This window comes from Kribbella orskensis, assembly GCF_004342085.1.
GTDB classification, from domain to species: domain Bacteria; phylum Actinomycetota; class Actinomycetes; order Propionibacteriales; family Kribbellaceae; genus Kribbella; species Kribbella orskensis.
This window is the reverse complement of record NZ_SLWM01000011.1, coordinates 114,140-170,397: the sequence shown is the minus strand read 5'-3', so window position 1 is coordinate 170,397 and position 56,258 is coordinate 114,140. Positions and strand designations below refer to the sequence as shown.

Sequence of the window (56,258 nt, the reverse complement as noted above, 5' to 3'; positions counted from 1 at the left end):
CCCGTCGTCGCGCGGCGCGTTCGCCGGGCTGAAGTAGCGCCAGCGCCGCGGCCGGTACGGGATCTCGAGGGCGACCGACTGGCCCGGCTGGTACGCGAGCGGCTGCTGTGGGCGGATCTGCACGATCGTGACGTCCATGGTGCGGCGGTCGACGCCCAGCACCTCGCCCGGCCACCAGGCCGGTGTCTCCTCCGCCGACTCCTCGGCCGCCTGGACCATCACGGTCGCGACCAGACCGTAAGCCTCGGCCCAGTCGGCCGCCAGCTCAGACGTCCACGCGGCGCCGAGGAAGTGCTGCAGCGTCGCGAGCAGCGAGGCCCCGACGGCTGAGTAGTGCTCGGCGATCACCGAGAACCGACGGTGGTCCCGGCCGAGCTGCTGCAGGAACGGCACCACCTCGTCGAGCTGCGCGGCGTTGCTCACCACGGCGCCGAGTGCTCCGACGAGCTTGTCCCGCTGGGCTGCCATCGAGACCGGGAACATCTCCCGGACCTCTGGGTGGGACAGGAACAAGTGTGAATAGAAGAACAGCGGGACCTCGTCGCCCGACTTGGCGACCAGGGCCCAACTGTTCTTCAGCGCGGCCGGATCCATCCGGGGTCAGCGCGCGGTGACGATGTCGCCCTGGGTGGCACCGAGCGCCTGGACGACCCGCCCGACGATGTCCTCCGGCACGCTGTGCGCCGCGAGCGCCGCGATCAGGTGCTCGACCACCCGGCCGAAGTCGGCGTCGGTGATGCCGCGGCCGCGGTGCGCCTCGGCCAGGTCGGCACCCTCGTACGAGACCGGGCCGCCCATCACCTGGGAGACGAGCTGTACCTGGTGCCGCTTGAGCCGGGCCAGGTCCGTGCCCTCGAAGTACCCGACGAGCTGCGGGTCCGCCAGAACGCTCTGGTAGAACAAATCCACCACCGACGAGATCGCGGCGCCCCCGCCGACGGCGGCGTAGTCGCTGGTGATCTCGTTGCTGGTCTGCGAGTGCTCAACCACGGAGCAACCATCTCCCAAAGAGTCTCGTAATTATCCCCGAGCAGGCCGATCCGAACACTTCAAGCAGGTGATGGTCAAGTCGAACGGCGGTTTTCGGAAGGATCCGACCGTACTTCGTTCTGACGTTGACAACTTTGCTGTAACTGGGAAGTCTTGTTTGTCGCCCATTTGCCGGAAGGTTGCCTATAGCAAGAATCCATCAGAAACGATTGACTTTTCGACCAGCACGCTCAGAACACGTAATTGCCTCAGGCAACTATCGGAAATGTGTCTGACGCCACGCCCGGATCGATGTTTACCAGCACCCCGACCCGGGAATCCTACGCCTCCTCGGCGAGGCTACCCCTGAGGTGGTCGGCTGAGGCAGTTGCGTCCCGAATCTGACCCGCGTTGCGTTCCCGTGGCTGGGTAGTCGCGAACAATGCGCTGGTCTGGTTCCACCGGCATGGGCCAGAGTGATTGTCTCCCCGAGTTGGTGTGGTTCCGCCGGCATCGGTTCGGGTGGTTGCGTCCCCGGGCTGCGTGATGGTCCTAGTCGGGCCGGTGTGCGTCAAGAGCGCTTCGCGTCCCTTCGGGATCGGAACAAGTTCCGACTCTTGACCCACCCCACCCCGACCAGGGAAGGAACGCAGCTATCCCGGAGCCGCTGGGGGGTGTGGCGACAAGGGCCGGGGACACGTCCGGTGCCCAAAGTGCGGGTCCTGGGGCGCCGGCAGGCTGTCGCTGGCGGGTTGTTCGGCCGCTGGCGCCCTACTGGCCGCCAGCCGGCGAGCATCCCGCCAGTGGACCCCGAAACGAGCCACAAGTCGCCGAACAACCGGCCAGCCGGCTGACAACCTGCCAGTGGTCGAACAACCCGTCGGCGCCAGCCCCCGAATCGGCACAACCACCACCACCCGGGCGAGAACCCACCCCCGGGAACCCGTTGGCGTACCGACGGACAGGAAGTAGTCGCCGCACACGCCACCCCGACGGGCCGCCCACGCCTGGAACCTCCGCGACCACCCCAGTACTACCTGCCGGTCGGTACACCCCACCCCCGAAAACACCACCCCGGACCGGCTCACACCTCCGTCGCCCGGTACACCCCACCGCGAAAGCACCACCTCGACCCGGCTCAGACCCCTCCGCGGGATCCGCGTAGCTGCGTCCTTCCCTGGTCGGGGTGGGGTGGGTCAAGAGTCGAAACTTGTTTCGATCCCGAAGGGACGCGAAGCGCTCTTGACGCACCCCAGCACGACTAGCACCATCACGCAGCGGAGACCGCAAACCACCCGCACCCATGCCCGGGGAACCCCACGCTCGGTCGGGGAACGACGCGCCGGCACACCGGCGTACCGGTCGAGCGGCGTATCGGCGGACCGCGTACTGGCCAACGCGGGGACGCAGAGGAGGCAGGGAGACGCGGACGCGGGGCGGCGGCGGCCCAGCGGGCCGCCGACCGGGCCGGCCTGCGGGCTGGAACCAGACGTCGGCAACCTGGCGTCGGCAACCTGGCGTCGGCAACCTGGCGTCGGCAACCTGGCGTCGGCAACCTGGCGTCGGCAACCGGGCGTCGGTGAATGGGTGGGGCGGCGAGCGGGTGGGCGGGTGGGCCCGGCGGGGTGGGGTGGAGTGGGTGATGATGGGGGCGTGGAGGGGATTGATGGGTTGTTGCGGGAGTTGACGCCGCAGGTGGTTGGGGTGGTGGTGCGGCGGTTTGGGGACTTTGCGGCGGCTGAGGATGCTGTGCAGGAGGCGTTGATTGCTGCGGCGCGGACCTGGCCGCGGGATGGGGTGCCTGACAATCCGCGCGGGTGGTTGATCCAGGCGGCTTCGCGGCGGTTGATCGACGAGATCCGGCAGGACCAGGCGCGGCGGCGCCGGGAGGAGTTGGCGGCGCGGCGTGAGGTGCCGGCCGAGGAGGTCGAGGAGCAGGACGACACGCTGCGGTTGTTGTTCCTGTGCTGCCACCCCGCCTTGTCACCCGCGTCCGCGATCGCGTTGACGCTCCGCGCGGTGGGCGGCCTGACGACGGCCGAGATCGCGAAGGCGTACCTGGTGCCCGAGGCGACCATGGCGCAGCGGATCACCCGGGCGAAGGCGCGGCTCAAGGGCCAGGAGTTCGAGCTGCAGGAGAGCGACGAGCGGTTGCGCCAGGTGCTGCACGTCCTCTACTTGGTGTTCAACGAGGGGTACGCGAGCAGCAGCGGCGCAGATCTCCAGCGCAGCGACCTCTCCGCAGAAGCGATCCGGCTGACCTGGATGGTGCACCGGTCACTGCCGGAGAACGGCCAGGTGATGGGACTGCTGGCGTTGATGCTGCTCAACGACGCGCGCAGGCTCGCCCGGACCGGCCCCGCGGGTGAGCTGATCCCGCTGGCGGACCAGGACCGCAGCCTGTGGGACCAGGAGCTGATCACCGAAGGACTCGCGCTGGCCGTCGACGCGTTCGGACGGCAGCCGCTGGGGGAGTATCAGTTGCAGGCGGCGATCGCCGCGCTGCATGACGAGGTGGACAAGCCGGAGGACACCGACTGGCCGCAGATCCTCGCGCTGTACGGCCTGCTGGAGGAGTTGTCCGGCAACCCCATGGTGACGGTGAATCGTGCGATCGCCCTGGCCATGGTGGAAGGACCCGAGGCCGGACTGGAACTCCTCGAACCTTTGGACGAGAAGCTCCCGGGGCACTACCGGCTGGACGCGGTACGGGGGCATTTCTGGGAGATGCTCGGTGACGACGAGGCCGCCGCGAACCACTTCCGCGCGGCGGCCCGGCGTACGACGAGCCTGCCGGAGCGGGACTATCTGATCACCAAGGCGGCCGAGGTCAGTGGTGCTGCGCGAAGGCCGCGATGATCTCGTCGTGACCCTCACCTGTTGCCAAGAGCAACCGTAGGAGGACGCGCGCCTTGTAGGGGTCGAGGAAGCCGCCGTCGATCAGCCCGCGGCCGAGCAGGTCCGACTCCGACCCGACCGACTTGTAGGTGTTGCGCAGTACCGAACCGCCGCCGGTCCGCGAGGTGAGCACGACCGGGATACGTTCGGCGAGCGCGCCGAGGACCGGCGCGAGCGCGGACGGCACGTGCCCGACGCCATACCCGGCGACCACCAGGCCTTGGTGCGTGTCGGCCAGACCGTCGAGCAGCAGGCCGTCGTCATCAAGGGTGACCGTGTAGAGCGCCACTCGCGTCGCGTCGAGATCCGCCGGCTCGGCCCGGCCCGGTACGCCGTCCTGCCGGGCGGGGCGGGTGAGGATGCGGACCTGGCCCTCGACCACCTGGCCGATCGGTCCGGCGTTGGGCGAGGTGAACGTCGCAGTACTCGTACTGTGGGTCTTCCGGACCCAGCGGGCGGCGTGGATCTCGTCGTTGAGGACGACCAGGGCGCCGAGGTCGCGGGCCGCGGGGGAGCAGGCGACCCGGGCGGCGGCGAGCAGGTTCGCCGGGCCGTCGTGGCCGGCCAGCGTCGGGTTGCGCATCGCGCCGGTGAGGACGAACGGGTGGGAGTGCGGCCAGACCTGGTCGACCACGAACGCCGTCTCCTCCAGGGTGTCCGTGCCCTGGGTGACGACGATGCCGGTGGCGCCGTTGCTGATCGCCTTCGACGCGGCATCGACGACATCGAGCATCTTGGCGAGCGTCAGGTTGGCGCTCGACACCGCCTCCACGTCCTGTACGTCGATCGGCCGGCCGAGGTCCGCCAGTCCGGGCACAGCCGCGGTCAGGTCGGCGCCGGTCAGCCGCCGGACGCCGTCGGACGTATGCCCGGCCATCGCGATGGTGCCGCCGAGGGTGAACAACGCGACGCTCACGTGCAGGGTCCTCTCTAATGGTTGACCGCCCGGAAAGCTATCACTACTTGGAGCGAGCACGGACGTGCAGCCGCTCGCCCTGCGGGCCGAACAGGCAGAGCATCTCGGCCGATCCAGGCCCGGGGTTGCCGAACCAGTGCGGGACCCTCGTGTCGAACTCCGCCACCTCGCCCTCCAACAGGACGATGTCGCGATCGCCCAGCACCAGCCGGATCCGGCCGGACAGCACGTAGATCCAGTCGTAGCCCTCGTGGGTCCGCTGGTCCGGTTCGCCGCCCGGCCAGCCCTCCGGCACGATCTGCTTGTACGCCTGGAGCCCGCCCGGCCTTCGACTCAGCGGGATCATCGTCGCGCCGTGGTGCCGGATCGGCTTCGCGTGGATGCGGGGGTCACCGGTCGGGGGCGCGTCCACCAGTTCGTCAAGCTGGACCTGGTGCGCCCGGGCCAGCGGCAGCAGCAGTTCCAGCGTCGGGCGGCGCTGACCCGCCTCCAACCGGGACAGCGTGCTCACCGAGATGCCGGTGGACGCCGACAACTGGGCGAGCGTCGTACCGCGCTCCTGCCGCAGCGACCGCAGTCTCGGGCCGACCGCTTCCAGGACGTCGTCGAAAGGATCCACGGTTGCCATCTTGGCAAACTTTCTTGTCGTTTTCGAGAAACCGGCGAACTGTGGGGCCACAGACTGCGGATCGATGAAGGAGCGACGGATGAAGAAGTACGACGTGATCGTGGTGGGCGGGTCGGCCGCTGGGTTGAACGGGGCGCTGGCGCTGGTCCGGTCGCGCCGGTCCGTGCTCGTGATCGACAACGGCACGCCGCGCAACGCGCCGGCCGAGCACGTGCACAACTACCTGAGCCGCGACGGGGTACCGCCGAGCGAGCTGTACGCGATCGGCCGCGCCGAGGTCACCGGGTACGGCGGTGAGGTGACCACCGGTACCGTCACCACTGTCACCCGGCCGACGTCGACCCCCGAGGACGGGTTCGTGGTGGAACTGGGCGACGGGCGGTCGTTCGGAGCACGCAGGCTGCTGGTGGCCACCGGCGGCACGGACGTGCTGCCCGACGTACCGGGGCTGGCCGAGCGGTTCGGGCGCGACGTACTGCACTGCCCGTACTGCCACGGATGGGAGGTGCGCGATCAGGCGATCGGCGTACTGGCCACCGGTGGGATGGCGATCCACCAGGCGATGCTGTTCCGGCAGTTGAGCGACGACGTGACGCTGTTCCTGCACACCGGGCCGACGCCGTCTGACGAGCAGTGGGAGGAACTCGCAGCCCGCGGGATCTCGGTTGTCGAAGGACGGGTCGATGCCGTGGAGGTGACGAACGACAAGCTCACCGGCGTACGGCTGGAAGGCGGCAAGGTCATCCCGCGCCAGGCCCTGGCGGTGCAGTCGGTGGTGCGGGCACGGGTCGACTTCCTGGCCGAGCTCGGGCTGAAAGCGGTCGACCAGGAGTTCGGCGACGCGTACCTCGGTACCGCGGTCCAGGCGGATCCGAGCGGTGCGACCGAAGTACCGGGCGTCTGGGTCGCGGGCAACGTGGCCGACCTACGCAGCCAGGTGATCACCTCGGCAGCGGCCGGCTTGACCGCGGGCGCCACGATCAACGCCGACCTGATCGCCGAAGACACCCGCCTCGTGGTGGCCGCACGCAGTAGTTGAGGAGTTGAATAGAGGCGGGAGGGTGGATGCGCGACACGGTCGACCCAGAATTCGCCTCGTACGTCGATGCGCGACAGGGCAGGTGGCTCCGGACGGCGTACCTCGTGTACGGCGAGCTCGAGCGTGCTGAGGAGCAACTCCTGCACGCCTTCACCAGGTTGTCACTGCGCTGGGGCAAGGTGGACGACCCGGACGCGTTCGTGCAGCGCCTGCTCTACCAGCCGGCCTTGTCGCGCTGGGCGAAGGTGCGGCCGTTCGAGGGTGAGGACGAGCCGGTCAAGCTCGCCTTGGCGTCTCTCACCCCGGCCCAGCGCGCAGTACTGGTCCTGCTGTACTTCGAGGAGCTCACCGAGTACGAGGTGTCCGACGTGCTGAGCATGTCGCAGCCGTCCGTGCACGGGCACGGCCAGACCGCCGTCGGCCGGTTGGGTGCGGCGCTGGGCTCGGGGGACTGGCGCGACGCCTACCGCAGGGACCAGCAGTGAGGCGCGAGGAGGTCCGGCCGCTGCTGGACCGAGCTTCCGACCTGCTGCCGGAGCCGGACCTGACCGACACCGCCTGGGCCGGTGGTCTCGCCATCCGGCGCAGACGCCGTCGCAGCACGATCGTCGGGCTCGCCGTGGTGCTGCTGGTCGCGGTGATCGCCGCCGTGGTCGCCGGACTCGGCGGCAACAACACCGGCATCGTCCCGCCGACCACTCCACCCAGCACTCCGTCCGGCTTCATCCCGCCGGCCGGGCAGATCTTCGGTGTCGACTACTGGATGGCGCCGCCGGCCGGCAGCGAGCGGTTCCTGGATCGCCTCGAGACCCCGCTGGGGGACGCGCTGCAGTTGCCCGTCAGCGCCGGCGACCTCAGGGAGGATCCGTTCGACCGAGTGGCCGCAGTGGTGCTCTCGCATCGGAACGGGAGCTTCACACCTCTGCTGCTGGACCCGACCTCCCGCTGGGCCCGGGTGGACCTCCGGTTAAGCGCCATCAGGTCCGGTGAACCGCTCAGCCCCGGGGCGATCTCGCCGGACGGGCGGCTGGTTGCGTTCCCGCAGCCCGGCGGTGTCGCGATCATCGACGCCACCGATACCACCGACGCGTCAACGCGTCGCATCGCGCTCCCGGCCGAGGACATCCGCAGCGTGGCTTGGCTGGAGAACAGCGACGGCCTGCTCGTCAGCGGTCCGGGCGTCGCCTATCGCGTCCTGATCGGCGCCTTCGCCGTCGGCGAGGAGCCAGTCGCCACTGTGGCTGCCAGCAACGACCCGTTCGACGTGGCAGCGCCGTACCGGCTGGATGGCACGGGCAACCAGGTGGCGCTGATGCGGTACGAGGCGAACCGCACCTGGACCGTCGACAGCAATCCCCGGCTGCCGGTGGGCACCTGGGCCGGACTGACGTTCACGCAAGGGGCCATCGCGGCCAGGATGTTCATCGCCGACCAGCTGCCGCAGGTGCCGACCGTCGTGTCGAAGCCGCAGGTAGTCGCGGCGATCTCCCGGCAACTGACCCTCCCCAGCCGCCTGCTGGTCCTCGGAGAGACCCCAGCGGCCACACCGACTCCCGGCCGGAACACTCCCGACCGGATCCGCGAGCCGGGCTGCTGCTTCCTGCTCGGCTGGTACGACGAGCAGACGGCGCTGCTGCAGGTGGCAGGCTGGGTGCTCGCCTGGGACCTGCAGACAGGCCGAGTACGCCGGGTCACCGAACTCGACGTGACCGGCGTCGCACTCGGCCCCGGCGTACGCGGCTGATTCCTACTCGGCGATGCACCTCATCGTCATCGCGACCAGGTGGTCGGCATCGTCCACCGACGGCATCTTCTCGCCCGTCAGCGCGCGGACGATCAGTACTCCGGCCAGCCACTGCACCATCAGTACCGGGTCCGCCGACGCGCGGATCGGTTCACCCCGCCGCCGGGCTCGCTCCAGCGCGGCCGCCGTCAGGGCGATCCTGCGCTGCAGGAAGGACCGGTAGAAGACCGTGAACTGCTCGTCGCGGTTCATCTCGCTGACTGCGAGGCGGATCAGCGCGATGCCTTCCTTGCTGTTCACGAAGATCAGGGCGTCCCGGTAGACCTGGCGCAGGTCACCGGCGATGGACCCGGTGTCGGCATCCGGGATCTCGATGTCGAACATCTGGGCCATCGCGTCGTTGGCGAGGAGCTCCTTGCTCGCCCACCGCCGGTAGATCGTGGCCTTCCCGACGCCAGCCGCCTCCGCGACGTCGTCGACCGTCATTCCGTCGAACCCGCGTTCCAGCAGCAGCTGGACGGCGTACCGGCGGATCCGTGGCTCTGCCTCCGGGTCTCTCGGCCTGCCTCTGCGCGGTCGCTCCCCGCTGTTCAGCTCCATTTCGCTTTCCCCAGCTCGGACGGTCGCAGTGGCGCGGCTGCGGGCCGTGTGGTCAGGCCAGACTGCCACAACCGGGCCGATGTCACGTCGATGTCACTTAACGGAGCGCTTTGTCACATGCCTGAAACATCAGGACCGATCGGCTGAAACGGCGCGCCGACACCGTTTGCGGTGTGGCCGTGCGCGGGCTTCCCGGCGTTGTGGAGCTCCCCGACTGAGGACGCGGGCCACCCCCAGATCGATGGAAGGGATGTCGTTGATGGAGATCAACGCCGGCGATACCGCCTGGGTCTTGGTCAGTGCCGCCCTGGTGTTCTTGATGACACCAGGCCTGGCTTTCTTCTATGGCGGCATGGTGCGCGTGAAGAGCGTGCTGAACATGATGATGATGAGTGCGATCACCATCGCCGTCGTCACCATAATTTGGGTGCTGGTCGGCTACTCGCTGACCTTCGCCGGTGACACCGGGCATGTGATCGGAAACTTCTCGGAGGTCGGCCTGAAGGGCCTGATCTCACCCGATGCGGTCAGTGGCACCATCCCGACGCTCGCCTTCGTCGCCTTCCAGCTGATGTTCGCGATCATCACCCCAGCGCTGATCTCGGGTGCCATCGCCGACCGGGCCACCTTCCGCGGCTGGATCGCGTTCGTCGTGGGCTGGACGTGCCTGGTGTACTTCCCGGTCGCCCACTCCGTGTGGTTCCTGGACGACGGCGCCGGCGGCTGGATCGGCGACAACCTGAAGGCGATCGACTTCGCCGGTGGTACCGCCGTGCACGTCAACGCCGGTGCCGCCGCGCTCGCGCTGGCCCTGGTGCTCGGCCGCCGGGTCGGCTGGCGCAAGGACCCGATGCGGCCGCACAGCCTGCCGCTGGTCATCCTCGGCGCCGGTCTGCTGTGGTTCGGCTGGTTCGGCTTCAACGCGGGCTCCGCGCTGAGCGCCGGCACCACCGCCGCGGTCACCTTCGTGAACACCCAGGTCGCCACGGCCGCCGCCGTGATCGGCTGGCTGATCGTGGAGCGGATCCGGCACGGCAAGGCCACCACGCTGGGTATGGCCTCGGGGGCCGTCGCCGGTCTGGTCGCGATCACGCCGTCCTGTGGCGCGGTCACCCCGGTCGGCGCGATCATCCTCGGCGTTCTCGCCGGTGCCATCTGCTGCTTCGCGGTCTCGCTGAAGTACAAGTTCGGCTACGACGACTCCCTCGACGTGGTCGGCGTGCACCTGGTCGGCGGTCTGTTCGGCTCGCTGGCGATCGGCTTCCTGGGCACCGCGGCCGCCCCGTCCGCGGTGAACGGCCTGTTCTACGGTGGCGGTGTCAGCCAGCTCGGCAAGCAGGCGCTGGCGAACGTGGTGGTCGCTGTCTACTCCTTCACGGTGGCCTTCATCCTCGGCAAGGTGATCGACAAGACGATCGGCTTCCGCGTCAGCGAGGACGAGGAGGTCACCGGTGTCGACCAGGTCGAGCACGCGGAGACGGCGTACGACTTCCTGGCCGCGGGCTCGGGGCTGCGAGGTCACAGCAGCGTCGCCCGTACCCCGGCCGCCGAGACCGAGACGTCTGAGAAGGAAGGTGCGCACGCATGAAGCTGATCACCGCGGTGATCAAGCCGCACAAGCTGGAAGATGTCCGGGCCGCGCTGGAGACGTTCGGGGTGACCGGCATGACGGTCACCGAGGCGAGCGGCTACGGCCGGCAGAAGGGCCACACCGAGGTGTACCGCGGTGCGGAGTACGAGGTGGATCTGGTCCCGAAGGTCCGGCTCGAGGTGGTCGTCGAGGACGGTGACGCCGCCGACGTGACCGACGTGATCGTGAAGGCCGCGCAGACCGGCAAGATCGGTGACGGCAAGGTCTGGGTGGTACCGGTCGAGTCGATCGTCCGGGTCCGTACCGGCGAGACCGACGGAGACGCCCTCTAGATGGTGGACCGAGCAGCACAGCGGCGCGCTCGTGCCGAGGAGGCCGACGCCCTGCTGTTCCTGCTCCTCTCCAAGGCCTGCGACGCCCTCGGTGTTCCCACCGAGGGCGTCGCCCTGGTCGCCGTCGGCGGCTACGGCCGGGAGGAGCTGTCGCCCTACAGCGATCTCGATGTGATGCTTCTGCATGCCGAGGGGTATCCCCAGGTCGACGAGCTGGCCGCCCAGATCTGGTACCCGTTGTGGGACTCGCGGACTCGGCTGGACCACAGCGTCCGAACCGTCGCGCAGGCCCAGCAGGCGGCGGCCGACGACGTACGGGTCGCCCTCGGGCTGCTGGACGCCCGGCACGTGGCCGGGGATTCTCACCTCACCCTGCAGTTGCGGTCGGTCCTGATGGCCGACTGGCGCCGTACTGCGAAGACGCGGCTGCCGGCACTCGCGGAGGCGTGCCGGGATCGGGCCACCACGGTCGGCGAGCTGGCGCACTTGGCCGAACCGGACCTCAAGGAGGCGTACGGCGGGCTGCGAGACGCCGTGGTACTGCGAGCCCTGGTGGCGTCGTGGTTGATCGACGTACCGCATCCCGTGGTCGAGCGGGCGCGGCTGGACCTGCTGAACGTGCGGGACGAGCTGCACGAGGTCGCCGGGCGTGCGACCGACCGGCTGGTCGCTGACGTGGCCGGCGAGGTCGCGGCCGGGCTCGGCCTGGCGGATCGCGATGCCTTGCTGCGGCACATCTACGCCACCGGCCGGACCTTGGCTCACGTATGCGACGTGTCGTGGCGGCGGATCGAGAGCCTGATGGCCCGTCCGCCTCGCTCCCGACGTCGTCACCGCGGCGGTGGGCCGCTACTGCTCGCGCTCGACGAGGGCGTCGGCCAGCATGAGGGCGAGGTTGTCCTGATGCCGGAAGCCCGCCCCGAGCGGGACTCTGCCCTTGGCCTGCGAGCCGCGGCTGTTGCTGCCGACCGGGATCTGGTGCTGTCGCCTGCTGTGTGCGATCGACTGGCCAGGACGGCCGCCCTGCTCCCAGAGCCCTGGGGTGCGGAGGCTCGGCGCCTCTTTTGCGCACTGCTGGGCGCGGGGGAGGGGCTGCTGGAGGTCTGGGAGGCCCTGGACCAGGCCGGCTACATCTCCCGGATCATGCCGGAGTGGGCCACCGTGCGCTTCCGGCCGCCGCAGTCGGCGATTCACCGCTATACCGTCGACCGGCATCTGCTGGAGACCTGTGTCGAGGCCTCGAAGCTAGTCCGGGATGTACGCCGACCGGACCTGCTGCTGGTAGCCGCGCTGCTCCATGACCTGGGCAAGGCGGTCGACGGCGACCACAGCGTCACCGGTGCTGTCATCGCGACCACTGTCGCCCGTCGGCTGGGTTTCGCCGAGGCCGACGTCGACACGGTCACCCTGCTCGTCCGGCAGCACCTGATGCTGGCGCAGGTCGCCACCAGGCGGGACTTGGACGACCCGATGACGGTGGACCTGGTCGCGGGCATTGTCGGCAACACGGACACACTTGACCTGCTGGAAGCTCTCACCTACGCCGATGCTCGTGCTGCTGGGCCTGCTGCCGCGTCGCCGTGGCGTCTGCGCCTGGTCGGTGAACTTGCTCGCCGTGTGCGTGGTGAGTTGTCCGGGGGAGGTGCTGGGCTCTGGACCGACGCTCCGCCCATCCCGCTGCCGCAGTTGCATCAGGTGGTCGGGGTGGGACGGCTGGGGGTGACCGTGTCGGATCACCGAGGCGACCTGCGGGTCAACGTCGCCGTACCGGATCAGGTGGGCACGCTGTCCACCGTGGCCGGAGTACTGGCGGTGGAGCGGCTCGCAGTACGGTCTGCGGTCATCACGTCGGTCGACGGGCTGGGGATCTCGCAGTGGTCCGTCGCCGGGTCGGCGCCGGATCCGGTGCGGCTGCGGGATCGGCTGGCTGTGGCGCTGCGCGACGACAGCGACCTCGTACGCCGGTTGGCCGCGCGCGACTCGTCCGCTCGGGGCAAGGCGGCCGCCAGTCGGGTCGACCTGCTGCCTGACGCGTCCGAGACGGCCACGGTGTTGCAGGTGCGGGCTCACGACCGGCCCGGCCTGCTCTACGACGTCACTGCGGCGATCGCGTCGACAGGAGCCGACATCAGGTCTGCGCACGTGAGCACTCTCGGTGCGGAGTGCGTGGACGTGTTCTACCTGACCGACAGCGACGGCTCGCCCCTGGAGGAAGAGGACGCGCGTACGACGGCAAAGTCGGTTCTGGATCGCCTGACCTTCTAGGGTCGGGCGTGTGGATCTAGTACAGGCGTTCCAGCTCCAGGCCGCGGCCTGCGAGGAACTCGGCTCACCTATGTACGCCGACCTGCTGCGGTTTGTGGTGGATGACTATGAGATCGGTGGTTCGCCAGTAGCGGTGCTTGCCGGCTATGAGGATCAGCCGGCTGGTGCGGCGATCGCGTTGCGATTGCTGGGGTCCGTGCACCGGCTAGTGCTGGCGGGGGAGGCTCCGGAGCTGGCGGCGTTCTACCCGAGCGTCGGTGGCGAGTGGGACCCCCGGCTGGGCTGGGAGGCGTTCGATCAGGTGCTGCAGGCGCGTGGCCCAGAGTTGCGTGAACTGCTGACCCAGCCGCCCCAGACGAACGAGGTGGGCCGGTCTATCGCTCTCTATGGTGGCCTGTCCCGGTTGGCCGAAGCTGTCCCGTTGCCTGTGCGGCTGTTCGAGATCGGGGCGAGTGGTGGGCTCAACCTGCGCGCCGACCAGTTCTGCTACAACCTGGCCGACGGGTCGACCTTCGGGTCTTCGGACAGCCCGGTGGTGTTCGACGATGCCTGGTCCGGGCGGCCGCTCGACCCTGCTGTGAAGTTGCGGATCGTGGAGCGGGTGGGGAGCGACATCGCGCCGGTGAACCCGTTCACCGATGACGGCGCGCTCACGCTGACGTCGTACGTGTGGCCCGACATGCCCGACCGGCTGGAGCGCCTGCGCGGCGCGTTGGAGGTCGCGCGGAAGGTGCCGGCCGACGTACGGCGTGAGGACGCCGTGTCGTTCCTGCGCAACCTCGAACTCTCCGAAGGCCACGTCACGGTCGTCTGGCATTCGGTGATGTGGCAGTACCTCACACCTGAGGACAGGGCTGCCGCGGACGGGTTGATCGCCGCGCTCGGAGCCCAGGCGACTTCCTCGGCGCCGCTGGCTCACCTCAGCCTGGAGCCGATGCGCCGCACCCCGGACGCGGAGCCGGAGTTCCTGGTGGTGTTGCAGGTCTGGCCGACCGGAGTACCGCGGGTGCTCGGTACGGCCGAGCCGCACGGGCTTCCGGCTCGGTGGGAGTGAGCTAGTTGGTCAGCGCGGCGACCAGGGTGTCCGTGAGTTCTTTGGCGTAGTGGCCGTCCGGGTCGAGGTCGGGGTCGAAGATGCCGATGTCGATCCCGACGCACTTCGGCGATGCGAGCAATGGCTTCAGCAGATCGCGGAGGTGCTCGTGCTCGAGGCCGCCGGGGTCCGGGCTGTCGACTGCCGGCATCACCTTCGCGTCGAGGATGTCCACGTCCAGGTGCACCCAGAAGCCGTCGAGGTCGTCCCGCTCCAGGTGAGCCAGTACTCCGCTTGCCGCCGCTGCCGGATCGTTGATGACGGCGAGCGCCGACCAGTCCGGGATACCCGCCTCACGCAGGCTGTCGAGGTACGCCTCGTCCTCGCGGTAGCCGAGCATCACCGCGTCCTGGTCGCGCACATACGGCCCCAGGTCCTCGAGGTCGGTCAGATCCTCCTGGCCGCGCCCCGTCACCAGTGCGAGCGCCTCGCCGCCGGCGGCTCCGACGTACGCGTCGTTGTCGACAGTGCGGAAGTCGGAGTGGCCGTCGAGGTACGCCACGCCGTACCGCCCCCTGCGCTTCAACGCCAACGCCGGCCCGAGCAGGTTGCTGCACTCACCACCCAGCAGCACCACGAACTTGTCGTCATCGAAGAGCTTCCCCAACCGATCCGCGAGCTTGACGGTGTAATCCGCCATGGCCCCGGCGTTGAACACCCCATCCCCAGGCTTCCAGTCCCCCCGGTCGTACCTAGGCGGCGTCACACACCCGGCATCCCCGGCCCCGATGCGCCCGACAAACCCCTGATCCCGCAGCGCCCCCGCCAACTTGTAACACCCCGGCACCGCCCCCACCACCGGCGGCCTGAGCCCAAGATTCGAAGGCCCATCCAAAACCACAACCTGCCGACCGGGCATGCTGGCCAAGATCCCGCCTCCCATGAACTAACCGCTAATCAGAAGTGCAGTGGTTAGATGCTCCCGGCGCCGATACCGAGTTGTCAACAGAAACTCGCCCGCCCGTACCGTCGACCGCTGACTAACCCGACTCTCCGGTCGGGAAGGTCGGATCTCGCAACTCCCTCTCGAGGTGCTTCAGCACCCTCGTCATCGCCTTGATATGGATCTCCTCGTCGGAAGGAGCCTCCCCGGAGACCTCCCAGATCCTGCGCCGGGCTTCTTCGAGCGCAGCGATCTTCTCCTCGACCGTCCCGTCCACCTGGTACGCCGCGGCGTGAACGGCACCCGCCTGGTGGTAGTACTCACTCCACTGACGAGGTGGCGCCGGTGACTCGCCGAGCGAAGCGATCAACTGGCCGGTCCATCCGCGCTCAGACTCAGAGGCGTCCTCCGGAACAAGCGCCCGCAACCCCGCCTGCTCCGCCGCCACATCGGCACCCTCGGAACTCCACACGCGCTCCCGAGCCTCATAGAAGGCCTCATTGAACACAGCGACCTCAACCTTGCCGTCGTCCACCACACCTCCTCGGTCACCGTCCGTGCAGTCCGGCAACGCTATCGACCCACGGACACATCGTTCGCGACATCCAAAGCTCGCCAACTGCCCGCAGTCAGCTTCTCTGCCCGGGGTGCTCTTCCATCAGGAACGTGGGATCTCGCAGCTCCCTCTCGACGTGCTCCAGCACTCTGGTCATCGCTTTGATGTGGATCTCCTCGTCAGCGGGGGCCTGTTCGGAGATTTCCCAGATCTTGCGTCGGGCCTGTTCGAGGGCGGCGATCTTCTCTTCGACGGTTCCCTCGGCCCGGGACGCCGCGGCGTGGACCGCGCCTGCCTGGTGGTAGTACTCGCTCCACTGACGGGGAGGTGCAGGTGGCTCGGCGAGTGACGCGATCAGTCGACCGGTCCAGCCGCGATCGTGCTCCGATGCGTTCGCCGGGACGAGCGCTTGCAGAGCTGCCTGCTCGGCCTCGATATCGGCAACATCGTCACCTCGCACCCGATCGCAGGCGCGCGCGAAGGCACGGTTGAACACAGCTAGGTCGACCTTGCCGTCGTTCATCACACCTCCCTGGTCAGCGTGTGCAGATCCGCAACGATATCGATGAACGGACCCAGCCGTTCGCAACTATCCACAGGCCCGCCGGCCGCCATTCGCTGGCGAGTGTCCACCAACGCCGCTTCGCCCCGGTGCGCTAGTCGCGGGCAGGACGGGTCGGCCCGGTGGCTCGGCTGGGTGTGGCTACCTGGCCGCCGGTTCGTCCGCGAGCGCCGTCGCCGAGTGAGGGCGCGTGACGGGTCGCTTGCGCGGCTGGGGCCTGGCCGTTGAGGAACCGCATCTGACTGTTCGCGGACAGGTCTGCCATCGGCCCGGCTACACGAGTTTCAGCAGCCGGGGGAGGAAGGTCGCCGAGCTCAGCCCGTGCGGCCTCGGCGTTGGGTGACTCCGCGGGGAAGGGCTGCGCCGGATTGGCTCGGTAGTGGTGGCGGATCTCATCGACCTTGGCGTTCAAGCTTCGCCGGATGTCTTCGGCCGCGAGGTTGCCCGCCACGGCCGATCTCTTGTGCATCGTCGGCCATTGATCGTGCTTCATCGTCTGGATCAGCGCGGCCCGCACCGCAGTCCGGTCCTTCATGCGGTCCGGAACGACCTCTGCCAGCCGATTCCGCACAACTGCGTCAGCCAACTGGTCGAAATGCATCGTCGCGGGGCCCCGAGTGCCTTGGTCGATCAACATGTCGCGGGTTACGCGTGGACCCGCCGCCTGATCGAGCAGGTTGTCGACTGCCGCGTACGCCCCCGGGTACTGCGGATCTCCCAGCGACAAACCCGGATAACCGGCCCGGCTGGCAAATGCGTCGAAGTCCTCGAAGGTTCGTACCTCGGCGAAGCCCTCCATGAGCCCCAGCGAGTGCGAGCTGCGGACAGCGTTCGGCTCGGCCGGCGCGTCGGTCTCCATCCCCGCATGAGTCGACTCATGAAGCACGGAGGCCAATGCTTGCGCCTGACGGCGCGGAGATTTGTCCGCGGTCTCGCCGGTCAGCCATTGAAGGGCACGTTCCTCGGACAGCCTGATGCTTCCGGTCTTTGGATCGAAGCCGCCCCATCGGCCGGTGTCCGTCGAGTAGAGATCTCGGTTCCAGCGATCGACAGCGCTCGGTCGTAGTCCCTGCGCCAAGTGGTACAGACGCGTGAACTCTCGGTAGGTCGCCGAATCTCGCGGTACGTGTCGGTCCCCGTCCACCGGTCAGCTCGTCTGGGCCGGAGGCTCCTGGTGTGGCCAGGTTGGATCGCGCAACTCGTCCTCGAGGTGCTCCAGAACCCGGGTCATTGCCCGGATGTCCGCCTCCTCGTCTTCGGATGCGCGGTCGGCGATCTCCCAGATCTTGCGGCGGGCTTCCTCGAGAGCGGCGATCTGTTCCTCGACGGTGCCGCCGGCCCGGTATGCCGAGGCATGCACCCGGCCGGCCTCGTGGTACAGCTCGCTCCACTGTCGCGGTGGAGGCGGCGGTTTCGCGAGTGACTCGATCAGGCCGACGGCCCAGTCGCGATCCTCGGCCGACGCGTCATCCGGGACGAGCTCTCGCAGCCGCGCTTGCTCTTCCGCGACGTCGCCCTGTTCCTTGCGCACCCGGCGCCGAGCTCCGGCGAACGCCGAGTTGAACTTGGCAACGTCCAATGGCATGGGCTCTCCTCGGTCGATGTCTCTCACTGCCCGAACGCTATCGGGATCGGCCGCGACGGGCGGTCGGTTATCCACAGGGTGCTATTCGCGGCCGGTGGTCTGAGGCGTCTGGCGGGTGTGTGTCTGCGAGGCACCGCGCGAGCTCGAAGCACCGCGGGATCCGTCCCCGAGCGACGGCCGCTGATGTGTGGCCTGGGCAGCAGGCGCCTGCCCACTGAGGAACCGCATCTCGCCGGCTGGCTGAGGTGTCGTTGCCGTGGCTCCCTGTCCGGCCTGCTGCGTGCTTTGCGTAGCCCTGGCGGCCTCGACACGGGAAGGAGATGAGGCTTGGGCGGCAGGGTGGGCGGCTTGAGCAGCGGGTCGGACGCCCTCGATGCCGGTGGCGGCCGGTTGTTCAGGAGCGGGCTGTTGTTGGCCAGCCGGCTGCGGGTCGCGGGAGACCCGAGTGCTTGCGTCTGGTGCTGGCAGGTTCGACAGATCGGCGTCAGTACCACGGTCGGGCTGCGTGATGGCGCGCTGCTGTTCACCCTGCTGGTCGGTCTCCGCTGCCACAGCCGCCGCCGGGTTCGGGACCTTGGCGGGGAACGGCTCCTCCCGGGGTGTTCTGGTAGTGCTCGCGGACCTCGGCCACCGCTCGGTCCAGCGACTCGGTAGTGAGGCGCGTGACCATCTCGCCTGCCTTGGGACGATCTTGGACGCCATGCCACTCGGGCACTGCCATGTTGTTGATGAGGTGAGCGCGGGCGGCTTGCTGGTGCGAAGGATCCTGCGGTACGACATCGCCCAGCTCGTTCTGCACGATGCGGTCGGCCAGCACATCCCACCGCATCATCACCGGTGAGTTGAGCGCGGTGGTGATCAGCTCACGCCTGTCGGCCTCGCCGGTCGACGCGCGATCCAGCAGCTCGTTGGTGGCGTGCACGGCACCGGCGTACTCAGGGACAGGGGGCTTCGGTACGTCCGGGTAGCCGGCGAGCTGGGCGAAGGTCTCGAAGTCGTCCGTCGTCGCGGTCTCGGTCAGACCCTCGTCGAGGCCGACTGATTGCTGCAGGCGGAGCGCGTTCGGTTCGTACTTCGCGTCGAACTCGGACCGCGCGTGCGTCGACTCGTGCAGCACGGTCGATAAAGCCTGACCCTGGATCGCCGGATCGTCACTCAGCTCGCCACCGGTGAGATGCCGCAGTACGAGATCTTGGTTGAGGCGCATGGTGCCGTCGCGCCCCAGGCCACCCCATTTGTCGTCGGAGCGCGCGTAGAGGTCACCGTTCCACCGATCGATGCCCCCTGGACGAAGGCTGAGGGCGATCTGATGGAGCCGCGCCACCTCCAGGTACACAGGCGACGAGCGGTCGATCAGGACCATGCCCTCGTTGCCGGCCAAGGTCAGCTGCCCGCCGTGTCGGCCGGCGGCGGATCGGACCAGGGGAGGTCCTCGGCAAGGTCGTTCTCGCGGTGCTCGAGCATCCGGGTGAGGCCGCGGATCTGCGCGCTGTCCTCCCCTGCTCCGTCGGCGATCTCCCAAATCTTCTTGCGTGCTGCCGCCAGAGCCGCGAGCTTCTCCTCCTTCGTGCCACCCGCGTAGAACGCCGTGTCCTGGATCTGGAGAGCCTCAGCCATCTCCGGGCTGGGAGGCGCGGCAGGTGCGGCGGAGCCGGGGAGCGCTGCGATGAGGTTGCGGGCTACTTGTTGGTGGTTGGGGTCGACGAGTTGCGGGACGAGCGCTAGGAGGCGCTGCTGTTCGGCGGCTACGTCGATGAGCTTGCCTGCACGCAGTCGTTCGCGGGTAACGGTGTAGTCATCGTTGAACTCGTGGAACTCCATCGTTGCCTTTCGCTCCAGGCCTGCCTTGCTGGTCGGCGGGGTGCCCGGTCAACGATATCGACCAAACGGCCCAACACCCCGGCTTCAAGCACAGGACCCATGTCACAGCCGTTCGGCACCGAGGGGCTAGGTCGGGGTGGCTGACTAGGTGGGGTCCGCCGTTGCTTCGGGCCACGGCCAGGGCTCGGTCAAGGAGTCTTCGCGGCGTTCGAGCATGCGGGTGAGGCCGCTGATGTTCGCGCTGTCTTGGCCGCCGGCGCGGTCGGCGATCGCCCAGATCTGCTTGCGGGTGCGGTCGATCGCGACCAGCTGTTGCTCGACCGTGCCGCTCTCGAGGTCGGCTGTGTTGAGGACGTGGAGGGCTTCGGTCATCTCGGGCGAGCGCGGTGGTGGATCGACGAGGAGGGCTGGAAGATCCGCGATCAGGTCTTCGGCGACCTTGCGGTCGTGGTCGGTCGACAGGCCTGGGACGAGGAAGCGCAGCTGCTGTTGCCCGGCTTCGCTGTTCGAGGTGTCGCCCGAACGTAGGCTGGCGCGTACGAGCTTGTACTCCCGGTTGAACTCGGCGAGCCCGAACTTGCCGTCCATTACGCCTCCGTGGTTGTTGTCTGTGGCCAGAGCGGATCGCGGAGGTTGTCTTCGAGGTGTTCGAGGACTCGGGTCAGGCCTCGGATGGCTGGGGCTTCGCCCTGCGGGGGCGCGTTTGGCGATCTCGAAGATCTTTCGGCGTGCTTCGGCCATGATCGCGCTGCGTTCCTCGGCCGTTCCGGGGGTCTCGTATGCCGCGCGCTCGATCGCCACGGCTTCGCGCATGAGGTCGCTGGGCGGCCCCGGCGGTACGGCGTACCTGGGTAGGCGCAGGAAGAGATTGGTGGCGATGCGGCGGTCCTTGTCCGATTCGAGCTGCGGAAGCAGATCTCGCAAGGTCCCTTCAGCCGGCGCAACCGCCGCGACGCCCTCCCGGCGAATTCGCCGCTTGGCCGCGTTGTACGCATTGTTGAACTCGATCAGCCGCACCGAACATTCCTTTCGCCTCGAACCTATCGACGTCGCCCCGGATCGCGGACGTCAGCCTTGGTCGTAGTCATCGTTTCCGGACTTACAGCCGCTTGTTCGATCTCGCGGCGGGTTGTCCACAGCACGCCGGGGCGGGTGGGGTGGTACTGCGGCCGGTAGACTCGCTGAGTTGCGTGCCTGTGGGTGCGTACCGGCCTGCTCCACCGAATGAAACGGACTGTTTCGTGTTCGACACCCTTTCCGATCGCCTTGCCGCCACGTTCAAGAATCTGCGCGGCAAGGGCAAGCTGACCGATGCCGACATCGACGCGACCGCCCGGGAGATCCGGATCGCGCTGCTGGAGGCCGATGTCGCGCTGCCGGTGGTGAGGGAGTTCATCGCCGCGGTCAAGGAGCGGGCCAGCGGGGCCGAGGTGCGCGGCGGGCTGAACCCGGCGCAGCAGGTGATCAAGATCGTCAACGAGGAACTGGTTAAGATCCTCGGTGGCGAGACCCGCGAGCTGCGGATGGCCAAGCGGCCGCCGACGGTGATCATGCTGGCCGGTCTGCAGGGTGCTGGTAAGACGACCCTGGCCGGGAAGCTGGCCAAGTGGCTCAAGGAGACCAGGCACCAGACGCCGATGCTGGTGGCCGCCGACCTGCAGCGGCCCAACGCGGTCACCCAGTTGCAGGTGGTGGGCGAGCGGGCCGGCGTACCGGTGTTCGCGCCCGAGCCGGGCAACGGTGTCGGCGACCCGGTCGAGGTCGCGCGGCAGGCGATGGACGAGGCGCGGACCAAGCAGCACAGCGTGGTGATCGTCGACACGGCCGGCCGGCTGGGTGTCGACGAGGTGCTGATGAAGCAGGCCGCGGACATCCGGGACGCGGTCACCCCGGACGAGATCCTGTTCGTCGTCGACGCGATGATCGGCCAGGACGCGGTGAACACCGCGCAGGCCTTCCTCGACGGCGTCGGCTTCGACGGTGTGGTGCTGTCCAAGCTCGACGGTGACGCCCGCGGTGGTGCCGCGCTGTCGATCGCGCAGGTCACCGGCCGCCAGGTGATGTTCGCCTCGAACGGCGAGAAGCTCGAGGACTTCGACGTCTTCCACCCCGACCGGATGGCGTCGCGCATCCTCGGCATGGGCGACGTGATGAGCCTGATCGAGAAGGCCGAGCAGTCTTTCGACGCGGAGGAGGCGGCCAAGACCGCCGCCAAGCTGCAGAAGAAGGGCGGCAAGGACTTCACCCTGGACGACTTCCTCGCCCAGATGCAGTCGGTCCGCAAGATGGGCCCGCTGACCAAGATCTTCGGCATGCTGCCCGGCGCGGCCCAGTTCAAGGACCAGCTGGAGAACTTCGACGAGCGCGAGATCGACCGGATCGAGGCGGTCATCCACTCGATGACGCCGGCCGAGCGGGCCGATCCGAACATCATCAACGGCTCCCGCCGGCTCCGGATCGCGAACGGCTCGGGCACCGAGGTGGCCACCGTGAGCGGCCTGGTCGAGCGGTTCTTCGAGGCCCGCAAGATGATGTCCGCGATGGCGTCCGGCAAGGGCATGCCTGGAATGCCGGGGATGCCCGGTATGCCGGGCATGGGTGGCGGCAAGAAGGCCAAGCAGCAGGCCAAGAAGGGCAAGGCCAAGCGTGGCTCCGGCAACCCGGCCAAGCGGGCTGGTGGCTCCGGCCAGCCCGCGCAACCCCAGCCGGGTCAGCTGCCGGCCGCGTTCGGCGGCGGCGCCGCGGGCGGCGACTTCGAACTGCCCGACGCGCTCAAGAACATGCTCGACGGTAAGGACGGTAAGTGACCGACTGACTGGTTTCCCCGCTCAGCGGTGGCTGAACTCACCGCGACCGGTTGTCCCGAGCCACGTGACGACTAGGATCGTGCCTACGCCCGAAGTTCGAAGTTCGAAGTACTGCGGAATACGTCGAGGGACGGTTCGATGAGGCAGCAGTTCAGCAACCTGGACACCTGGCGGGGCAAGCTCAACGCTGCCGGGGTCTGTCTTGCGCCCCCGGCCGCGCTGATCGCCGTGTTCGTGACGGGCGGGGTCACGTCGAGCACGTTCATCGTGGACGCGCACGCTCTGAGCCAGCCGCGGCAGGACTCGGTCTTTGACGATCTGGTCGATGATATGCCGAGCCGGCCCGGTGTCGACGGAAGTGTCGCCACCGAGAAGAAGTCCCAGATCGAGGTCCCGGTCACGGGCGCGATCGACAGCAAGAAGCCGCCGGCTGTCGGAGTCGTCGGGGATGCCTCCGGGATTCCGGGCACCGTGCTCGCGGCGTACCAGAAGGCTGCCAAAGATCTGGCCCTCGCCCAGCCCGGCTGCGGCATCACCTGGCCGCTGCTCGCCGGTATCGGCAAGGTCGAGTCCGCCCACGCCAGCGGCGGCCGGGTGGACGCCGCCGGCCTGACCCGCGGCAAGATCCTCGGCCCGGTGCTCGACGGCGGCCCGGGGATGGCCGCGATCAGCGACACGGACCAAGGCCAGTACGACGGAGACAGCCGCTGGGACCGGGCGGTCGGCCCGATGCAGTTCATCCCGGGCACCTGGAAGGTCTACGGGGCCGACGGGAACGGCGATGGGGTCAAGGACCCGCACAACGTGTTCGACGCGGCCCGGGCGGCGGGGGACTACCTCTGCTCCAACGGCGCGAACCTCCGCGACCCGCAGGGTCTGGTGCAGGCGGTCCTCCGGTACAACCACTCGATGGACTACGTGTCCACCGTGCTGCGCTGGATGCAGTCGTACAGCAAGTCCACGGTGACGCTGCCGGACGACACCACCCCGATCCCACCGCCGGTCGACAACCAGGGCAACGTCGAGCACGACGACGACCCCACCCAGATCCCGAACACCCCCACGATGCCCGCCACCCCGGTCCAGCCGGGCGCGACGACCCCGACGTCGCCGCAGCCGACCACCCCGAGGCCGACGACTCCGAGGCCGACGACGCCCAGCCCGACCACGCCGGCGCAGAACACGCCGACGACGCCGCCCACGACGCCGCCGACCACCCCGCCCACGACACCTCCGACGACGCCGCCCACCACTCCTCCGACGACGCCGCCCACCACGCCTCCGACGACGCCTCCGACGACACCGCCCACGACGCCGCCGACCACCCCGCCGACCACGCCTCCGACGACGCCGCCGACCACGCCTCCGACCACGCCCCCGACCACTCCGCCCACGAACACGCCGGAGTGCGACCCGACGGCGACCCCCGCGCCGACGGAGCCTCCGACGCCGGACCCGACGTGCGCCCCGGCGCCGGAGACGACGGCCGCCCCGGAGACGACGACGGCGCCTGGCTCCTGACTGACGCCGGTCGCTCCCTGATCCGGTGCGAAAACCAGCCCGGAAGGGCCTCCGAGTGTTAAGAAATCCGCGGTGTGCGGATGTTGGACAGGGTGCCCGCGGCGGGCGGTTGAGCGCGGTACCGCGGCTTCTGTGACGGTTCGCCACCCAGCGGGCTATCGGCTCGGGTAACTTTGCGTCGCCCCTCGGTAACTTTGTGGCGCGTAGGTCGTTGGGGGAACTATGCGCCTAACCCGTAGTGGAAACCGTCGGGTCAAAATCATCATCGCTTCACTGTGCACGGCCCCCCTCCTGGTGGGGGCCATCGTGACAGTCGCCTCGGGCGGAGCCGGTGCCTCCGGCCGGCTCGCGGCGGACAGCCCGGTCGCCCCATCGCCTGGAGCCGGTCTGAACAGCGGTGAATTCGACGAACTGACCATGATCGTCCCGCAGCGTCCCGGAGTGGACGGCCGGATCGGATCTGACAAGCCTGCCCGAGCGGACGTGCCCGTCCAGGGAGCGACCGACGGCAGGTCCGTCGTCCGGCCGGGCCGGCCCGGAGCCGTCAACGGCATCCCCCGCGGGGTCTTCCCCGCCTACCGTCGTGCCACCGCGAATCTCGCCGTGGTTCGCCCCGACTGCGGGCTCACCTGGCCGCTGCTGGCCGGGATCGGCAAGGTCGAGTCCGCGCACGCCAGCGGCGGCAAGGTCGACGTGGCGGGCACCACCCGCGGGAAGATCCTCGGCCCGGTGCTCAACGGCCGCGGCGAGACCGGCCGGGTCAAGGACACCGACAAGGGCCGCTTCGACGGCGAGCTGACCTGGGACCGTGCGGTCGGCCCGATGCAGATCATCCCGGGCGTCTGGGAAGAGTTCGGGGCCGACGGCAACGGTGACGGATTCCGCAACCCGAACAACGTGTACGACGCCGTCACCACCGTCGCAGTCTACCTGTGCTCCGAGGGCGACGACCTGAAGCGCCCGCGCGACCTGATCGCCTCCCTGCTGCGGTACCAGCACTCCAAGGACTTCGTCGCCACCGTGCTGCGCTGGATGCGCGTCTACAGCAAGAGCGCCGTGCTGCTGCCGAACGCGAAGGGCAACCTGGCCGCGCCGAAGATGATCGGGAACGCCGACCGCAAGACCGACCCGCGGGCGGTGCCGGAGGTGCCGGACGACAAGGCGTCGCCGACGGCGAAGCCGAGCGTGCCCGCGACGAAGCCGACGCTGCCGGACCCGATCGACACACCGGCGCGCCCGACGACCCGGCCGACGCGTCCGCCGACGGACAAGCCGACGCCGACGCCGTCGGACACCCCGACGCCGAAACCCACACCTACCCCGACTCCGACCCCCACGCCGTCGGACACCCCGTCCGGCTCGCCGTGCGCGGCCGAGACGAACCCCACTCCCTGCACCCAGGGCAGCGGCTCGCACGGCTGAGGCCCTTGCGGATACGGTCGGCGGTATGACCGAAACCGGTGTACTACGGCTCGCCGGCACGGTTCTGCCGGCCGGGGAGCAGCAGGAGATCCACCTCAGCGGCGGGCTGGTCGTCGACCGGCCCGCCGCTGCTGACGTCACCACCGTCAGTACCGGCGGCTGGATCGTGCCCGGCCTGGTGGACGCCCACTGCCACATCGGCCTCGACCAGCGCGGCGCCGTTGACCGCGACGTCCAGGAGGAGCAGGCGATCGCCGACCGGAGCGCGGGTGCGCTGCTGGTCCGCGACGCCGGGTCCGCCGCCGACACGCGCTGGATCGACGACCGCGAGGACCTCCCGAAGATCATCCGCGCCGGCCGGCACATCGCTCGCTCGAAGCGCTACATCCGCAACTACGGCTGGGAGATCGAGCCGGAGGAACTGGTCGCGTACGTCGAGCAGGAGGCTCGCCGCGGTGACGGGTGGGTCAAGCTGGTCGGCGACTGGATCGACCGGGACGCGGGCGACCTGACCCCGTGCTGGCCGGCCGACGCGTTGGACGCCGCGATCGCCCGGGCCCACGAGCTCGGCGCCAGGGTCACCGCGCACGTCTTCGGCGAGCACGCCCTGCCGGACCTCCTTGCCGCCGGCATCGACTGCATCGAGCACGGCACCGGGTTGCTGCCGGACATGCTCGACCAGATGGCGGCGAACGGCGTCGCCGTGGTCCCGACGATCATCCAGCTCGAGAACTTCCCGGCGTACGCAGACCAGGCCGCGGCCAAGTTCCCCGTGTACGCCGACCACATGCGCGACCTGTACAACCGCCGCCAGGACACTCTGCGCTCGGCGGTGGAGGCCGGCGTACCGGTCTTCGCGGGAACGGACGCGGGCGGCGTCCTCGGGCACGGCCTGATCGCCGAGGAGATCCAGGCCCTCACCACCATCGGGCTGAACGGCGAGCAGGCTCTCGCAGCCGGCTCCTGGTCAGCCCGCGAATGGCTCGGCGTCCCCGGCGAACTCCTCCCCGGCACCTCCGCCGACCTCGTCGTCTACCCCGAAGACCCCCGCAAGAACCCGGCTGTCCTCTCTCACCCGACGCACATCGTGCTCCGCGGCCGCGTCCACACGCCCTGACCCCAGCCGGGTCGCATCATCACATCAGAGTGACCGAACAATAAGCGGAGCGCTCCCCAGCAACGCCGCCCCACCACCCGAACCGACCGGCTCGACCGGTTCGGCTGTGCCTGGCGAGCTTGCCAAGGCGTTTCAGTCCACCGCCGACTCCTACGACGTACCCCGTGAGGTGCTGATCGGCATCGGGTACGCCGAGTCGCACCTCGACGGCCACGACGGCCAGCCCGAGGGCTTCGTCGATCAGCCGTCGTGGTTCACCGACGCGATGTACCGCGCGTCCGCCGCGCTGACCAAGAACATCGCCGAGCGCCGCGGCATCCCGAAGGACCGCGCACCACAAGGGTCACTCCGAGATGCCCGGCAACGACCACACCGATCCAGGCCCGAACTGGAACTGGACCTACTACCTGCAGTTGGTCAACGGCGGCAACCCGAACCCGCCGACGCACAACTTCACCACCTACGGCAGCGGCGTACGGGTCCGGTCGGACGCGAAGCTGACCGCCTCGATCGTCACCACGCTGCCCGGCCCGACCCAGGTCTTCGTCAGCTGCCAGAAGCAGGGCGACCCGGTGACCGCTGAAGGAACCACCAACAACTGGTGGTCGAAGCTGCGCGACCAGGGCGGATACATAACCAACATCTACATCGACCACCCGGCCGCCCAGCTCCCAGGCGTGCCCATCTGTTAGCGGTCGGGCCAGGCAGGTCCGGGCCGTCATGGAGCCCGCACCTGCTGTCTGAAGTCGTACGATCCAGTAGGCGCCCGGTGAAGAGTAGAGCCTGCTGTACCGACGGTGGAGGGTCCGTTGTCGGAGGATCATGGTGACGACGACGGAGAGGCTCCAGCGATGCTCACGAAGATCCTCGACCGGGGATGGCCGGCCTGTCTGTACCTGCTGGTCAGGTACCTGATCGGCATCACCCTGCTCGCGGCGATCCCGATCAGCCTGCTTCTGAGCTGGGCGATCCCCGCCATCACCGCGGGGCTGGTGCGGCTGGCGAACAGCGAGCGGGCCAAGGCCACGAAGTACCTCGGCCTGCCGGCGGAGCCGCCGCTGCCGAAGGCCGCCAAGCGCAGGCCGGGCGACGTGGTGACGCTGGTCCGCGACAGGTCCTTCCGCCGCAGCCTGCGGCTGTTGCTGATGCCATTGGTGGCCATCCCGGAGCTGATCATCGCGATCACCGCCATCTTCGCGGTGCCCGCGGCACTCGTCGGGATGGTGCTGTGGAACCTGGCGCCGGGGCAGTTCTCGCTGATGGGCGTCGACGTCGACAGCTGGCGCGACGCCCTCATCCTCGGCCCGCTCCAGGTGCTTGTCGGCGTGGCCGTAATGGGCTGGGTTGCTCCAGCCCTGGCTTCAGCGCACGCTCGCGGCTTCCGTAGCCTGCTGGCACCCAGTGCAGGTGAGTTGGAGACAGCGAGGCTGTCCCAGCGAGTCGAGGAGCTCACCCGTAGCCGGGCCGGTGCGGTGGACTCCCACGGCGCCGAACTGCGCCGGATCGAGCGCGACCTCCACGACGGAACCCAGGCCCAACTGGTCTCGCTGGCCATGCGGATCGGCATTGCCAAGCAGACGATGGCCGAGGACCCGGAGAAGGCGGCCAAGCTGCTCGACGATGCCCGGGACGGCGCCGAGCAGGCCATGACCGAGCTACGCGGCGTACTGCGAACCATGTACCCGCCGATTCTCGCTGACCGCGGTTTGACCGGCGCGGTGTCCGCACTGTGCGCCCGCTGCCCGATCCCCGTCGAACTCCGCGTCGGCGAGCTAGGCGCCGTCCCTGCCGCAGTAGAGGCCGCTGCGTACTTCGTAGTGGCCGAGTCCCTCACCAACATCTCCAAACACTCAGCAGCCGGGCATGTCGACGTACTGCTGGAGCGGCGGGGTACGGAGCTCTACCTGGCGGTCACGGATGACGGCATCGGGGGAGCCCGCGTCGGCGAGCAGTCGGACCTGCTGGGCCGGGGGAGCGGCCTACATGGCATGGTGCACCGCGTGGAGGCGATCGACGGACACCTGGAACTGCGCAGCCCCATCGGTGGACCTACGACGGTCGAGGTGATCCTGCCGTGCGAGTAGTGATCCTCGAGGACAACCCGATCCTCGCCGAGGGCCTCGGCCTGCTGCTGAACAACTCCGGCTTCGAGGTGGTCGCCGTAGCCGGCGACGCGGATGAGTTCGCCAAGGCCGTCGCGGAGCACGACCCGGACATCACGGTGGTCGACGTACGCCTGCCGCCCACCTTTACGGACGAGGGCCTCCGCGCCGCCATCGAGGCCCGCCGGGTCCGCCCGGGACTCCCCGTCCTCGTCTTCTCGCAGTACGTCGAGGAGGTGTACGCCGCCGAACTCCTGGCCGCCGGGAGCGACGGCGTCGGCTATCTGCTCAAGGACCGGGTATCCCGCGTCGACGAGTTCCTGGAGGCCGTACGCCGGGTTGCGGCCGGGGGGACCGTCCTGGACCCCGAGGTGGTCAGCCAGTTGATGGTGAAGCGGAGCAATCCGCTGGAACGGCTGACGCCCCGCGAGCACGAGGTGCTCGCCCTGATGGCAGAGGGCCTCGGCAACGCCGCGATCGCCGAGAAACTGGTGATCAGCGAAGGTGCCGTGCACAAGCACGTCGGCAACGTCTTCCTCAAGCTCGACCTGCCCCCGACGGACTCCGGTCATCGCCGGGTCCTCGCCGTCCTGGCCCACCTCGGACTCTGATAGATCCTCGGCGCGTACGGGCCTCACCCTGCACGCAGCCTGATCGCCCGGACCTGAACAAGAGTCCGGATCCGCCTTGTGGCCAAGGCGGATCCGGACTTCGGGGCGACCGGTCACGGATGGTGAAGCCCGTGACGCTTGGAGTGATGGCACTCAAGCTAGCGCAGCTTCCGTGACTCAGGGACTGATCATCCGGGTGAATCGTTAGTGATTAACCTGTGGTCGAAAGGCTTGCCGGAACAGGCGTCAGGCCCGCGCGTCCTTGTCCGGCACGGCCTCCAGGGTGGGGGTCTTGCCGTTGCTGCCGAGCGAGTCGATCAGCTGCTTGGCCAGCGCGAAGCCGGAGCCGCCCATCGTGATCGTCTTGACCAGAGTGTCCTCGATGCCCTGGGCACCGTTCAGCACCACCATGTTGCCGACCTTCTCGAACGAGCTCGCCGCCGCGCGGACGATCTCCGGGTAGGCCTCGGCCAGCTGCTGCGCGACCACCGCGTCGGTGTTCGTGGCCAGCGCCTCGGCGCGCGCCTTGATACCGGCCGCCTCCGCCATCGCCTTCGCCTGGACCGCGAGCGCCTCGGCCTTACCGTTCAGCTCGGTCGCCTTCGCCTGCGCCTCACCGCGCAGGGTGACCTCGCGGGCCTGTGCCTCGGCGGCCGCGATCTGCGCGTCGCGCGCGGCCTGGGCCAGCGTGCGCTGCTTGTACGCCTCGGCGTCGGCCGGCTTCAGCACCGAAGACTCCAGCTGCTTCTCGGCCAGCGAGGCATTCAGCTTCGCGGTCTCCGTCTCGGCCACCACAACCTCCTGGCGGGCCAGCGCCTCGGCCAGCGGGCCGGACTGCGACGCCTTCGAGTTCGCCTGGTCGACCTCGGCCTGGTAGCCGGCCTGCGCGATCGAGCTCTGCCGTACTGCGGCGGCCTTGGCCGCGGCGGCAACCTGCTCGCGTTCGGTGGCCTCGCGGTCGCGCTCGGCCTGCGCGATCCGGGCGGCCGCCTCGACGGCGGCGGCCTGGGGGCGGCCGAGATTCTTGATGTAGCCGGACTCGTCGTCGATCTCCTGGATCTGCAGCGAGTCGACCACCAGGCCGAGCTTCTCCATGTCGCCGGCCAGCGAGCCGCGGATGTTCGTGGTCAGCGTCTCCCGGTCGTGCAGCATCTCCTCGACCGTGGTGGAGCCGACGATCGCGCGCAGGTGACCCGCGAACAACTCGTGGATGGTGCCCATCACCTGCTCGTCGCTCTGCTCCAGGAACCGCCGGGCCGCGTTCGCGATCGAGCCGTAGTCGTCACCGACCTTGTACGCCGTGACGCCCTTGATGTGCAGGGGAATTCCCTGGCTCGAGACACAGGTGACCGTCAACGGAGTCGCCCGGATGTCGAGCGGCAGCCGCCGTACGGTCTGGAAGCCGGGCAGTACCGCGGTACCGCGGCCGACCACGATCTTGAAGCCGAGGGTCTCGTTGATCTGCTCCTGGCTGGAGTGCGCGCCGAGCCCGGAGATGATCAGGGCCTCGTTCGGCTCCGCCACCCGCCAGACCATCCGGAACAGGAGCAGGAGGACCACCAGAGCGACGGCGCCGATGATCAGGTACGTCCAGAGCATTTCCCCTCCAGGGAACGTGGAACAGTGGGGTGAAGGGCGGAGATCAGATGGCGCGGGCGACGTAGACCGTGCGGGGTGGATCGAACTCGACCACCACGATCGGTGTGCCCACCTCGATCACCTCGTCGGCCGCGGGGTAAGCGTAGAAGGCCTCGGTGGCACCGCGGACCGGCAACATCACCTCGCCGACGATTCCCGGTGCGATCCGGCCGATCACGCGCCCTCGTTTGCCAACCATGACGCCCCCTCCGACGTTGCCCTGCCGCTACCGGTTCCGCACCCTACCGGCTACCTCGGCCAGCTTCCGGGCTCTACCTGGGTAGAGGGAATTCGTGTCACACTCCGGCCATGGCTGAACTGCAGTCACTGATCCGTGCGGAGCGGCTGGCGCTGATCGAGTTCCTCGAGACTCTCGAGCCCGCCGAGTGGGAGACCCGATCCCTGTGCGGCGCCTGGACGGTGCAGGCCGTCGCGGCGCACCTCGCCTGGGCGTCGGCCATGCCGGTGACCGAGACGTTGGCGTCGCTGGCCAGGTCGGGGTTCCGGTTGAACAAGGCAAGCGCCGAGATGGCGGTGCGCTGGGCGCACCGCGGGCCGGCCGCGATCCTGGACCAGTTGCGCGCGAACGCCGCGAACGGGGCGAAGCCGGTTGGTGTGCCGATGGATGCGGTGCTGGTCGACGCCGTCGTCCACGCCCTCGACATCCGGCTCCCGCTGGGAAGACCCCGACCGGTACCTGCCGAAGCTTTCCGGATCGTGGCGGACTTCTCCATGACGGCCAAGTGGCCGATGACCATCTCGGTCGGCGGCAGCGCCCGGAAGAGGCTCGACGGTCTGCGACTGGTTGCCGACGGCTACGACTGGTCCGCCGGCGAAGGTCGGGAGGTGCACGGTTCCGCAGAGACCGTACTGCGGGTGCTGAACGGGCGGCCGGTCGATGCCGACGAGCTGATCGGCCCCGGTGCCGACCAGCTCTACGCCCGCGTCAACCGGCACTGACGGATCAGCCGCGGATGGCGCCTTCGGTGGCTCCCTTGATGAACTGACGCGCGAAGATGATGAAGACCACGATCAGCGGCACCATCGCCATCAGCGCACCGGTCATCACCATGCTGTAGTCGACGCCGTGACTGCGGTTCAGCGACGACAACGCCACCTGCAGGGTCAGGTGATCGGGGTTGGTCAGCACGATCAACGGCCAGAAGTAGTCGTTCCACGAGGCGACGAAGGTGAAGATCCCGAGGAACGCCAGCGCCGGCCGGGCCGACGGCAGCGCCACGTGCCGGTAGACCCCGAGGAAGCCGCACCCGTCCAGCGTGGCGGCCTCGACCAGTTCGTCGTGGATCGAGTTCTGGAAGTACTGCCGCAGCCAGAAGATGCCGAAGGCATTGGCCGCGGCCGGGATCACCAGCGCCTTCAGCGACCCGACCCAGCCGAACGCGGCCATGGTCTGGAACTGCGGTACCGCGCCGAGCTGGGCCGGCAGCAGCATCGTCGCGAGCAGGATCACGAACAGCGCGTTCCGGCCGGGGAACCGGAACTTGGCGAAGGTGAAGGCGGCCAGCGAGTCGAAGAACAGCACCAGCAGGGTGGTCGAGACGGCCACGATCGCGGTGTTGCCCATCGACTGGAAGAACGCCACGTTCGCGAGCACCTCGCGGACGTTGTCGTCGAACTGCGAGCCGAAGGTGAACTTCGGCGGGAACCGGTAGATGTCGGCCGTCGTGTTGGTCGCCATCACCAGCGTCCAGAAGAACGGGAACAGGCAGAGCAGCCCGGCGATCGCCAGCAACGCATGCAGCAGCAGCCCGCGCCACTTCACCGGCCGATGCTTCGCGGGTCGCCGCTGCACCGGCTGTTCGTTGCCGGCCGGCGCTGTCTCGATGACGGCGGTCATTGTCTGCCCCTTCCGCCGAGCAGTTTCCAGTTGATTGCCGTGAACAACAGCACGAGCATGAAGATGCTCAGGGCAATGGCCGCGGCGTAGCCGTAGTCGTTGGCGCCGAAGGCCTGGTTGTAGAAGTACATGACCACGGTGAGCCCGCTCTGGCCGGTGCCGCCGCTGTTGCCGACCATCACCTGCGGTTCGGTGAAGGTCTGCAGTCCGCCGATGGTCGACATGATCACCGTGAACAGCACTACCGGTCGCAACTGCGGCAGCGTGATCGAGAAGAAGGTCCGGAACGGCCCGGCGCCGTCGACCTTGGCCGCCTCGTACTGCTCGGTGGGGATCGCCTGCAGTCCGGCCAGGTAGATGATCGTGTTGTAGCCGGTCCACTGCCACACGATCATCGTGGAGATCGCGATCTTGATCCCCCACGGCTGCCCGAGCCAGTCCTCGGTGGGCAGCCCGAGCGCACGCAGCCCGGCGTTGATCAGGCCGAAGTTGGTGCTGAAGACGGCGGCGAAGAAGATCGCCGCCGCCACCAGCGAGGTGATGTTCGGGATGAAGTAGGCGATCCGGTAGACGCCCTTCAACCGCACCGCCGAGTGCAGCATCACGGCCAGCACCATCGCGATCGCCAGCGTCGGCACGGTCGACATCGCGAACAGCACGACCGTGTTCCACAGCGACAACCAGAACGTGCTGTCCTCCAGCAGGAACCGGAAGTTCTGCAGTCCCACCAGTTGCCGCGCGCCAAGCCCGTCCCACTTCTGGAAGGCCAGCAGGATCGTCGACGCGACCGGGTACAGCCCGAACACCAGGAAGATCAGGTAGAACGGCGACAGCGCCAGATAGAACCGCCAGTACGACCAGATGCTCCGCCTGCGCCCGGGCTTCGCAGTACTGGTCGTCCTGGGTGGCGCGGTCGCGGTCAGGGTCACTGCACGCCCTGACGCTTGCCGATCTGCTTCGCCTTCGAGACGGCCTCCGCCCAGGCCGCGTCCGACGTCTTCTTGCCCGCCTGGACCAGCTTCAGGCCGTCGGTGAACGGCGCGGCGACCGCGGTGTCGAGCGGTGCCTCGTAGGCGATCGGGATGTCCTTCGCGGCCGGCCCGAAGACCTCGATCGGCACCTGGCCGCCGAAGAACGGGTCCGCCGCCTTCAGCTGGGGCTTGTCGTAGGCCGCCGGGGCGGACGGGAAGATCTGCGCGTCGGCGAAGGCCTTGGCCTGGTTGTCCGCGCTGAGCATGTACTTGATCACCTCGAGCGCGGCGGCCGGATCGGCGGCGTTCTTGGTGATGGTCAGGAACGAGCCGCCGAAGTTCGCCGGGCCGCTCGGGGTCGGGGCGACCCGCCACTTCCCGACGCTGGTCTTGCAGGCGGCCTTGATGTCCAGGGCGACCCAGGCCGCGCCGGTCACGGTCGGCACCGTGCCCTGGTCGAGGCCGGCGTTCCAGTCCGGCGTACCGCCGAGCGTCTTGCCGTCGACGCCGGTGGTGATCGCCTTGACCGCGGTGTCCCAGGCCTTGCGGATGTGGTCCTGGTCGCCGATGAACTTGTTGTCCTTGCCGATGTAGCGCTCGGTGCCCTGGTTGACGATCGTGCCGTACATGTCGGTGGCGTCGGCAACGATCAGCGCCTTCGGGTTGGACTTCTTCAGCTCCAGCCCGGCGGCCAGGAAGTCGTCCCAGGTCTTCAGCTGCTCGGCCACCTTGGCGGGATCACCAGGCAGCCCGCCGGCGGTGAAGACGTCCTCGCGGTAGAACAGCGCGGTCGGGCCGATGTCGATCGGGATTCCGATCACCTTGCCGTCCAGCGTGGTGGCCTGCTTGACCTTCCACTCCAGGTAGTCGCCCAGGAAGGAGTCGGCGCCGATGGTCTTCAGGTCGACGAAGCGGTCGGCCTGCGGCAGCAGCGAGGCGATGTCCTCGCCCTTCACGCCGGTGATGTCGGGGATGCTGGTGCCGCCGTTGAGAGTGGTGACCAGCTTCTGCTTGAAGTCGCCGCCGATCTCGGAGTACTTGATGTGCTGGTCGGGGAAGTGCGCGATGGTGTCGTCCAGGACCGTCTTGCCCAGGCCGCCCGGCCAGCACCACAGCGCGATGTTGCCGGTGGCGTTCTTCTTGGTCGATCCCGTGTCCATGCTGGACGAACAGCCGACAACAGTGCTGCCGAGCATGGCTGCGAAGCCCCCGGCGAGCAGCGTCCGACGTGAGAGCTCCATGGTTCTACCTTCCTGACTGGTCGCGCTGGGGTGCGCTTCCGGTGTGCGCGCTGATCAGCGCGGCAAGGGATTGATCTTCTGGATGGTGCTGCTGCCATGCGGCCAGATCGGCCCAGCGGGGCGCCGCGTCGGCGCCACCGAGGCGAGTCACGGAGAGCGCCGCCGTGAGCGCGGCGAACCGCACGCGCTCCGCCAGCGATAGCTCCCACAACGTGGCCGCGATGAACCCGGCGGCGAACACATCACCCGCCCCGGTGGTGTCCGCCGCCTGGACTGGGAAAGCCGGTACTGCGACGCGCTCGCCGGTGCGGGCGTCCGTCGCCAGGGCTCCGTTCGCCCCGTCCGACACGACGACCACCGGGACCTTGGCCGCCAGTCGCTCGAGCGCGTCGCCCGGGGACGTAGTACGGGTGTAGCTCATCGCTTCGCCGGCGTTCGGCAGGAACACGTCGCAGTGCTCCAGCTGGTCGAGCACGGCCGGGTCCCACTGTTCCGAGGGATCCCAGCCGACGTCGGCGAACACCACGCTGCCGGCCGCCTTCGCCTTCGCGAGCCACTCGTTCGGCCAGGGACCGATGTGAGCGGCGACGGCGCGAGCGGCCGGCGGCGTGGTGAGAAGCTCGTCGGCTGACAGCGGGGGAGGGGTACCCCGGGTGACCAGTGCCCGGTCGTTGTCATAGGCAAGGGCCACCGTGAGGGGGGTCTGCCAGCCGTCGAGCTTGCGGGAGAGGGTCAGATCGATGCCCTCGTCCTGGGTCAGCTTGTCCCAGAGACGGTGGCCGAGGTCGTCCGCGCCGAAGGCCGCGACGAGTCCGGTGCGCAGGCCCAGCCGGGCCAGCGCGACCGCGAAGTTGGCGATCCCGCCCGGGCTTTCGGCCGAGTCCGACGCCCAGACCTCGGTACCGGGCTGCGGTGCGGTGGGCAGGCCGAGGACGAGGTCGTGGAACACCAGGCCGGACACGACCACGTCCAGTGGCGTGTCTCGATCGCTCATCGTCAGCACACTCCTGCAGGGTCGCTCAAACTCGTGCAGACAGTGTGGAACGTATGAGCAAAGTGCGCAATACCCCTGCAAAATTATGATCGAGTGTGACGTAGTTTGCGTGATACGGTTGCTGCGTGTTGCCAAAGCAGCGGCAGGATCAGATCGTCCGCGCGCTTCGGGCCGACGGGGCCGGGGGTGTGAAGGTGCTGGCTGCCCAACTGGGGGTCAGCGAGGCGACGATCCGGCGCGACCTCGAGCAGTTGCACGAGCAGGGCCGGCTGACTCGCGTGTACGGCGGTGCGCTGGCTGTCGATGGTGGCGACCAACCCTTCGCCGAGGTGAGCGCAGTACGGGCCGATGAGAAGGACAAGATCGCGCGGCGGGCTGCTGCCCTGGTCAGCGACGGTCAGTCCGTGCTGCTCGACATCGGGACCACCGCGCTCCGGCTCGCGCAGCATCTGCACGGGCGGTCGTTGACCGTGGTGACGAGCAACCTCGCCGTGCTGGAGGAGTTGCAGAACGACGAGCAGATCGAACTGATCATCCTGGGCGGCTTCGTCCGGCGCAGCTACCGGTCCCTCGTCGGATACCTGACCGAGGAGAGCCTGCGGCAGATCCACGTCGACTGGCTGTTCCTCGGGACCAGTGGGGTCCGCCCCGACGGGCGGGTGATGGACAGCACGATGATCGAGGTACCGGTGAAGCGGGCGATGATCAAGGCTGCCGACCGGGTGGTGCTGCTCGCCGACGCGACCAAGTTCCCCGGCCACGGTGTCGCCAAGGTGTGCGAGCCGTCCGAGCTTTCGATGGTGGTGACCGAGCCCGGCGCCGACGAGGCGACCCGGACGCAGCTGGAGGAGGCAGGGGTGCAGGTGGTGCTCACGTGAGACTGACCATCCTCGGCGGCGGGGGATTCCGGGTGCCGCTCGTCTACCAAGCCCTGCTGGGGGATCGCGGCGAAGGCCGGATCACCTCGGTCGTGCTCTACGACACCGACCGCTCCCGGCTCGCGTCGATCGGTTCCGTACTCCGGCAGCAGGCCGCACTGGCTTCGGGCGTTGCCCCGGTGGTGACGGAGACGACCGATCTCGACGAGGCCCTGCGGGGCGCGGACTTCGTCTTCTCCGCGATCCGGGTTGGTGGACTCGAGGGGCGCACAATCGACGAACGTGTCGCGCTCGACCTCGGCGTACTCGGTCAGGAGACAGTCGGCGCGGGTGGGATCGCGTACGGGTTGCGCACGTTGCCGGTGGCAACGGCCATCGCCCAGCGGGTGGCCGCGCTGGCTCCCGAGGCCTGGGTCATCAACTTCACCAACCCGGCCGGCATGGTGACCGAGGCGATGATCCCGTACCTGGGTGACCGGGTGATCGGGATCTGCGACTCTCCCTCCGGGCTCGGGCGACGGGCCGCGCTGGCCCTCGGGCTGGACGCGTCGCAGGTGTTCTACGACTACGCGGGGCTGAATCACCTGGGGTGGTTGCGAGGGCTGCAGTCGGGTGGTGTTGATCACCTCCCCGCGTTGCTCGCGGACTCGGCGGCGCTGGCGGACTTCGAGGAGGGCCGGCTCTTCGGGGTGGAGTGGCTGCGGTCGCTCGGGTCGATCCCGAACGAGTACCTGCATTACTACTACTTCGCGCGGGAGACCTTGGCGGCCGTGCAGACGGTCGAGCAGACGCGCGGCACGTTCCTGCTGGAGCAGCAGTCCGCCTTCTACGCGGAGACTGCCCGGCACCCGTCAGCCGCCCTGGAGGTGTGGCAGAAGACCCGGGCCGAGCGCGAGTCGACGTACATGGTCGAGAGTCGCGCGGTCGCCGACGCGGGGGAGCGGGACGAGCGGGATATGTCCGCGGGTGGCTATGAGCAGGTCGCGCTGTCGTTGATGCGGGCTATCGCGCACAACGAACGCGCCTCGCTCATCCTCAACGTGCGGAACCGCGGCACCCTGCGGCACCTGGATGACGACGCCGTGGTCGAGATTCCGTGCACGGTCGACGCGAACGGCGCCCGGCCGGTGGACGTGTCCCCGCTCACCGACCACCAGGCCGGCCTCGTCTGCGCCGTCAAGGCCGTCGAACGCTCCACCATCGAAGCCGCCGCGACCGGCTCCCGAGCCGCCGCCATCCGAGCTTTCGCCTGGCACCCGCTGATCGACTCGGTCACGGCCGCCCATCAACTCCTCGACGGCTACGTCGACCACCTCCCCGACCTCGCGCCCTTCCGCTCCTGAGGCCGCGAAGTGGTGAGTCGTCACTCAGTCGTGGATCCGCGTTGCCGGTAATCGTTTGCCGGCCCCCTCGATCCACGACTGGGCGCCACTCGCTCCTCCCTGGGTGGGTGGAATTGGTTCGGGGTGGGGGGATCTGGCAGAATGGCGGGCTGAGTCCGTCTGGATCGCGTGCAGCCCTCTAACTCCACGTCCCACGGCGGCCCATCCGAGTGGCTGCTCGTTGTCCCCACGACGCCGGTTGCCGCTCAACCAGACATGAAATCCCGAGGGAGACCCCACAAACGTGGCAGTCAAGATCCGTTTGAAGCGCATCGGCAAGAAGCGTGCGCCGCACTACCGCATCGTCGTGATGGACGCCCGCACCAAGCGTGACGGCCGCGCCATCGAGGAGATCGGCAAGTACAACCCGAAGACCGAGCCGTCGTTCATCCACGTCGAGTCGGACCGGGCGCAGTACTGGCTGGGCGTCGGCGCGCAGCCGACCGAGGCCGTCGAGGCGATCTTCAAGGCCAGCGGTGACTGGCAGAAGTTCAAGGGCCTGGAGGCCCCGGCGCCGCTGCGGGTCAAGGAGCCGAAGCGCGACAAGCAGGAGATCTTCAACGAGGCCCTCGCCGAGGCGCACGGCACCGTGAAGACCGACGCCGTCACGACCAAGAAGGCCGCCGCCAAGAAGGCCGAGCCGAAGGCCGAGAAGAAGGCCGACGCCGCCAAGGACGACGCCCCCAAGGACGAGGCTCCCAAGGACGAGGCTCCCAAGGACGAGGCGGCCAAGGTCGAGGCGAAGGCTGACGAGGCTCCCGCCGCCGAGGCGCCGGCCGACGACGCCAAGGCCTGACCATGATGGAGACCGAGGCGCTCGAGCACCTGGTCCGAGGCATCGTGGACAACCCTGACGACGTCAGCGTCCGGTCCCGCAACCTGCGGCGCGGACGCACCCTCGAGGTGCACGTGCACCCCGACGACATCGGCAAGGTGATCGGCCGCAACGGCCGGACGGCGACCGCGATCCGTACCGTCGTCGGAGCGCTCAGCTCCGAGGCGTCGGTCCGGATCGACTTCGTCGACGAGTTCAACCGGCGCCCGCGCCGCTGAGCCCGAACAGTCCCTTGAAGGGCCGTACCCACACCCTGGGTGCGGCCCTTCACTGCTATACCGACACTGTGCACAGCTGGGCCCACTCCGGGCTCGGTTCAAGTAGAGCCCGTTGCGGGCTCACGGTCAGAAGGTAGGAACTTGCGGTGCTGGTGATCGTCGGCCGGATCGGCCGGGCCCACGGGATCAAAGGCGAGGTCGGCCTGGATGTGCGGACGGACGAGCCGGACCGCCGGTTCGCCGACGGCGCGAAGCTCGTCACGACCGAGAAGACCCCGCGCACCCTCACGGTCGACGCCAGCCGCTGGCACAGCGGCCGCCTGCTGGTGAAGTTCGCCGAGGCGCCGGACCGGACCGCCGCGGAACTGCTGCGCAACCTGGAGCTCCAGGCCGAGATCGACGAGGACGAGCGCCCGGAGGACCCGGAGGAGTACTACGACCGCGAGCTGATCGGCCTGAAGGTCCGGACCACCGAGGGCGTGGAAGCGGGCGAGGTGATCGACGTGGTGCACCTCCCGTCGCAGGACCTGCTGGAGATCCGCCGCCCGGCCGGCAACGCAGTACTGGTCCCACTGGTTGAGGAACTGGTCCCGGAGATCGACCTTGCCACGCAGTACGTCGTAGTGGCCGACCGGCCCGGTCTGCTCGACCCGGAGGGCGCAGAGGTGGTCGCGACGGAGCCCGCCCAGGGAGCTGGCGACTGATGAGGCTGGACGTCGTCTCGATCTTCCCGGAGTACCTGGCCGCGCTGGATGTGAGCCTGGTCGGCAAGGCGGCGAAGAGCGGTCTGCTGGACGTTCGGGTGCACGACCTGCGCGAGTGGACCCATGACCGCCACCGGACCGTCGACGACACCCCGTACGGCGGCGGCGCGGGCATGGTGATGAAGCCCGAGCCGTGGGGCGAAGCGCTGGACGACGTGGCCCCGGCCGATGGTCCCTCGCAGCCGCGGCTGATCGTGCCGACGCCTGCTGGAAGGCCGTTCACCCAGGCCCTGGCGTATGAGCTTGCCGCTGAGCCTTGGCTGGCATTCGCCTGTGGACGGTACGAGGGCATCGACGCCCGGGTGGCCGAGCATGCTGCCGAGCGGATGCGGATGGACGAGGTCTCCATCGGGGACTACGTGCTCAACGGTGGCGAGGTCGCAGTACTGGTCATGGTGGAGGCCATTGCCCGGCTGCTGCCCGGTGTGATCGGCAACCCGGAGTCCCTGGCCGAGGAGTCTCACTCGGGCGACGGCCTGCTGGAGTACCCGGTCTACACGAAGCCCACCTCCTGGCGCGGCCACGAAGTACCGGAGGTCCTGCTGTCGGGCAACCACGCCCTGATCGCCAAGTGGCACCACGACCAGTCCGTACGCCGTACCGCCGAGCGCCGGCCGGATCTCCTGGCGGCCTGGGGCGCCACCGTGGGTCACAAGGCCGACGTCGTGGAGCGCAAGGAGGACGCCGCGCTGCTGGCGAAGGTTTTGCCCGCCAGCGAGGCCGACGCGGGGGAGATCAACACCCTGCAGCGTGCGGCGTACCTGACCGAGGGCCAGGCGTACGCGGACCTGACCATCCCGCCGCTGCAGGAGGAACTCGCGGGCACGATCGAGCGGATCGCCCAGGGCGGGGTGTGGAAGGCGATGGTCGGCGCCCGGGTCGTCGGGTCCGTGCAGGTGGTCGTCGAGGGCGAGGTGGCCCGGATCGGCCGGCTGATGGTGGCACCCGACTGGCAGGGCCGTGGCATCGGGAAGAAGCTGCTCCGGGTCGCGGAACAGGCCGCGCCCGCCGAGGTCACGCGGTACGAGCTGTCCACGGGTGCGGAGAGTGAGCGCAACCTGCAGCTGTACCGGAATACCGGTTACCGAGAGGTAAGCAGGGAGCAACAGACTGCGAAAGTGGAGCTGGTCCTTCTGATGAAGCGGCGACGGCGACGCTGATTTCGTTGCGACCATGCCGGTGTGGCAAACTTGGTCGCTGTTGCCGTTCGGTGCTCCTGCCACAGGGGGTGACCACCGATCGGCGACATCTGTGACTCCTCACCATTCGAGCATTCGTGGGTGACCTGTGGCACGCGCGAGGAAGAGACACCTGATGAGCAACATCCTGAATGAGCTCGACAACGCGAGCAAGCGCGACGACATCCCCGCCTTCCGGGCCGGTGACACCGTCAAGGTGCACGTCAAGGTCGTCGAAGGCAACCGGTCCCGCGTCCAGGTGTTCCAGGGTGTCGTGATCCGGCGCCAGGGTGGTGGCCTGCAGGAGACCTTCACGGTCCGCAAGGTCAGCTTCGGCGTCGGCGTCGAGCGGACCTTCCCGATGCACACCCCGATCGTCGACAAGGTCGAGGTCGTCACCCGCGGCGACGTGCGCCGCGCGAAGCTGTACTACCTGCGCGAGCTGCGCGGCAAGGCAGCCAAGATCAAGGAGAAGCGGGACATTCCGGCCTCCTGATCGTCTAGCGACGACGGTCAAGTATGGCGCCGAGCACTGCGACTCGAGCTCGCCCGGTCGCCACGAGCGCACGTCGCAGTAAAGGACGTCACCGCAGGCTCAAGCAGCGGAACCCGCTGCTGAGCCTGCTGACCGAGATGACCACCGTGACGGTGCTCGCGCTGGTCATCACGGTCGTGCTCCGCCTTTTCGTCGCCGAGGCCTTTTACGTTCCCTCGGAGTCGATGTACGACACGCTCACGACGAACGACCGGATCCTGGCCGAGAAGGTCAGCTATCTGCACCGTGACGTCGACCGTGGCGACATCATCGTCTTCAAGGACCCCGGCAACTGGCTGAACGAGGAACAGCAGGCCCCCGGCTCGTTCCGGCGGGTCGGCGAGTTCGTCGGCATCCTGCCGCGCAGTGGTGAGGGTCACCTGGTCAAGCGGGTGATCGGCATCGGCGGCGACAAGGTGGTCTGCTGCGACCGGTCCGGGCGGATCACCGTGAACAAGATCCCGCTCGACGAGCAGGAGTATCTGCTGAAGGACGCCAAGCCCTCGAACCAGCCGTTCAGCGTCGTCGTACCGCCCGGTCACCTGTGGGTGATGGGCGACAACCGGGCCGAATCCGCCGACTCCCGTGCGCACATGGGTGGCCCCGGTGGAGGGTTCGTGCCGGTCGAGAACGTGGTTGGCCGCGCCTGTTGCGTAATCTGGCCGTCTGACCGGATGACGATGCTGCGTCCTCCGGAAACCTTCAAGAAGCCGGGGCTGAAGAAGTGACTGAGACACCGACAGCGACGACAGAGAATCCACCCCACCGCTCGGGGCTCGCGGCCGCCGCTCGCGAGTTCGTGCTGATCGTGGTCGGTGCTCTCATCGTCTCGTCGATCCTGCGGGCCTTCGTCGGCCAGATGTTCATCATCCCGAGCGAGTCGATGGAGAACACCCTGCTGGTCGGCGACCGGGTGGTGGTCGAGAAGCTGACCGACGTGGAGCGGGGCGACGTGGTCGTCTTCGAGGACCCGGGCGGCTGGCTCGGCGAGGAGGAGAGCGGCCAGAAGCGCGGTTCGGTGGGCCGGTTCTTCGAGGTCGTCGGTCTGCTGCCGGACTCCAGCCACGGTCACCTGATCAAGCGCCTGATCGGCATGCCCGGTGACAAGGTCGCCTGCTGTGACGCCAAGGGCCGGCTGATGGTGAACGGCCAGCCGCTGGACGAGGGAAGCTACCTGTATCCGGGTGATGCCCCGTCGGCGATGGAGTTCCAGGTCACGGTCCCCGCGGGCCGTATTTTCGTGATGGGCGACCACCGGTCCGAGTCGGGCGACTCCCGGGTGCACCTGAGCGACACCAACGCCGACGGCGGCAACCCGGGCGACGCCGCCTTCGTGCCGCTGGACAAGGTCACCGGGCGCGCGGTACTGGTTGTCTGGCCGGCCAGCAACTTCGCCAAGCTCGGTATCCCCGACACCTTCAAATCGATCCCGGCGCCAGGACCTGCCCCGGACAAACCCTCGATCTCCCTGACGCCACCACCCAAGTGAGCGAGGTCCCGGTGCGGAACGAGGCAATACGGAGTCGCGGATGAGTGCACTTCCGCGCGGCATCACCATCCGGCGCGACGCCGGTCTGTACGGCTACGAGCGGGCGCTCCGGCGTGTCGGGCTGGACCCGATCGCCGGTGTGGACGAGGCCGGCCGCGGACCGTGTGCCGGACCGCTGGTGGCCGCCGCGGTGATCCTGCCGGACGGCAAGCGCGGCCAGATCCCCGAGCTCGCGGACTCGAAGTTGCTGACGGCGAAGGCACGTGATCGCTGCTACGACGAGATCCGCGAACGCGCCGTGGCGTGGTCGGTGGTCTCCATCGAGGCCGCCGAGTGCGACCGGCTCGGCATGCACGTCGCCAACGTCGAGGCGCTCCGCCGGGCGCTCTTCCGGCTCGACCTGCGCCCGCAGTACGTGCTGACCGACGGGTTCGGGGTCGACGGGCTCGGCGTGCCGGGGCTCGCGATCTGGAAGGGTGACCGGGTGGCAGCGTGCATCGCGGCCGCCTCGGTGATCGCCAAGGTGACCCGGGACCGGATCATGCAGCACTGGCACGAGGTGTACCCGCAGTACGATTTCGCGGTTCACAAGGGATACTGCACCCCCGAGCACCAGGCGGCACTGGACGAATACGGCCCGTGTCCACAACATCGACGGCGGTTCGAGAATGTCCGCCGCAGTATGCGGACCGACATGGGACAGAATGTGACCAGTCCCACCGGAGTGGAGAGCCGATGAGCGAGCGCAGCGAGCGAATAAACAACAGAGCCGCCTTAGCGCTCACGCCGGAGCCGAGCGCTAGCGAGGTGGAGGCGTGAGCGCTGACGACCTCGAGAAGTACGAGACCGATATGGAGCTACAGCTCTATCGGGAGTACAAGGACGTCGTCGGGATCTTCAAGTACGTGGTGGAGACCGAACGGCGGTTCTACCTGTGCAACGCGGTCGACCTGAAGGTTCGCACCGAGGGCGGCGACGTCTACTTCGAGGTGACCATGGCGGACGCCTGGGTCTGGGACGTCTACCGCTCAGCCCGCTTCGTCAAGAACGCCAAGGTCGTCACCTTCCGCGACGTCAACATCGAGGAACTGGCCAAGACCGACCTGGAAGTCCCCAAAGACTCCGACTTCGGCCGCTAACCCCACCTACATCCTCACGGCTAGGGGAGGGTGGTTAGGGCGTGGCGGTGGTTGGGGGAGAGGCGCCAGCCGGGTGAGTGGTATTCGACTAGGTCGAGCTCGGCGAGGGTTTCGAGGCATTCCTGGACGGTGTCGAGGTCTAGGCCTGCGGTGGTGGCTATGCGGGTGGGTGGAGCTGGGGTGACGACCGGGACGGCGTCGAGGGTGCGTTGGACGTCGGGGTCCAGGTTGTCTGTGGGGGTTGCGGGGGCGTGGGGGTAGGTGGTCAGTCGGGTGCCCAGTGGGGAGATGGCTTCCAGTACGTCGGCGACGCTCGTGGCCAGTACTGCGTTGCGCTCGCGGACCAGGAGGTGGACGCCTTCGGACATGCGGGAGGTGATGGGCCCAGGGACGGCGAGGACCGGGCGGCCGCATTGTTCGGCCCAGCCTGCGCTGTTGAGGGCACCGCTACGAACTGCTGCCTCGACAACAACCGTGCCGAGGGTGGTTGCCGCTATCAACCTGTTGCGAGCGAGGAAGCGGAGCTTGGTCGGCGAACAGCCCGGAGGTAGTTCGCTGACGAGCAAGCCATCTTCGGCGATTCGGTCGAACAGGTTCGTGTTGCTCTTCGGGTAGCTGACATCCACGCCGCAGGCGAGGATCGCGATGGTGATGCCGGAGCCGGCCAGCGCTCCTCGGTGAGCGGCAGCGTCGATCCCGTAGGCGCCGCCCGAGACCACCGTGGTGCCGTTCTCTGCGAGTCCAGTGGCAAGCTCCGAAGCCGCGTGCTCGCCGTACGACGAACACGCGCGGGCGCCGACCATGGCGACTGAGCTCGCCAAGCTCTGGCGGAGGTCGGGTTTGCCACGGACCCAGAGGCCGAAGGGGACGCCGCCACGCCGGCTCTGCTGGCCGGCGTCAGCCAGTACTTCGACCTGCTCGGGCCACTCGTCGTCGCCAGGGATCACGAACCGTGCGCCTGCCGCCTCGGCGCGCTCCAGATCCCGCTCGGGCCGGACTTCCGCCACTCGCGGGGCCCATCGCTCGAACCTTGGAGCGTTGGTCTTCAGGAGTCGCCAGGCCTCCACGGCGGACAGTTCGGCGAACGTCTCCAGCGCGACGGGGTCCCCGGGCTCGATGACGCGCGACAACCCCGCTCGCGCGATTCTCTCCTCGTCCCACTCCGCGCGCCGAGTCTGCAGTTTCGGTGGCTCAACTCCACGCCCACTCCCACCAGCAACCGATCGTTGCCCACCCTCATCGGTAGTCGAGCACTCACGGTCGCCCGCCTCGGCACTGCTCGGTTCAGGGAAGTCAGGGGGAGCGATGAACCGAGGGACAGTGGCGGGGGTCAGTTGGGGCTTGGACAGCTTCAGGTGGCTGTTCAGGTGTTCCAGGTTGGTGTTCATGGCGTGGTTTCCCTGATTCGACGGATGTTGGTGAGGGGAGTCAGTGGGACGCCGCTGCGGAGTTGGAAGGCCTGGTGCGTGAGGTCTGGTGTGGGGCGGTCCAGGCCCTCCAGATCGGCCAAGGTCCAGGCGAGGCGGACCACTCGATCGAAGCCGCGGGCTGTCAGGCGGCCGTCGGCGTAGAGGGATTCGAGGGTCTTCTGGCTGGCCTCGTCGAGTGGATACTCGCGGCGCATGATCGGGCCAGGGATCTCGCTGTTGAGGATCCACCCGGTGTTCCGGTATCGGGAGGCTTGCCGGTCACGAGCGGCTTTCACCCGCGCGGCGACTTCTGCGGTGGACTCGGGGCGATCGCCATCGGCCACTCCGCGGGCAGCAGGGAGGATCTGGCGCTGGATGTCGATGCGGTCCTTGATCGGGCCGCTGATCCGCTGGCGGTAGCGGGTGAGGACTTGTGGCGTGCAGTTGCAGATTCCGTTGGGCGTGCCCGATTGACCGCAAGGGCAGGGGTTGGCAGCAAGCACCAGCAGGAATCGGGCCGGGAACTTCGCCACGGCCGCCGAGCGGTGCACCTCGATGAAGCCGGACTCCAGTGGTTGGCGGAGCGTGTCGAGAGTCAGCGGGTGCATTTCGGGTGCTTCGTCGATGAAGAGGATGCCCCGGTGGGCACAGCTGATCGCGCCCGGGCGCGGCACGCCCGACCCGCCACCGACCAGACTCGACAGGGAGGCGGTGTGGTGTGGGGCGATGAAGGGTGGGCGAACGACCAGTTCCGCGTCGCTGGTGAGCAGGCCGGCCAGCGAGTGCACGGCTGACACCTCCAACGAGTCGTCCGTGCTGAGGTCCGGCATCAGCCCCGCCAGACGCTCGGCGAGCATCGTCTTGCCCGAGCCCGGTGGGCCGTGGAGGAAGATGTGGTGCGCGCCGGCGGCCGCGGCTTCGATGGCACGGCGACCCTCTTGCTGTCCGAGCACGTCGTCGAGATCCACCTCGGGCACCCGGGTCAGCGACTCGGACATCAAACGCGGCTCGGCCCGGGGCGGCGCTTCGTCGGGGATCTCCACGCCGCGGAGCAAGGCGAGCACCTGCCGCAGCGAGCGAACGCCGTACACCTCGATGGACGGCACGAGCTTGGCTTCGGCGGCGTTCAGTTCTGGGACGACGATCCGCTCGAAGCCCGAGCGTGACGCGGCCAGCGTCATCGCGAGCGCGCCGCGGACCTCGCGGATCCTGCCGTCGAGGCCGAGCTCGCCGATGATGGCCGTCTGGCGCAGTCGATGGTTGTCGACGACACCACCTGCGGCGAGGAGTGCACACGCGATGGCTACGTCGTAGTGGGAGCCGGTCTTGGGCAGGGTGGCGGGGGAGAGGCCGATGGTGACCTTGCGGTCGGGGAACTTCTCGCCGCTGTTGACCACGGCGGCGCGGACCCGGTCCCTTGCCTCTGACAACGATGCGTCGGGCAGACCGATCAGCGTGGTCTTCGGCAGGCCTTGGGCGATGTCGGCCTCGACCTCGACCAGGTGGCCTTCGAGGCCGACCAGGGCGACGGACCAGGCCTGGGCCAGCGGCATCAGGCCACGCCCCTGACATGGTCGACGCTCGGGTCGCCGCCGCGTGGCAGGAGCACGGCGATGACATCGATCCGGACCTCGCCCGGCCGCAGGTCGTGCTCCTGCAGCCAGCGGCCGACCAGCCGGCGCAGTTTCACCAGCTTCTTGTAGGTGATGGACTCCAGCGGGCTGCCGTAGTTCAGCCCGCGGCGGGTCTTCACCTCACAGACGACCAGCGCCTCGCCGTCGCGGGCGACGATGTCGATCTCGCCCAGCTCGCAGCGCCAGTTGCGCTCGAGGATCGCGAAACCGCTCTTCGCGAGATACCTGGCGGCGAGCTCCTCGCCGTACTGCCCGACTGCGTCCTTGGTCCGCATCGATGACCACCTCCGGCTAAGAACATGCCGGGAAAGTCACCGATCTCGGGGCCGACTTCAGAGCCTGTGGACAACAGGCTCGTCAGCGGTGCCGCGAGAACCTCAGTTGCGCATGTGCTTGCCGCGCGTGGACTTCGGTGGCGTTCGGACAGCGCGAAGCTCGTTGTCGTCCGGCTCCGAGCGGTACGCCTGCAGGCCGCCCGTTCCCGGGTCGGTGTCGCCGATGTCGAAGTCCCAGCTGTCCTCGTTCGCCAGGCGGCTGTGCCAGCGGCCGTAGAGGCCGTAGATCGCGAGGCCCAGCAGCATCCAGAGGCCGAACTTGGTCCACGTGCTCGTCTTCAGGTTGAGCATCAGCCACAGCGTCGCGGCGAGCGACAGGAGTGGGATGAGCGGCACCATCGGCACGCGGAAACCGCGCTCGAGGTTCGGCTCGGTCCGCCGCAGTGTCAGCACGCCGACCGCGCAGAACGCGAAGCAGAAGAGCGCACCGATGACCAGCAGCTCCTCCAGTTCGAGGACCCCCGGGTACAGGGTCAGCGCGATCGCGGCGAAGCCGGCCGCGGCGGCGGCGCGAGCGGGAGAGGAGTAGACGCGGCTGACCCGGCCGAGACTCTTCGGCAGCAGGCCGTCACGGCCCATGTTGAAGAGCACGCGGCTCTGCGCGATCAAGACGACCATGATCACCGTCATCAGGGCTAGCAGTGCCCCGAGATTGACCACCTTGGCGGCCCACCCGACCCCGACCGCGGACATCGCCTCCGACACCGGTGCGGCACCACCCAGCTGGCCGTAGGGCCGCATGCCCACCAGCACCACGGCCATCGCGACGTACAGGATCGTCACGGCGCCGACGCCGAGCAGCATGCCCTGCGGGACCGTCTTGCGCGGGTTCCGGGCGTCCTCGGACGCGGTCGCGATGAGGTCGAAGCCGATGTAGGCGAAGACGATCGAGCTGGCGGCCGTGAAGATGCCCATCAACCCGAAGGAGCCGAAGGACGAGTCCAGGATCCAGCTGAGCAAGGTCGGACTGGCCGTGGCGGGTGCCGGGCGCGCGTCCGGGACGAACGGCCGGTAGTTGTCGAAGTTGATGTGGGTCGCGCCGATGACGACGACCAGCACGATCACCGCGACCTTCGCCAGCACCACGACCGTGAGCACCCGGGCCGAGAGCTTCGTGCCGGTCACGATCAGCGCCGTCAGGACCAGCAGCAGCAGCGGGGCGACCAGGTTGACCTTGGCGTCCGGGCCGAAGAACTGCGCGATCCCTTCGGGAAGGGTGACACCGAATCCGTCGAGGGTCGCCAGGAAGTACGCGGACCACACTCTGGCCACGATCGCGGCCGCGGTGACGAGTTCGAGCACGAGCGCCCAGCCGACCAGCCAGGCCCACATCTCACCGAAGGTCACGTAGCTGAAGGTGTAAGCGCTACCCGAGACCGGGATCGTCGACGAGAGTTCGGCGTAGCAGGCCGCAGCCAGCACGCACACCACCGCGGCGATCAGGAACGACAGGATCACGGCAGGGCCGGCCACATTGGCAGCCTGCTTACCGCTCAGGCTGAAAATGCCGGACCCGATCATCACACCCAGTCCGAGAACGACTAGGTCGCGACGACCGAACAGACGCGGCAGACGGTGCCGCGCATCCTCGACTCGAGTGAACGCCGACTCGACCGGCAGGCGCCGGCCTACGGTCTGTCCGTTCGCTGAGGGGGCCATGGTCAGGGGTGCCTCCGTTGCTACTAGGGCAATCGGGCCGAACAGTAGTCGACCAGTGGGCTACGGGCCAGACCTCCTGTGTCGAACTCCGCGCGGCTGCTTGCGCTGCCGGGGCCACTCCCGCATGGTCAGGACATGGTGCCGGACGATGTCAGCGAAAGCCCTTCCAGGCCAGAAGGTTTCTCTTTGTTACTGGCTGACTACGAACGGCATCTGACGGCGGAAAGGGACCTCAGCGAACATTCGGTGCGAGCCTACATCGGTGATGTGATGGATTTAATCGATCATTTGACTCGTCTTGGTCACGATGATCTGCGCAGCCTCGACATCCGCGGGCTGCGTTCCTGGCTGGCGAAGCAGCAGAGCCTCGGCAAGGCCCGCAGCACCATGTCCCGCCGTGCCACGGCCGCGAGAGTCTTCACCGCCTGGGCGCAGCGGACCGGCCGGATCGAGACCGATCCAGGCGCTTTGCTCGCCAGTCCCAAGCCGCACAAGCCGCTCCCGGGCGTGCTCGGGCAGGCCGACACGCGGGCTGTGCTCGACGCCGCGGCGGTCGCGGCCGACGATGGCAGCCCGGTCGGACTCCGCGATCTCGCGATCATGGAGTTGCTCTATGCAACGGGTATCCGGGTCGGCGAACTCTGCGCGCTCGACATCGACGAGGTCGACGACGCGCGGCGGGTGGTCCGCGTCTTCGGCAAGGGCCGCAAGGAACGCTCGGTCCCGTACGGCGTACCGGCGGGTGCTGCGTTGGACAGGTGGCTGGCGGAGGCGCGGCCGAAGCTCGCGCGGCCGGCGAGCGGGCCGGCGTTGTTCCTCGGCTCTCGAGGCGGGCGGATCGATCAACGGGCCGTCCGGCGGCTGGTCCACGCCCGGATCGACGCGGTGAACGCGCCGGATCTGTCGCCGCACGGGTTGCGCCACACGGCCGCGACACATCTGCTCGAAGGCGGCGCGGATCTCCGGAGCGTGCAGGAATTGCTGGGGCATGCGTCGCTGGCGACGACCCAGATCTACACGCACGTCTCGGGGGAAAGGCTGCGACGCGCCTACGAACAAGCCCATCCACGGGCCTGACCTGGGGCCTGGATACGGCAGACTGCGGATCATGCGGGTTTCGGCGAAGTCTGACTATGCGCTGCGGGCGCTGATCGAGATCACCCAGCGGTGGGTGTCGAACGACCCCTCGGTGGTTTCCGCCGAGGAACTCAGTCGTGCGCAGGGCATTCCGCACGGCTTCCTGCAGGGCATCCTGGCCGATCTGCGCCGGGCCGGGGTGCTCTCGAGCCAGCGTGGACAGTCCGGCGGGTGGAAGCTCGCCGTCGATCCGAACGAGGTCTCCGTCGCGGATGTGATGCGCGCGGTGGACGGGCCGATCGTAAGCATCTCCGGGGTCCGGCCTGAGAGCGTCGCCTACAACGAGCGCGCTGTCGTGTTGCAGCGCGTGTGGATCGCGGCCCGGGCCAGCCTGCGAGACGTGCTGGAGCACACGACCCTCACGGACCTGGCGAAGGGCAAGCTCCCCGCCGGGGTCGAGCGCCGCTCCCGCGACGAGGACGCCTGGCAAGCCCGCGTCCCCGGTAGCTAGCAGGCCCGCGTCGCCGGTAGTTAGTAGATCGGGCCGCTGGCCTTGCATCAGTGGCGCCTGATCATCAGCCCGCCGCCGACCGTGAGGACACCGGCCGCGGCGACGACAAGGCCGGCGGCCAAGTCGCCACCTTCACCGGACGGGCGATCCAGAGCCGTAGCCGTGCCGCCAGCTACACCGGGCGTTTGATCTGGACCAGCGGTCACACCATCAGCAGCTCCGGTCGGCTGCGCTGGGCCCGCGGCCATGCCGCCAGCCTCTCCGGTCGGTTGGTGTGGCGCAGCGGCCATGTCGCTGGCTTCGGGGGATGGTTGGTTCGGGGCAGCGGCAGGGTTCTGGCCTTTGGAGGGCTGGGGCGTGGGGTGGCTGTTCGGGGGTGGGTCTGCGGTGGGGCGGAGGGTGGCGGGGTTGGTGGCTGGGGTGAGTGGGAGTAGGCGGACTGGCTTGCTTCTGAGGAGGGTTAGGGGGTTGAGGTAGGTGTCGGACTGGAGGAGGCCCCAGTGGAGGCAGGTTTTGGGGGCGCAGTGGGAGCCAGCGGCTGACAGGGTGCCGAGGATCGAGCCCGGTGCGACCGCGGCGCCTGGCTTGATCGCGGGGACCACTGGTTCGTAGGTCGTGCGGATGGGGCCGCGGGAGACGACGATGACGCCGCGGCCGGCCAGCGGACCGGCGTACGTGATCGTGCCGGAGGTGGCTGACCGGACGGGCTGGCCGGGAGAGCCGGCCAGGTCGAGGCCTCGGTGCCCTGGGAGCCAGGGCTTCGGCGGCCGCTCGAAGCCTCGGATGACGGCTGGGCGCGGGTCGAGGGGCCAGACCGCCTCGGGAGGCGCCGTGGGGACAGGGGCTGCGGTGGCCGGCGCGGGGAGAAGCCAGGGGAGGGCGGCTAGGAGGAGGGCTGCCAGGGCTCTGGGGGTGAGGTTGGGGCGGGCGGCTGTGGACGAGGGATTCATACCTGGAAATGTGCCGTTGGATGCGGCGGTAGGCGGTGGGAAATTGCCGCCTGTGGATAAGTGGGGCCCGGTTCGCTCCCCGCGGGTGTCGTCCCGTAGACTTTTGGAGGCGTCTCACGCGAGTGGGACGACTTCGCACGCCCGCATCCAACACGTACCCCTCGGTCCCGGCTCGCTGGGATGGGTTCGCGCGGGCGTCAGGCGCGGCGGACCATCCCGGTCCGGCGCGGGACAACCGAGACAGGCGTCTCCGGCTGAGCCGGGGCGCGACAGGAGGAACACCTCATGGCCGTCGTGACCATGAAGCAGCTGCTCGAGAGCGGCGTCCACTTCGGGCACCAGACCCGTCGCTGGAACCCGAAGATGAAGCGATTCATCTTCACCGAGCGCAACGGCATCTACATCATCGACCTGCAGCAGTCGCTGTCGTACATCGACCGCGCCTACGAGTTCGTCCGGAGCACCGTCGCCTCCGGCGGCGCGATCCTGTTCGTCGGCACCAAGAAGCAGGCCCAGGAAGCCATCGCCGAGCAGGCGACCCGGGTCGGCATGCCCTACGTGAACCAGCGCTGGCTGGGCGGCATGCTCACCAACTTCCAGACCGTCAACAAGCGGCTCCAGCGCCTCAAGGAGCTCGAGCTGCTGGACTTCGACGACGTCGCGGCCTCCGGGGTGACGAAGAAGGAGCTGCTGCAGAAGCGTCGCGAGCACGACAAGCTGCTCAAGACCCTCGGCGGTATCCGTGACATGGCGCGCGTTCCGGCCGCGGTCTGGATCGTCGACACCAAGAAGGAGCACCTCGCGGTCGACGAGGCGCGCAAGCTGAAGCTGCCGATCATCGGCATCCTCGACACCAACTGCGACCCGGACGAGGTCGATTTCCCGATCCCGGGCAACGACGACGCGATCCGCTCGGTCGGCCTGCTGACCCGCGTGGTGGCCGACGCCGTCGCCGACGGTCTGATGTCGCGCGGTGGCCAGGGCGCCACCGCGGCCGGCGAGGAGCTGGGCGCCGAGGAGCCGCTGGCTGCCTGGGAGCGTGAGCTGCTGGAGAGCCAGAACGGCGCCACCACCGAGGCCAAGAAGGCCGACGCCCCCGCGGCCGACGCCCCTGCGGCCGACGCCCCTGCGGCCGAGGCTCCCGTGGCCGACGCCCCGGCCGTCGAGGCCGCTGCCGCCGCCGACGCGGTCGCGGAGCAGCCGCCGGTCGCCGAGACCGCCGCTGTCGCCGAGACGATCGCCGAGGCCGATGACACCCCGGTCGAGGGCACCGAGGCCCCGAAGGCCGACGAGGCCTGATCAGGCTTCCTGGTCGCCCGGCCTGTGGGCCGGGCGACCGCTCCCATCCAGCTGACGCATCGACAAAGATCGAGAGAACGAGGAATGGCGAACTACACCGCCGCTGACGTGAAGAAGCTCCGCGACGCCACCGGCGCGGGCATGATGGACGCGAAGAAGGCCCTCGAGACCACCGACGGTGACTTCGAGAAGGCGATCGAGGAGCTGCGCATCCACGGCGCCGCCAAGGCCGCCAAGCGTGGCGCCGAGCGCTCCGCCACCAACGGCCTGGTGGCCGCCGCGGAGAACGCGCTGGTCCAACTGAACTGCGAGACCGACTTCGTCGCCAAGAACGAGCAGTTCCAGCAGCTCGCGGCCGACATCGTCGCGCACGCCGCCGCCAGCAAGGTGGGTGACGTCGAGGGTCTGCTCGGCGAGAAGCTGGCCGACGGCAAGAGCGTGGCCGAGAACATCGAGGCCCTGGCCGCCGTCATCGGCGAGAAGCTGGAGCTCGGCAAGGTCGCCGTCTTCGACGGCAAGGTCGCGGCCTACATGCACAAGCGTGCGGCCGATCTGCCGGCCCAGGTGGGCGTGCTGGTCGAGTTCGAGGGCGACAACCTCGACGCCGCCCGTGGGGCGGCCATGCAGGCCGCCGCGATGCGGCCGCTGTACACCACCCGCGACGAGGTCCCGGCCGAGACGGTCGAGAACGAGAAGCGGATCGCCGAGGCGACCGCCCGCGAGGAGGGCAAGCCGGAGCAGGCGCTGCCGAAGATCGTCGAGGGCCGGGTGAACGGCTTCTTCAAGGAGGTCGTGCTGCTCGAGCAGTCGTCGGTCCAGGAGAGCAAGAAGACCGTGAAGGCAGTTCTGGACGAGGCCGGCGTGACCGTCAAGCGGTTCGCTCGCTTCGAGGTCGGAGCCTGAGGGCTCAGCGACCAGCACTAGTCAACGCAGTCGACGAGGAGGCCGGAGTCGTGACGGAAACCCTGGGTACCGAGACGAATCCGGCCTCTTCGCCGTTCGATCCGGCCTACCACCGGGTGCTGCTGAAGTTGTCGGGTGAGGTGTTCGGCGGCGGCAAGCTCGGCGTCGACCCCGACGTGGTGAACTCGATCGCCAAACAGATCGCCGAGGTGGCACGGGCCGGAGTACAGGTCGCCGTCGTGGTCGGCGGCGGCAACTTCTTCCGCGGAGCTGAGCTCCAGCAGCGCGGGATGGAGCGCAACCGCGCCGACTACATGGGCATGCTCGGCACGGTGATGAACTGCCTGGCCCTGCAGGACTTCCTGGAGAAGCTGGGAGTCGAGACCCGGGTGCAGACGGCGATCACGATGGGTCAGGTCGCCGAGCCCTACATCCCGCGCAAGGCCGAGCGGCATCTGGAGAAGGGTCGCGTGGTGATCTTCGGCGCCGGATCCGGCATGCCGTACTTCTCCACCGACACGGTCGCCGCCCAGCGGGCCCTGGAGATCGGCGCCGAGGCGCTGCTGATGGGCAAGCAGGGGGTCGACGGCGTCTACGACTCCGACCCGAAGAAGAACCCGGACGCGGTCAAGTTCGACCAGCTCTCGTACGACGACTTCCTGGCTCGCGGGCTGCGGGTCGCGGACGCGACGGCGATCAGCCTGGCCCGCGACAATGCGCTGCCGATCGTCATCTTCGGACTCGAGGAGGGCAACATCGCCCGCGTCGTCCGGGGCGAGAAGATCGGCACGGTCGTCTCGCCGGGCCAGTAGCCTCGTTTCCACCAGGCTCGCCGGGCCAGTAGCCCGATTTGCACTAAGATCACGCTCAACACACGGCCGGATGTCCGGTATCTGGTAAACCTGCGTTCGTAGGGTTGGAGCGGCCGCAACCGATGCGGCCACTAGGAAGCGAGGAATGTCGTGATCGACCAAGCACTCCGCGAAGCCGAGCAGAAGATGGCGAAGGCCGTGGAGGTCGCCAAGGACGACTTCGCCGCGATCCGCACCGGCCGGGCGCACCCGCAGATGTTCGCCGGCATCGTGGCCGACTACTACGGCAGCCCGACGCCGCTGCAGCAGCTGGCCGGGTTCCAGGTCCCGGAGCCGCGCACGGTGCTCATCTCGCCGTACGACAAGGGCGCGATGGCGGCGATCGAGAAGGCGATCCGCGACTCCGACCTCGGGGTGAACCCGGGCAACGACGGCTCGGTGATCCGCGTCGTCATGCCGCAGCTCACCGAGGAGCGGCGCAAGGAGTACATCAAGGTCGCCAAAACCAAGGCCGAGGAGGCCAAGGTGTCCGTGCGGAACATCCGCCGGCACGCCAAGGACGAGGTGGACAAGACCGTCAAGGCCGGCGAGGCGGGCGAGGACGAGGGCAAGAGTGCTGAGAAGCGCCTCGACGGGTTGACGAGGAAGTACGTCGACTCCATCGACGAACTGCTCAAGCACAAGGAAGCCGAACTGCTCGAGGTGTGATGGGCGTAGACCAGAGCACGCCCGCGTCGAGCCGCGCCGGGCGCAACCTGCCCGCGGCGATCGCGGTCGGTGTCGGCCTCGGTGCGGTCATTCTCGGTTCGCTCTACTGGCAGAAGGTCCTTTTCATCTTCGTCGTGCTGGCCGCTGTGCTGGCGGCTGTCGACGAACTCGTCCGCGTGTTCCGCACCTCCGGTGCGACGCTGGCGCGGATCCCGCTGTTCGCCGGTACGACGGCGATGCTGGTCTCCGCGTACTTCGGTGGTCCGCTCGCGCTGCTGGTCGCCTTGGCGTTCACCGTGCTGGCGACCATTTTCTGGCGGATGCCCGGTGGTTCGATCGGCTTCGTCCGTGACGTAACCACCGGCGTCTTCCTGATCGCCTACGTGCCGCTGCTGGCCGGCTTCGCCATCCTGCTGGTCCAGCCGGAGGACGACGGTCCGCAGCGGGTGGTGACGTTTTTCCTGGTCGTCGTGGCCAGCGATGTCGGGGGGTATGTGGCCGGCGTCCTGTTCGGCAAGCACCCGATGGCGCCGACGATCAGCCCGAAGAAGTCCTGGGAGGGCTTCGCCGGCTCCACGCTGGCCTGCATCGGTGCCGGCATCGGGTCGGTGATCTGGCTGCTCGACGGTGAGTGGTGGGTCGGCGCGATCGTCGGCGCCGTCGCCGTGCTGACCGCGACGGTCGGCGATCTGGCCGAGTCGATGATCAAGCGCGACCTCGGTATCAAGGACATGTCCAACCTCCTGCCGGGCCACGGTGGCGTGATGGATCGGCTGGAT

Annotated in this window: 57 protein-coding genes and 1 pseudogene (2 of these 58 running past the window's edge); 34 read left to right on the top strand and 24 right to left on the bottom strand. The window is 68.6% G+C overall.

From position 1 onward, the window contains the following. On the bottom strand, window positions 1-594 hold the 5' portion of the coding sequence (locus EV644_RS26840) for a globin domain-containing protein (RefSeq protein ID WP_132191444.1). Its footprint begins 546 nt before the window's first position; only the first 594 of its 1,140 coding nucleotides appear in the window; it begins with the start codon at window positions 592-594; its stop codon lies beyond the left edge, outside the window. A 6-nt stretch (window positions 595-600) separates the two neighbouring features. Further along, complete coding sequence (locus EV644_RS26835; RefSeq protein WP_158292930.1) at window positions 601-990, bottom strand: group I truncated hemoglobin; 390 nt, start codon at window positions 988-990, stop codon at window positions 601-603. Between the two features lie 1,632 nt (window positions 991-2,622). Here EV644_RS26835 and EV644_RS26830 point away from each other — a divergent pair. Next, the gene (locus EV644_RS26830; RefSeq protein ID WP_132191446.1) at window positions 2,623-3,828 is read left to right on the top strand and encodes an RNA polymerase sigma factor; all 1,206 of its coding nucleotides are present in this window, start codon (window positions 2,623-2,625) and stop codon (window positions 3,826-3,828) included. On the opposite strand, the gene EV644_RS26825 is transcribed toward EV644_RS26830, so the two are convergent. After that, entirely contained in the window at window positions 3,800-4,783 is a 984-nt protein-coding gene (locus EV644_RS26825; protein ID WP_132191447.1) for an asparaginase, read from the bottom strand. The two genes, EV644_RS26830 and EV644_RS26825, sit on opposite strands and share 29 nt — an antisense overlap. Before the next feature lie 43 nt (window positions 4,784-4,826). Further along, the gene (locus EV644_RS26820) at window positions 4,827-5,411 is read right to left on the bottom strand and encodes a helix-turn-helix domain-containing protein (RefSeq protein WP_132191448.1); all 585 of its coding nucleotides are present in this window, start codon (window positions 5,409-5,411) and stop codon (window positions 4,827-4,829) included. Window positions 5,412-5,490: 79 nt separating this feature from the next. Between EV644_RS26820 and EV644_RS26815 the strand changes: the two genes are divergently transcribed. Genes EV644_RS26815 through EV644_RS26805 form a run of 3 tightly spaced genes read left to right on the top strand, consistent with a single transcriptional unit; the run spans window position 5,491 to window position 8,194 of the window. Beyond that, window positions 5,491-6,450: an NAD(P)/FAD-dependent oxidoreductase gene (locus EV644_RS26815; protein ID WP_199240012.1), complete on the top strand. Its 960-nt coding sequence runs from the start codon at window positions 5,491-5,493 to the stop codon at window positions 6,448-6,450. 26 nt (window positions 6,451-6,476) lie between these two features. Next, entirely contained in the window at window positions 6,477-6,935 is a 459-nt protein-coding gene (locus tag EV644_RS26810; protein ID WP_132191450.1) for a sigma factor-like helix-turn-helix DNA-binding protein, read from the top strand. Beyond that, a complete protein-coding gene (locus EV644_RS26805) occupies window positions 6,932-8,194 on the top strand; it encodes a hypothetical protein (RefSeq protein WP_132191451.1) in 1,263 nt (420 codons plus the stop codon). The genes EV644_RS26810 and EV644_RS26805 overlap by 4 nt, the downstream gene beginning before the upstream one ends. A gap of 3 nt (window positions 8,195-8,197) precedes the next feature. Here the strand turns inward: EV644_RS26805 and EV644_RS26800 are convergent, their stop codons facing one another. Beyond that, a complete protein-coding gene (locus tag EV644_RS26800) occupies window positions 8,198-8,794 on the bottom strand; it encodes a TetR/AcrR family transcriptional regulator (protein ID WP_132191452.1) in 597 nt (198 codons plus the stop codon). A 250-nt stretch (window positions 8,795-9,044) separates the two neighbouring features. Here EV644_RS26800 and EV644_RS26795 point away from each other — a divergent pair, with 250 nt between their 5' ends. From EV644_RS26795 to EV644_RS26780, 4 genes are read left to right on the top strand one after another with little or no spacing between them, the layout of a single operon-like run. Further along, entirely contained in the window at window positions 9,045-10,382 is a 1,338-nt protein-coding gene (locus tag EV644_RS26795; protein ID WP_199240021.1) for an ammonium transporter, read from the top strand. Continuing rightward, window positions 10,379-10,717, top strand: coding sequence for a P-II family nitrogen regulator (locus EV644_RS26790; protein ID WP_132191453.1), 339 nt, complete (start codon window positions 10,379-10,381; stop codon window positions 10,715-10,717). The genes EV644_RS26795 and EV644_RS26790 overlap by 4 nt, the downstream gene beginning before the upstream one ends. Then, window positions 10,718-12,982: a [protein-PII] uridylyltransferase gene (locus EV644_RS26785; protein ID WP_132191454.1), complete on the top strand. Its 2,265-nt coding sequence runs from the start codon at window positions 10,718-10,720 to the stop codon at window positions 12,980-12,982. 10 nt (window positions 12,983-12,992) lie between these two features. After that, a complete protein-coding gene (locus EV644_RS26780) occupies window positions 12,993-14,036 on the top strand; it encodes a DUF2332 domain-containing protein (protein WP_132191455.1) in 1,044 nt (347 codons plus the stop codon). Between the two features lies 1 nt (window position 14,037). On the opposite strand, the gene EV644_RS26775 is transcribed toward EV644_RS26780, so the two are convergent. The 8 genes from EV644_RS26775 to EV644_RS26740 all read right to left on the bottom strand — a co-directional run bounded on the left by EV644_RS26775 (window position 14,038) and on the right by EV644_RS26740 (window position 20,499). Beyond that, window positions 14,038-14,715 carry an arginase family protein gene (locus tag EV644_RS26775; protein WP_241998800.1) on the bottom strand — a complete coding sequence of 226 codons (678 nt, stop codon included), beginning with the start codon at window positions 14,713-14,715 and terminating at the stop codon, window positions 14,038-14,040. Between the two features lie 340 nt (window positions 14,716-15,055). Then, window positions 15,056-15,493, bottom strand: coding sequence for a hypothetical protein (locus tag EV644_RS26770; RefSeq protein WP_132191457.1), 438 nt, complete (start codon window positions 15,491-15,493; stop codon window positions 15,056-15,058). A 94-nt stretch (window positions 15,494-15,587) separates the two neighbouring features. Beyond that, window positions 15,588-16,037, bottom strand: a complete 450-nt coding sequence (locus tag EV644_RS26765) for a hypothetical protein (RefSeq protein WP_132191458.1) — start codon at window positions 16,035-16,037, stop codon at window positions 15,588-15,590. A 133-nt stretch (window positions 16,038-16,170) separates the two neighbouring features. Next, window positions 16,171-16,935 carry a hypothetical protein gene (locus EV644_RS26760; RefSeq protein ID WP_132191459.1) on the bottom strand — a complete coding sequence of 255 codons (765 nt, stop codon included), beginning with the start codon at window positions 16,933-16,935 and terminating at the stop codon, window positions 16,171-16,173. Between the two features lie 288 nt (window positions 16,936-17,223). Next, the gene (locus tag EV644_RS26755) at window positions 17,224-17,661 is read right to left on the bottom strand and encodes a hypothetical protein (RefSeq protein ID WP_132191460.1); all 438 of its coding nucleotides are present in this window, start codon (window positions 17,659-17,661) and stop codon (window positions 17,224-17,226) included. A 523-nt stretch (window positions 17,662-18,184) separates the two neighbouring features. Further along, window positions 18,185-19,042, bottom strand: coding sequence for a hypothetical protein (locus EV644_RS26750; RefSeq protein WP_132191461.1), 858 nt, complete (start codon window positions 19,040-19,042; stop codon window positions 18,185-18,187). Between the two features lie 2 nt (window positions 19,043-19,044). Continuing rightward, window positions 19,045-19,482 carry a hypothetical protein gene (locus tag EV644_RS26745; protein ID WP_132191462.1) on the bottom strand — a complete coding sequence of 146 codons (438 nt, stop codon included), beginning with the start codon at window positions 19,480-19,482 and terminating at the stop codon, window positions 19,045-19,047. Window positions 19,483-19,626: 144 nt separating this feature from the next. Beyond that, the gene (locus EV644_RS26740) at window positions 19,627-20,499 is read right to left on the bottom strand and encodes a hypothetical protein (protein ID WP_132191463.1); all 873 of its coding nucleotides are present in this window, start codon (window positions 20,497-20,499) and stop codon (window positions 19,627-19,629) included. A gap of 224 nt (window positions 20,500-20,723) precedes the next feature. On the opposite strand from EV644_RS26740, the gene ffh reads away from it, so the two are divergent. The 7 genes from ffh to EV644_RS26700 all read left to right on the top strand — a co-directional run bounded on the left by ffh (window position 20,724) and on the right by EV644_RS26700 (window position 29,062). Beyond that, entirely contained in the window at window positions 20,724-22,289 is a 1,566-nt protein-coding gene (gene ffh, locus EV644_RS26735; RefSeq protein WP_132191464.1) for a signal recognition particle protein, read from the top strand. A 138-nt stretch (window positions 22,290-22,427) separates the two neighbouring features. Further along, on the top strand, window positions 22,428-23,810 hold the full coding sequence (locus EV644_RS26730) for a lytic transglycosylase domain-containing protein (protein WP_132191465.1): 1,383 nt from the start codon (window positions 22,428-22,430) through the stop codon (window positions 23,808-23,810). A 306-nt stretch (window positions 23,811-24,116) separates the two neighbouring features. Next, entirely contained in the window at window positions 24,117-25,232 is a 1,116-nt protein-coding gene (locus EV644_RS26725; RefSeq protein WP_241998802.1) for a lytic transglycosylase domain-containing protein, read from the top strand. 25 nt (window positions 25,233-25,257) lie between these two features. Further along, a complete protein-coding gene (locus EV644_RS26720) occupies window positions 25,258-26,349 on the top strand; it encodes an amidohydrolase family protein (RefSeq protein ID WP_132191467.1) in 1,092 nt (363 codons plus the stop codon). A 353-nt stretch (window positions 26,350-26,702) separates the two neighbouring features. Further along, entirely contained in the window at window positions 26,703-27,041 is a 339-nt protein-coding gene (locus tag EV644_RS45540; RefSeq protein ID WP_241998804.1) for an SH3 domain-containing protein, read from the top strand. A gap of 159 nt (window positions 27,042-27,200) precedes the next feature. Then, window positions 27,201-28,433 carry a sensor histidine kinase gene (locus EV644_RS26705; protein WP_132191468.1) on the top strand — a complete coding sequence of 411 codons (1,233 nt, stop codon included), beginning with the start codon at window positions 27,201-27,203 and terminating at the stop codon, window positions 28,431-28,433. Next, a complete protein-coding gene (locus EV644_RS26700) occupies window positions 28,424-29,062 on the top strand; it encodes a response regulator (RefSeq protein WP_132191469.1) in 639 nt (212 codons plus the stop codon). The genes EV644_RS26705 and EV644_RS26700 overlap by 10 nt, the downstream gene beginning before the upstream one ends. A gap of 246 nt (window positions 29,063-29,308) precedes the next feature. Here the strand turns inward: EV644_RS26700 and EV644_RS26695 are convergent, their stop codons facing one another. After that, a complete protein-coding gene (locus EV644_RS26695) occupies window positions 29,309-30,661 on the bottom strand; it encodes a flotillin family protein (protein ID WP_132191470.1) in 1,353 nt (450 codons plus the stop codon). Between the two features lie 43 nt (window positions 30,662-30,704). Continuing rightward, window positions 30,705-30,899, bottom strand: a complete 195-nt coding sequence (locus EV644_RS26690) for an NfeD C-terminal domain-containing protein (protein ID WP_132191471.1) — start codon at window positions 30,897-30,899, stop codon at window positions 30,705-30,707. 110 nt (window positions 30,900-31,009) lie between these two features. Here EV644_RS26690 and EV644_RS26685 point away from each other — a divergent pair, with 110 nt between their 5' ends. Then, window positions 31,010-31,660: a maleylpyruvate isomerase family mycothiol-dependent enzyme gene (locus tag EV644_RS26685; RefSeq protein WP_132191472.1), complete on the top strand. Its 651-nt coding sequence runs from the start codon at window positions 31,010-31,012 to the stop codon at window positions 31,658-31,660. Between the two features lie 4 nt (window positions 31,661-31,664). Here EV644_RS26685 and EV644_RS26680 read toward each other — a convergent pair whose 3' ends face one another. The 4 genes from EV644_RS26680 to EV644_RS26665 all read right to left on the bottom strand — a co-directional run bounded on the left by EV644_RS26680 (window position 31,665) and on the right by EV644_RS26665 (window position 35,764). Next, window positions 31,665-32,483 carry a carbohydrate ABC transporter permease gene (locus EV644_RS26680; protein WP_132191591.1) on the bottom strand — a complete coding sequence of 273 codons (819 nt, stop codon included), beginning with the start codon at window positions 32,481-32,483 and terminating at the stop codon, window positions 31,665-31,667. Between the two features lie 71 nt (window positions 32,484-32,554). After that, entirely contained in the window at window positions 32,555-33,487 is a 933-nt protein-coding gene (locus tag EV644_RS26675; protein WP_132191473.1) for a carbohydrate ABC transporter permease, read from the bottom strand. Beyond that, entirely contained in the window at window positions 33,484-34,770 is a 1,287-nt protein-coding gene (locus EV644_RS26670; RefSeq protein WP_132191474.1) for an ABC transporter substrate-binding protein, read from the bottom strand. Before EV644_RS26670 ends, EV644_RS26675 begins: the two co-directional genes overlap by 4 nt. 4 nt (window positions 34,771-34,774) lie before the next feature. Beyond that, window positions 34,775-35,764 (bottom strand): carbohydrate kinase family protein, encoded by a 990-nt coding sequence (locus EV644_RS26665; protein WP_132191475.1) that lies wholly within the window; start codon window positions 35,762-35,764, stop codon window positions 34,775-34,777. A gap of 125 nt (window positions 35,765-35,889) precedes the next feature. On the opposite strand from EV644_RS26665, the gene EV644_RS26660 reads away from it, so the two are divergent. The 11 genes and pseudogenes from EV644_RS26660 (at window position 35,890) to EV644_RS26610 (ending at window position 44,182) form a co-directional block, all read left to right on the top strand. Further along, window positions 35,890-36,642: a DeoR/GlpR family DNA-binding transcription regulator gene (locus EV644_RS26660; protein ID WP_132191476.1), complete on the top strand. Its 753-nt coding sequence runs from the start codon at window positions 35,890-35,892 to the stop codon at window positions 36,640-36,642. After that, window positions 36,639-37,985, top strand: coding sequence for a 6-phospho-beta-glucosidase (locus tag EV644_RS26655; protein ID WP_132191477.1), 1,347 nt, complete (start codon window positions 36,639-36,641; stop codon window positions 37,983-37,985). Before EV644_RS26660 ends, EV644_RS26655 begins: the two co-directional genes overlap by 4 nt. A gap of 283 nt (window positions 37,986-38,268) precedes the next feature. Further along, window positions 38,269-38,706: pseudogene (gene rpsP, locus EV644_RS26650) on the top strand (30S ribosomal protein S16); the annotation flags it as partial. 119 nt (window positions 38,707-38,825) lie between these two features. Then, the gene (locus EV644_RS26645) at window positions 38,826-39,077 is read left to right on the top strand and encodes an RNA-binding protein (RefSeq protein ID WP_132191592.1); all 252 of its coding nucleotides are present in this window, start codon (window positions 38,826-38,828) and stop codon (window positions 39,075-39,077) included. Window positions 39,078-39,223: 146 nt separating this feature from the next. Further along, entirely contained in the window at window positions 39,224-39,781 is a 558-nt protein-coding gene (gene rimM / locus EV644_RS26640; RefSeq protein ID WP_132191479.1) for a ribosome maturation factor RimM, read from the top strand. Then, window positions 39,781-41,001, top strand: a complete 1,221-nt coding sequence (gene trmD / locus EV644_RS26635; protein ID WP_132191480.1) for a tRNA (guanosine(37)-N1)-methyltransferase TrmD — start codon at window positions 39,781-39,783, stop codon at window positions 40,999-41,001. Before rimM ends, trmD begins: the two co-directional genes overlap by 1 nt. 154 nt (window positions 41,002-41,155) lie before the next feature. Beyond that, the gene (gene rplS / locus EV644_RS26630; protein WP_132191481.1) at window positions 41,156-41,515 is read left to right on the top strand and encodes a 50S ribosomal protein L19; all 360 of its coding nucleotides are present in this window, start codon (window positions 41,156-41,158) and stop codon (window positions 41,513-41,515) included. Window positions 41,516-41,652: 137 nt separating this feature from the next. Beyond that, entirely contained in the window at window positions 41,653-42,282 is a 630-nt protein-coding gene (lepB, locus tag EV644_RS26625; RefSeq protein WP_241998805.1) for a signal peptidase I, read from the top strand. Then, window positions 42,279-43,043: a signal peptidase I gene (gene lepB, locus EV644_RS26620; protein WP_132191483.1), complete on the top strand. Its 765-nt coding sequence runs from the start codon at window positions 42,279-42,281 to the stop codon at window positions 43,041-43,043. The genes lepB (EV644_RS26625) and lepB (EV644_RS26620) overlap by 4 nt, the downstream gene beginning before the upstream one ends. Before the next feature lie 40 nt (window positions 43,044-43,083). Next, window positions 43,084-43,782 (top strand): ribonuclease HII, encoded by a 699-nt coding sequence (locus EV644_RS26615; protein ID WP_132191484.1) that lies wholly within the window; start codon window positions 43,084-43,086, stop codon window positions 43,780-43,782. Between the two features lie 76 nt (window positions 43,783-43,858). Continuing rightward, window positions 43,859-44,182: a DUF2469 domain-containing protein gene (locus tag EV644_RS26610; RefSeq protein ID WP_077012708.1), complete on the top strand. Its 324-nt coding sequence runs from the start codon at window positions 43,859-43,861 to the stop codon at window positions 44,180-44,182. A gap of 20 nt (window positions 44,183-44,202) precedes the next feature. Here EV644_RS26610 and dprA read toward each other — a convergent pair whose 3' ends face one another. The 4 genes from dprA to EV644_RS26590 all read right to left on the bottom strand — a co-directional run bounded on the left by dprA (window position 44,203) and on the right by EV644_RS26590 (window position 49,219). Next, window positions 44,203-45,570: a DNA-processing protein DprA gene (gene dprA / locus EV644_RS26605; protein ID WP_241998807.1), complete on the bottom strand. Its 1,368-nt coding sequence runs from the start codon at window positions 45,568-45,570 to the stop codon at window positions 44,203-44,205. Next, window positions 45,567-47,144 carry a YifB family Mg chelatase-like AAA ATPase gene (locus tag EV644_RS26600; protein ID WP_132191485.1) on the bottom strand — a complete coding sequence of 526 codons (1,578 nt, stop codon included), beginning with the start codon at window positions 47,142-47,144 and terminating at the stop codon, window positions 45,567-45,569. The genes dprA and EV644_RS26600 overlap by 4 nt, the downstream gene beginning before the upstream one ends. Then, window positions 47,144-47,500 (bottom strand): YraN family protein, encoded by a 357-nt coding sequence (locus EV644_RS26595; protein WP_132191486.1) that lies wholly within the window; start codon window positions 47,498-47,500, stop codon window positions 47,144-47,146. The genes EV644_RS26600 and EV644_RS26595 overlap by 1 nt, the downstream gene beginning before the upstream one ends. A gap of 102 nt (window positions 47,501-47,602) precedes the next feature. Next, window positions 47,603-49,219 carry an APC family permease gene (locus EV644_RS26590; protein ID WP_132191487.1) on the bottom strand — a complete coding sequence of 539 codons (1,617 nt, stop codon included), beginning with the start codon at window positions 49,217-49,219 and terminating at the stop codon, window positions 47,603-47,605. 135 nt (window positions 49,220-49,354) lie between these two features. On the opposite strand from EV644_RS26590, the gene EV644_RS26585 reads away from it, so the two are divergent. Then, entirely contained in the window at window positions 49,355-50,296 is a 942-nt protein-coding gene (locus EV644_RS26585) for a tyrosine recombinase XerC (protein WP_132191488.1), read from the top strand. Between the two features lie 31 nt (window positions 50,297-50,327). Then, window positions 50,328-50,807, top strand: a complete 480-nt coding sequence (locus EV644_RS26580) for an RrF2 family transcriptional regulator (protein ID WP_132191489.1) — start codon at window positions 50,328-50,330, stop codon at window positions 50,805-50,807. Between the two features lie 47 nt (window positions 50,808-50,854). Here the strand turns inward: EV644_RS26580 and EV644_RS26575 are convergent, their stop codons facing one another. Further along, complete coding sequence (locus EV644_RS26575; protein ID WP_132191490.1) at window positions 50,855-51,757, bottom strand: M23 family metallopeptidase; 903 nt, start codon at window positions 51,755-51,757, stop codon at window positions 50,855-50,857. 285 nt (window positions 51,758-52,042) lie between these two features. Between EV644_RS26575 and rpsB the strand changes: the two genes are divergently transcribed. The 5 genes from rpsB to EV644_RS26550 all read left to right on the top strand — a co-directional run. After that, entirely contained in the window at window positions 52,043-53,056 is a 1,014-nt protein-coding gene (rpsB, locus tag EV644_RS26570; protein WP_132191491.1) for a 30S ribosomal protein S2, read from the top strand. 84 nt (window positions 53,057-53,140) lie between these two features. Beyond that, a complete protein-coding gene (tsf, locus tag EV644_RS26565; RefSeq protein ID WP_132191492.1) occupies window positions 53,141-53,959 on the top strand; it encodes a translation elongation factor Ts in 819 nt (272 codons plus the stop codon). Window positions 53,960-54,009: 50 nt separating this feature from the next. After that, window positions 54,010-54,771, top strand: a complete 762-nt coding sequence (pyrH, locus tag EV644_RS26560; RefSeq protein ID WP_241998810.1) for a UMP kinase — start codon at window positions 54,010-54,012, stop codon at window positions 54,769-54,771. 153 nt (window positions 54,772-54,924) lie between these two features. Continuing rightward, on the top strand, window positions 54,925-55,479 hold the full coding sequence (gene frr, locus EV644_RS26555; RefSeq protein ID WP_199234931.1) for a ribosome recycling factor: 555 nt from the start codon (window positions 54,925-54,927) through the stop codon (window positions 55,477-55,479). Further along, a protein-coding gene (locus tag EV644_RS26550; protein WP_132191494.1) for a phosphatidate cytidylyltransferase crosses the window boundary here: on the top strand, window positions 55,479-56,258 show its 5' portion. Its footprint extends 54 nt past the window's final position; 780 of the gene's 834 nt are visible here — the first part of the coding sequence; it begins with the start codon at window positions 55,479-55,481; its stop codon lies beyond the right edge, outside the window. Before frr ends, EV644_RS26550 begins: the two co-directional genes overlap by 1 nt.

What these genes read in the sequence shown, in the direction of transcription:
- EV644_RS26670 (WP_132191474.1), bottom strand. Translation starts at nt 34,770, where the DNA reads ATGGAGCTCTCACGTCGGACGCTGCTCGCCGGGGGCTTCGCAGCCATG.
- EV644_RS26800 (WP_132191452.1), bottom strand. Translation starts at nt 8,794, where the DNA reads ATGGAGCTGAACAGCGGGGAGCGACCGCGCAGAGGCAGGCCGAGAGAC.
- EV644_RS26585 (WP_132191488.1), top strand. Translation starts at nt 49,355, where the DNA reads ATGGTGCCGGACGATGTCAGCGAAAGCCCTTCCAGGCCAGAAGGTTTC.
- EV644_RS26665 (WP_132191475.1), bottom strand. Translation starts at nt 35,764, where the DNA reads ATGAGCGATCGAGACACGCCACTGGACGTGGTCGTGTCCGGCCTGGTG.
- trmD (WP_132191480.1), top strand. Translation starts at nt 39,781, where the DNA reads ATGAGGCTGGACGTCGTCTCGATCTTCCCGGAGTACCTGGCCGCGCTG.
- EV644_RS26795 (WP_199240021.1), top strand. Translation starts at nt 9,045, where the DNA reads ATGTCGTTGATGGAGATCAACGCCGGCGATACCGCCTGGGTCTTGGTC.
- EV644_RS26815 (WP_199240012.1), top strand. Translation starts at nt 5,491, where the DNA reads ATGAAGAAGTACGACGTGATCGTGGTGGGCGGGTCGGCCGCTGGGTTG.
- EV644_RS26580 (WP_132191489.1), top strand. Translation starts at nt 50,328, where the DNA reads ATGCGGGTTTCGGCGAAGTCTGACTATGCGCTGCGGGCGCTGATCGAG.
- tsf (WP_132191492.1), top strand. Translation starts at nt 53,141, where the DNA reads ATGGCGAACTACACCGCCGCTGACGTGAAGAAGCTCCGCGACGCCACC.
- EV644_RS26690 (WP_132191471.1), bottom strand. Translation starts at nt 30,899, where the DNA reads ATGGTTGGCAAACGAGGGCGCGTGATCGGCCGGATCGCACCGGGAATC.
- dprA (WP_241998807.1), bottom strand. Translation starts at nt 45,570, where the DNA reads ATGAACACCAACCTGGAACACCTGAACAGCCACCTGAAGCTGTCCAAG.
- EV644_RS26745 (WP_132191462.1), bottom strand. Translation starts at nt 19,482, where the DNA reads ATGGAGTTCCACGAGTTCAACGATGACTACACCGTTACCCGCGAACGA.
- EV644_RS26615 (WP_132191484.1), top strand. Translation starts at nt 43,084, where the DNA reads ATGAGTGCACTTCCGCGCGGCATCACCATCCGGCGCGACGCCGGTCTG.
- EV644_RS26730 (WP_132191465.1), top strand. Translation starts at nt 22,428, where the DNA reads ATGAGGCAGCAGTTCAGCAACCTGGACACCTGGCGGGGCAAGCTCAAC.
- EV644_RS26695 (WP_132191470.1), bottom strand. Translation starts at nt 30,661, where the DNA reads ATGCTCTGGACGTACCTGATCATCGGCGCCGTCGCTCTGGTGGTCCTC.
- EV644_RS26765 (WP_132191458.1), bottom strand. Translation starts at nt 16,037, where the DNA reads ATGAACGACGGCAAGGTCGACCTAGCTGTGTTCAACCGTGCCTTCGCG.
- rplS (WP_132191481.1), top strand. Translation starts at nt 41,156, where the DNA reads ATGAGCAACATCCTGAATGAGCTCGACAACGCGAGCAAGCGCGACGAC.
- EV644_RS26810 (WP_132191450.1), top strand. Translation starts at nt 6,477, where the DNA reads ATGCGCGACACGGTCGACCCAGAATTCGCCTCGTACGTCGATGCGCGA.
- EV644_RS26575 (WP_132191490.1), bottom strand. Translation starts at nt 51,757, where the DNA reads ATGAATCCCTCGTCCACAGCCGCCCGCCCCAACCTCACCCCCAGAGCC.
- EV644_RS26775 (WP_241998800.1), bottom strand. Translation starts at nt 14,715, where the DNA reads ATGGCGGATTACACCGTCAAGCTCGCGGATCGGTTGGGGAAGCTCTTC.
- EV644_RS26590 (WP_132191487.1), bottom strand. Translation starts at nt 49,219, where the DNA reads ATGGCCCCCTCAGCGAACGGACAGACCGTAGGCCGGCGCCTGCCGGTC.
- EV644_RS26600 (WP_132191485.1), bottom strand. Translation starts at nt 47,144, where the DNA reads ATGCCGCTGGCCCAGGCCTGGTCCGTCGCCCTGGTCGGCCTCGAAGGC.
- EV644_RS26720 (WP_132191467.1), top strand. Translation starts at nt 25,258, where the DNA reads ATGACCGAAACCGGTGTACTACGGCTCGCCGGCACGGTTCTGCCGGCC.
- EV644_RS26760 (WP_132191459.1), bottom strand. Translation starts at nt 16,935, where the DNA reads ATGGAGACCGACGCGCCGGCCGAGCCGAACGCTGTCCGCAGCTCGCAC.
- EV644_RS26705 (WP_132191468.1), top strand. Translation starts at nt 27,201, where the DNA reads ATGCTCACGAAGATCCTCGACCGGGGATGGCCGGCCTGTCTGTACCTG.
- rpsB (WP_132191491.1), top strand. Translation starts at nt 52,043, where the DNA reads ATGGCCGTCGTGACCATGAAGCAGCTGCTCGAGAGCGGCGTCCACTTC.
- lepB (WP_241998805.1), top strand. Translation starts at nt 41,653, where the DNA reads ATGACCACCGTGACGGTGCTCGCGCTGGTCATCACGGTCGTGCTCCGC.
- EV644_RS26595 (WP_132191486.1), bottom strand. Translation starts at nt 47,500, where the DNA reads ATGCGGACCAAGGACGCAGTCGGGCAGTACGGCGAGGAGCTCGCCGCC.
- EV644_RS26785 (WP_132191454.1), top strand. Translation starts at nt 10,718, where the DNA reads ATGGTGGACCGAGCAGCACAGCGGCGCGCTCGTGCCGAGGAGGCCGAC.
- EV644_RS26790 (WP_132191453.1), top strand. Translation starts at nt 10,379, where the DNA reads ATGAAGCTGATCACCGCGGTGATCAAGCCGCACAAGCTGGAAGATGTC.
- EV644_RS26820 (WP_132191448.1), bottom strand. Translation starts at nt 5,411, where the DNA reads ATGGCAACCGTGGATCCTTTCGACGACGTCCTGGAAGCGGTCGGCCCG.
- EV644_RS26755 (WP_132191460.1), bottom strand. Translation starts at nt 17,661, where the DNA reads ATGCCATTGGACGTTGCCAAGTTCAACTCGGCGTTCGCCGGAGCTCGG.
- EV644_RS26645 (WP_132191592.1), top strand. Translation starts at nt 38,826, where the DNA reads ATGGAGACCGAGGCGCTCGAGCACCTGGTCCGAGGCATCGTGGACAAC.
- EV644_RS45540 (WP_241998804.1), top strand. Translation starts at nt 26,703, where the DNA reads ATGCCCGGCAACGACCACACCGATCCAGGCCCGAACTGGAACTGGACC.
- EV644_RS26685 (WP_132191472.1), top strand. Translation starts at nt 31,010, where the DNA reads ATGGCTGAACTGCAGTCACTGATCCGTGCGGAGCGGCTGGCGCTGATC.